Raw genomic sequence first — 44,420 nt, forward strand, 5'->3', positions numbered from 1 at the left:
AATGAGCGGGAACGAGGAGGACGTCGTCAAACGTCAGGGCTTCTTTTGCGATACGTAGCATGGGCAATATCTCACCTGGGAGGTTATTAAATATTGCCGCGGCATTATACAGAGCGTAAGCGATTGCATCTACACTTTTTTGCAAAAAATGCTTGCGATCGCCCCCCGGCAGGTTACTATCGACTGAATAACCTGCTGATTTAGAATTTGATCCCGCTCACATGTTATCCTCACAAAGCCCCTCAATTTTTACCGTTAGCCGCCTTAACCAGACGGTGCGTCTACTGCTTGAGCAGGAGATGGGCCAGGTGTGGATTAGCGGCGAGATTTCAAACTTCACTCAACCTTCTTCTGGCCACTGGTACTTCACCTTAAAGGACGATAACGCCCAGGTGCGCTGCGCGATGTTCCGCAACAGCAACCGCCGCGTGACGTTCCGCCCTCAGCATGGGCAACAGGTGTTGGTCCGCGCCAATATTACGCTGTACGAACCGCGCGGTGATTATCAAATCATCGTCGAGAGCATGCAGCCAGCGGGCGAAGGGTTGTTGCAGCAGAAATACGAGCAGCTGAAGGCGAAGCTCCAGGCCGAAGGCCTCTTTGACCAACAGTTTAAACAGCCGCTCCCCTCACCGGCGCACTGCGTTGGGGTCATCACCTCGAAAACCGGGGCAGCGCTGCACGATATTCTGCACGTGCTGAAACGCCGCGATCCGTCGCTGCCGGTGGTGATTTACCCTACCGCCGTCCAGGGCGAAGATGCGCCGGGGCAAATCGTGCGCGCCATTGAGCTGGCCAACGCCCGCGGCGAATGCGACGTGCTGATCGTCGGGCGCGGCGGCGGCTCGTTGGAAGATTTATGGAGCTTTAACGACGAGCGCGTGGCGCGGGCTATTTTTGCCAGCCGTATTCCGGTGGTAAGCGCCGTCGGCCATGAAACCGACGTCACCATTGCTGATTTCGTTGGCGACCTACGCGCGCCGACGCCGTCCGCCGCAGCGGAAATCGTCAGCCGTAATCAGCAGGAGTTAGTCCGTCAGATCCAATCCGCTCAGCAGCGTCTCGGCATGGCGATGGACTACTATCTTGCCAACCGCAGTCGCCGCTTTACCCAGATGTTCCATCGCCTCCAGCAACAGCACCCGCAGCTGCGACTGGCGCGCCAGCAGACGACGCTAGAACGTCTTCGCCAGCGCATGAGCACGGCGCTGGAAAACCAGATGAAGCAGGCCAATCAGCGCCAGCAGCGGACGCTACAGCGTCTGAACCAGCAAAACCCGCAGCCGCGCATTCATCGCGCCCAATCGCGTATTCAGCAGCTGGAATATCGTCTGGCCGAGAATATTCGCGCGCGCCTCAGCGAGCAGCGCGAGCGCTTTGGCAATGCGGTTACACATCTGGAAGCCGTCAGCCCGCTAGCAACGCTTGCCCGTGGCTACAGCGTCACTACCGCCAGCGATGGCAAAGTGCTGAAGCAAACGAAGCAGGCGAAGGCGGGAGAAATGCTGACTACGCGTCTGGCAGACGGCTGGGTAGAAAGTGAAATCCGCACGGTCACCGCACAGAAGAAAACGCGAGCGCGTAAAAAAGCGTTGTAAGAGACCGATGATAAGGCCAATGCCTGATGGCGCTGCGCTTATCAGGCCTACCACCGGGCACAAACGCACGTAGGCCGGGTAAGGCGCAGCCGCCGCCCGGCATAAACGTGCTACCACCATAAAATTATTCGCCGACCGGCACCCACTCCACCCGCTTTTTCGATATCAGGCCGTGGCCGTTCTGGCAGAAGTAGTCCACCGCGCCGCAGGCTTTCAACACCTCCAGCGGTTTGTGGCATTCCGGGCAGCGCGCCTCCAGCGTAAAATCTTTCTCGCAGTGGTCGCAGTGTGCCTGGTTACCCAGCACCTCCAGCGAGGCCTGACAGGTTGGGCAGATGAATTCCATGACGACTCCTTAACGCGGTTCTTGTGCCACTATTTTACCACGACTCACCGCTCAGTGTTCCCCGCGTAGCTGCTGCTGGATACGTAAAAGCGTCTCCACTTCCGCCATGCGTCGCTGAGTGAGTTTTGCCACTTCATCCGGCGCGCGGAAAAACAGGCTGCGCTTGCCGAGGATTTGCTCTCCGAGACAGTGCGCATAAATGGCACCCGGTCGCGTCCAGCGCATCACGCTATCACCATCAATCAGCTCCACGCTTTCACCCCCGGGGGCACGAGTCTGGCTGATAATGCGCCCGTCGCGTAGATAAATACGGATCCCTTTGCGCTCAACGCCCGGCCCGGCGTATTTGTTCAGCCACAGGTTAACCGGAATATGACCCAGCGTGCCTTTGAGGTGCGCCTCCCCTTCCGCCGTTTCGGTATCGCCATGCGCGATAGGCCGCCCCAGCCGGTCTTTCACCTGTTCCGCCACCAGCTGAATTTCATCGCTACCGCCGAGATAGCGCACCGTCTCACGCATCATCGCCAGCACGTGGGTGCCGATATCGACAATCACGCCATCAGGATGGCGAAACTCACGGGTGTCGGGCTCGCCGGTGGTAAAGTTCAGGGCGATAGGCTCGCCTGCGGCATTAAAGCAGCTCGGCTCCAGCAGAAAGCCGTCGATGCTGACAATATCGTCCAGCGAAGTCACCAGCGGCGCAGCCACGCTTGCCGAATCCTCCGGCTGCCAGCGGTCATCCATTTTCCCCTGCGCCAGACACCACGCGCCATCGCGAGCCATCCAGTGGTCCAGCGCCAGCACGCGTCGGGCATTATCTTCATGGGCAAGACGTTGGCGCAGGCTATCAATTTGCGCAAGCGTGGCGGCGACCGGTTTCTCCACCACGATACGGGGAATATCAGAACGCAGCGCCTGCTCGAGCGCGGGCAGATGCTGCAACGAGACGGTGGTGATAAACAGCACATCAAGCGGTTTTTCCAGCAGCTCAGCCAGTGACACACAGGCGTTCACGCCCGGGAGCGTGCGCTGCGGATTCAGGTCGTATCCCCAAAGCGAGGAGATAGGGAATGACAATCGTGCTAGCGCAGGAAGATAGGCGGTTTCTACCACGGCGCCCAGGCCGATAAATCCAATATTCATAATTTCCGACTCACGTATAAGAAAACGACATTTAGCGCCATTATGCGTGAAGCGCCACCGTGAAGTATTGTCCGCGGTGGCGTATCGGGTTACACAACTGCACGTAATCGGGCAAAACCTTCGGCCAGATCGGTCTTCAGGTCATCCATATCTTCGAGGCCAATCTGAATGCGCAGCGTCAGCCCCCCCGGCTGCCAGGTGGTGGCGGTACGATAGTCAGCGCAGTTGAATGGAATCATCAGGCTTTCAAAGCCGCCCCACGAATATCCCATGCCGAAAATACCCATATGATCCAGCATGTTCGCCACGCCCGCTTTGGTAAATTCCGACTTAAGGACGAAAGAAAACAGCCCCGATGAACCGGTGAAATCACGCTTCCACAGTTCATGCCCCGGGCATTCCGGTAGCGCCGGGTGCAGTACCTTCATCACTTCAGGGCGTTCACTTAACCAGTGCGCCATCTCCAGACCGCGTTTTTCCGCCTCTTTCAGCCGCAGATGCATGGTGCGCAGGCCGCGTAGCGCCAGGAAGCAGTCTTCGGCGCCGGGCAGCATCGCCATCAGATCGTAGGTCTGGCGAAGCTTAGGCCACCAGCTTTCATTAGCCGACACCACCCCCATCAGCAGGTCGGAATGCCCACCGAGGTATTTCGTCCCCGCTTCCAGCGACAGGTCGCAGCCGTGTTCGTGGGCGCGGAAGAAAATCGGCGTCGCCCAGGTGTTATCGATAATGGTGGCAATATTGTGCTTTTTCGCCGCGCGGGTCATCGCCGGAACATCCTGAATCTCAAAGCTTTGCGAGCCCGGCGATTCCAGAAACAGCGTGGTGGTATTGGGCCGGAACAGGCTCTCAATCTCCGCGCCAATCAGCGGGTCATAGTAGGTGGTCTCAATGCCCATTTTGGTCAGCATCCCGGCGCAGAAATTGCGGGTTGGCCGATAAACGCTGTCGGGCATCAGCAGGTGATCGCCCGCTTTCAGGGTGGTCAAAAGCGATAGCGCAATCGCCCCCAGGCCAGACGGCGATAGCACCGTACCCGCCGCGCCCGCCAGCGCGCTCCAGGCATTTTCCAGGCTGGCAATGGTCGGCGTGCCCATCGTGCCGTAATTAAACTCGGCGCGATTATGCTCGAGATCGTTTACCGTCGGGAAAATCACCGTCGAGCCGCGATAGACCGGTACGTTCACGAACCCCGCCTGTTTGCTGGCATCCCGGCCAAGCTGGGTGATTTGGGTACTGATGTTAAAGTCGGATGTGGATCGATTACTCATGGATTACCTCATTAATTTCCCTGGTCGCGAAAACATCGTAACCACCGAACGTTACTCAAAGAACTTAAAGAAAGGCGATAAGCACAGCAAGATGCCGAAGAAAATGATGAACCAGACACCTACCCCTTTGAACTGATGCAGCACCTTCACCTTATAAACCAGATAGCAAGGGATCAGACAGGAAACCAGGCCAAATAGCGGACTCCCCAGTTGCATAAAGAACAGGATCGAAAAGCGCGTGGAGATCCAGACCCACAGCCCGAGAATCACCCCAATGCTGATGGCCACATGCAGCACCTTCTGGTTAATTTTTTCTTCTGGAATAAACCGGGTAATCACGTTAACAACGATCCCCTTGATGGCTTCCTGAAAACCGAGATAGATACCAAGAAACGCCGTCAGAATGGCAAAGATATTTAGCAGCGCGCTCATCACTTTAACGACTGAACCAGGAATAACCTGAGCTGCAATAGCAAGCGCCGAAATATTCTGTTCAAAAGCCGATACGGCCTGCTCGTGGCTAATGGCAAAGGTGAACGAAAAAGCAAAAAACAGTACCGCGACGGCCAGAATAATATAGGCCACTCGATTGGCGCGAATCGCCCGATAAGTCGCAATACGTTTATCGGCTTCTATCTTGCGATACGCGATATTCATTGGGCTTAATATCTGTACAAATAAAATAGAAAATAACGTAAAAGGTAGCGTCAGGAAAACGTCACGCATAAACTCCAGAACGGGCGGAAATGCGCTGATATTGCTGAAGTTCCAGTATGGCACCATCACCAAACCCAGCATCACGATAATACCGAACTTTACGCACACCATCGGGCCAGAAACCTTAAACAGCAGCTTTTCACCCTGCGAAGCAATGCAGACCAACACCGTCAGAATTATTAGCCCATACCAGATAGAATCAGACAGCAGTCCTTCCGTCAGGCCAAAGGTTTGAATATAAGATGCACTATCAAAACTTACCGCCAGCGAGTAAGAAAACATTCCGTGTAGCAGCATCAGGAAGTAGGCAATGCCTAAACCTATCCCCCAGTTTTTTCCCAGATACTGGGTGATGACGCTGGCGTAATCCTGGCAATCATCCGTTTCTGACAGCGTTTTCAGATAAAGACTCTGCAGGATGTAAATGGCGGGGTATGAAATTGCCACCGAAACAATAAAGACCCAAATCCCTTTAATACCCACCTGTACCGGCATAAAAACGATGCCAGAACCAATGGCCATACCAATGCAGAGAATCACCCAGCCAACATCATATTTCGTAAAGGGAATGGACTTATATAAATTATTAGATTTATTTTCGAGTATCTCAGCCATTATATGCATTCCTATTTATAAGTGTTATTTAGAATAGAAACTCAAAAAACCGTATTGATGTATCTGTCAGTACAAATGGTAGGGGATCTGATAGGGATAAAGAAAGGTCTGAACGGTGTTAATCACTAACAATACCTTTGCATTTAACGCAAAAATTGACGAGCCTCTCGCTTTTTATGAAAAAATAAATAACATCATTAAAAACAAAGCATTAAACCATAAAAAGATTCTATTTTTCTTTCCTGCTTCGTTCGGGTAAGGTAGCAGCTGACGGCGTTTTTTATTGCGCATAGCGAATAGATGGGGCGTCGAGTCATGTTTACTGTGATTGGCCTCAAATTTCAAAACCGTCACGGCTATAAATCGTTAAAAAAGGAATAGCGATGTCATCAAATAAAAATGCGGCACTCGCGAAATTAAAAATTGATAACTATTCCATTTTTCATCACCTGAAAACGTTTATCAAAGTGGTGGAATGCAATAGCTTTTCTGCAGCCGCACACAAGCTGAACCTGACCCCCTCTTCCGTGAGTCGCAGTATCAGCCAGCTTGAGGATCAGCTCGGTGTCGTGCTGTTAAAGCGAACCACCCGTACCCTAATTCTGACCGAGCCGGGGCAATATCTGCTGTTCCGCGCACAGCGCCTGTTAGAAGAGCTGGACGAGTCGTTGGCCAATATCGCCAGCTTCAACCATCACCCGCAGGGCAAGCTGCGCGTCACCTGCTCTATTGCCTTCGGCGTCTGCCATCTTATGCGAATTTATAGCGAATATCGCCAGGATAACCCGGACGTCACGCTCGGTGTCGATTTAAATGACCAGAACGTTAATCTTAACGAAGAAAATTTTGATATAGCCCTTAGGATTACCGCACACCCGCCGACCAATTTTGCATTGCGTAAAATCTGCAAAATTAACTGGGTGTACTGCGCCAGCCGGGACTATTTTGCGCGGTGCGGCATACCGCAAAGACTGGAAGATCTTGAGCAACAAGACTGTCTGATAAACCCCAATGTTTCCGATAACTGGCGCTATCAGAACGTCAATGGCAGCTTTAGCGCGCTAAAGGTGAAGAGCATAATCGAAGTGAACAGTACGCTCGGGCTACTTCATGCCGCGTTGCATCATCAGGGGATTGTCAGCCTGCCGACCTACATGCTGGGCGATTCAATCGCCAGAGGGGAACTGGTGCCTGTACTGACGGAATACAGCACACGGGAAAATGATTACAGCCTGTATGCACTGTATCATCCGGGGCATTACCAGGATCCCAAAGTCAGAAGTTTTATCGATTTTCTGGTCGAAAGCATCGGGGAAAACCCCGACTGGGATCGCTGGATGCAAAGCCCCGGAGAGGCGTAGCAAATTACTCGTTGCCCCACTCATTGAGGAAGTTGGCAATCTCATCAATGCGCTGGGCGCTGATACCGGCTTCAGTCGCCATCTCCTGCTGCGCTTCTTCGCTGATCTCTTCGTTGTTCATCAAACGGGTCAACAGCAGCTGGAAGTAATGCGCCAGTGCATCCAACTCAGACTCACCGACGGGCTTGGCTGATTCTGAGGCGTACTCTTCGGCAATATCGTAATACTTCAGTGGAATGTCATTATTCATACATCGCTCCTGGGGTTAGTCTCATTCTTCGACGCTGTACAGGTTTCAGACCTTCAGCATTTTCACCGTGGCTTCAATATCAATCTCATCTTCTGAGAAGATAAGCGTCGTGCCCTGGAAAGTGGTGATCGCCAGCTTCTTCAGCGTACGCATTTCACCCTTTTTCTCCGCCGATTTCGGCTTGATGCTGTTCATCAGAAGCCCCACGGACAGCACCGCATTCTCTTTATCAATCGGGGCATCGGCAGGTACTTCCTCGCTGTAAACCAGGAAGGATTTGATCGACGTGAGCTTGATACGCTCGCCCGCGATATAGATATGCTTGCTTTCCGGAATGACCTTCACCGCATAAGCAGACAGCCCTTTGTTATTCGTCGTGGGTTCGAAGGTCACCGCGGCATCTTTCTTAATCAGATCGGGGTTGGCAACCTTAATCACATGAAAATAGCGGTTATCGCCGTTTTCATCTTTGATAAACCCAAAACCTTTATCTTTAAACCAGGTTGTGATTGTTCCGTTCATCGACCTTACCGCCTACTTTAATCGTTTGTTGACTCAATTTTTGCAGCGCGCAGTGTAAAGCACAATGCGTGCACAAACTATGTCTTTGACTTAAGTCTGGGTGATAATTTTCAGCTACGCGAGCAAACTCCGTTATAAGCCACCGCTTAGGTACATTTATTCTGACCACGGCCGGGCCACATTCAACCGTCGGTACATCGAAGGCGTGATGCCGACGCGTTTGATAAAAGCCCTTCGCAGCACGTCGCTGCTGGAATATCCGCACTGGCTGGCGATGGTTTTCAGCGGCAGCGTGCCGCTTTCCAGCAGCATTTTCGCGCGGTCAATGCGCCCGGCCTCCAGCCACTCACCGGCAGCCATATTCATCTCCTGGCGAAAAAGCCGGCCCAGATGACGAGCACTCAGACCAATATGGTCGGCCATATCCTGCAGGTTCAGCACCGTTGCCAGATTCGCGAGCGTCCAGCGCTGTAAATCCTGGAACGCGTTGCGACCGGTCGTGGAGACTGCGCTGTGGCGTATAAAATGTCCCTGATTAACCGGGCGACGGAAAAACATCACCAGATTACAGGCAATCTCCTGCGCCACCTCGCGCCCCAAATCCTCTTCCACCAGTCGGATGGCTAAATCCATACCCGAAGTCACGCCCGCCGCCGTTCTGACCGGGCCGTCCGCGACATAGAGTGCATCCGCATCCACCTCAACGTCTGAAAACGTCGCCATAAAGCGGGAGGTCATGGCCCAGTGCGTGGTGATTTTACGCTGGGTCAGCAGCCCCGTTTGCGCTAATAGAAACGCGCCGGTACAGACGGAGCCATAGCGACGACTGTTTTCACAAAGTCTACGGATACGCGCGATTTGCTCATCGTTCAGCGTCTGCTGCCAGACTTCCGGCGCACCTGCCAGCAAAAACGTATCCGGCTGAAGTGCATCTGTGTCTGCCAATCGCGCGTTCGCCACCAGCTTCACGCCAGACGAGGCGCTAACCGTCGTCTCCTCCAGCGCGATAACGGCAAACTCATACACCTCGCGATGTAGGATCCGGTTAGCCTCAGCAAAGACATCCAGCGGGCCGGAAACGTCCAATAGCTGAACGCCAGGCACGGCAAGAAGGGCAATAACGCGTTTCATAAATGGGGGTGTCCTGATTCGATGCAATGTCTTAAATCGTCGTAAAACGACAATTCATGACATACAGAATGCCTTGTAAACTCCCCTTCAACAACCCGTGAGGAGGAAAATATGACTATCAACGTGCAAGGCATCCGTATTCCCGACAGCAAACTGGCCCGCGAAACCACTGAATTTATTCGCGATACCGAAAGCGATCTGCTGTTCCATCATTCCAGCCGCGTCTACTACTGGGGCGCAATGGCCGGTTTACGCCGCGAACTGAAGGTAGACCACGAGTTGCTGTATGTCGGCTGCATGTTCCATGATATTGGCCTGACACATGAGCACTGCAGCTGTGATAAACGTTTTGAAGTGGATGGCGCTAACGCCGCCCGCGCCTTCCTGGAAGGGCACGGCGTGGCACCTGCCGATATCGATAAAGTGTGGACGGCGATAGCGCTGCATACCACGCCGGGTATACCGGAATTTATGGCACCCGAAATTGCGCTGTTAACCGCCGGTGTAGAAATGGACGTGCTGGGTATCGGTTACGAGGAATTTAATGACGAGAGCCGTGAAGCCGTGGTTCAGCAGCACCCGCGCCTCGACAATTTTAAAGAGAACATCATCAACGCATTCTACGACGGTATTAAGGGCAAAACACAGACCACCTTCGGCAACGTAAAAGCAGACGTTATTGCCGACAAAGACCCAACGTTTGTACCCGGCAATTTCTGCAGCGTAAATCGTCAGTCGCGCTGGAAATCTTAGCGCGGGCAACGTGCGCTTTGACGCCGGATGGCGCTTTGCTTATCCGGCCTACAGCGACCATAAAAAAACCCGCTTCCGCGGGTTTTTGGCTACTCGACGCTGAAAGAATCGCTTATTTGCTCTTCTTGATGTGTCGAATCAGACGCTGACGCTTACGCATCTGGGTTGGCGTCAGCGTATTGCGTTTGTTCGCATACGGGTTCTCGCCTTCCTTGAACTGAATACGGATAGGCGTACCCATCACGTCCAGCGATTTGCGGAAGTAGTTCATCAGATAGCGCTTGTAGGAATCCGGCAGGTCTTTCACCTGGTTACCGTGGATAACCACAATCGGCGGGTTATAACCACCGGCGTGGGCATATTTCAGCTTCACGCGACGACCACGAACCAGCGGTGGCTGGTGATCTTCAGTCGCCATGGTCATGATGCGGGTCAGCAGCGCGGTACCGACGCGGCGGGTCGAGCTGTCATACGCTTCACGGATAGATTCGAACAGGTTACCTACGCCGCTGCCGTGCAGCGCGGAGATAAAGTGTACGCGAGCAAAGTCGATAAAGCCCAGACGGTAGTCCAGGGTCTCTTTCACCTGCTCTTTCACTTCCATGCTCAGGCCGTCCCACTTGTTGACGACGATAACAAGTGAGCGCCCACTATTGAGGATAAAGCCCAGCAGCGACAGGTCTTGATCGGAGATACCTTCACGAGCATCAATGACCAGCAGACAAACGTTAGCATCTTCAATGGCCTGCAGGGTTTTGATAACGGAGAATTTCTCAACCGTATCCGTTACCTTGCCGCGCTTACGCACACCTGCGGTATCAATAAGCACGTATTCACGCTCATCGCGCTCCATCGGGATATAGATACTGTCACGGGTAGTGCCCGGCATATCGTAAACCACCACGCGGTCTTCGCCGAGGATACGGTTAGTAAGCGTAGACTTACCTACGTTCGGGCGACCGACGATAGCGATTTTGATTGGCAAATCCTGCGGGTTGAAGTCGTCTTCCGGCTCTTCTACCCCTTCGCCATTTTCAGCGTCGAATTTCGCCCAATACTCGGCGTCTTCATCCACTTCTTCCGGCGGGTTGATGTCGTCAACGAACGGCAGCAGAACGGTTTCCAGCAGGGTGGTCACGCCACGGCCATGAGAGGCCGCAATCGCGTGGATTTCACCAAGGCCCAGCGACCAGAAGTCAGCAACGGCCTGATCCGGATCAATACCGTCCGTTTTGTTCGCCACCAGGAAGGTTGGCTTTTCACGAGCACGCAGATGTTTGGCAATACCTTCGTCCGCAGGCATCAGCCCCGCACGTGCATCAACCATAAACAGCACAACGTCGGCTTCTTCAATCGCCAACAGTGACTGCTCCGCCATGCGCGTTTCCACGCCCTCTTCCGTGCCATCGATACCGCCGGTATCGATACAGATAAACTCACGCCCTTCAACTTCAGCACGACCGTACTTACGGTCACGAGTCAGACCCGGGAAATCCGCAACCAGCGCATCACGAGTGCGCGTCAGGCGGTTAAAAAGCGTGGATTTTCCAACATTAGGGCGCCCGACAAGCGCGACCACAGGTACCATGTTAAAGCCTCATATACTCAAAATTTTGACAAAATCTATAAATAGCAAACGGCCCCTGAGCATTCAGGAGCCGTCCATTGCTGAATTAACGCCGGTGTTAACGCGTAATCGCGTAAACCGTACCGTCTTTCGCCTGAATCAGCAGTTTACCGTCGGCAACAACCGGGTCCGTCAGGAAGCCCGCGCTGTCAACTTTTTGCTGAGCCACGAAACGGCCATCTTCCGGGTTAATCCAGTGCATGTAGCCTTCTGCATCACCTACCACCAGGCTGCCATTATACAGCGCCGGAGAGGTCAGCAGACGGTGCAGCAGATCGCTCTGCGTCCACAGGGTCACGCCACCGTCGGTGGTCAGCGCCAGCAGACGGTCATTCTGGTCAACGATGTAGATACGGTCGCCGTCAACGATGAAGTCGTTCACCGAGCCCAGCTCGCGTTTCCACATAATCTGACCGCTACGCAGATCCAGCGCCGTCAGGTTACCATTGTAGGCTAACGCGTAGACAACGCCATTCACGATAACCGGAGTGGTATCCACATCGCTCAGACGGTCGATTTCGGTAGAGCCGGTAGCCTGAGAAATACGCTGCTGCCAGATCATTTGACCCTGCTGCATCAGTACCGCGCTCACGCGACCGTTATCGCCGCCAACAATCGCCGCGCCATAAGCAACAGCCGGTGCAGATTCGCCGCGCAGAGAGAGCGCAGGCATATCCAGGTTCACCGTCCATTTCACAACGCCGCTGTTTTCATCCAGCGCCTGCAGCTGACCGTTGCTGGTGTGAACCAGAACCAGGCCATCGCTGACGGTTGGACGAGAAAGCACTTCGCCTGCTGCCGTGGTTTTCCAGACAACAGCGCCGTCGCCCGCATCCAGCGCATAAACCTGCGCTTTTTCGCTGCCCACGTACACGTGGCCACCGGCAACGGTCAGGCCGCCGGAGAGCAGCGCTGGCTTACGAGAGAACCAGCCATCTTTTTCCGCCAGGTTAACGGACCACACTTCTTTCCCGTCATCCGCGTTCAACGCTTTCACGGTACCTTTACGGTCAGCCGCGTAAACCACGCTGTCCGCATAGGCCGGATGCAGGTTGGAGTAGAAATCACCGATACCGCTGCCGACGGAAACATCCCATGCGGTAGACGGCGTAAACTGGTTTTCTACGGTTGGCAGAGGAGACATTTTAACAACATCTTCTTCGCCGCTAAACAGTGAACAACCACTCAACAGAGTGACAGAAAGCAGTCCTGGCAAAAGTAATTTACGCAATTGCATCGGGTCCCTCTCAGACGGACAAATTATTAATTTTCATGCGCATCATTTCGCTCAGCGCGGGCGATGCATCGCTCTTAGCGCCAGCTTCCCACGCCGCACGTGCGCCCTGCTTGTCACCTTTACTGAGCAGGATTTCCCCGCGTAAATCAGCAACAATTGCCGTCCAGCCTTCGCCCTTCACGCCTTCCAGCGTTTTCAGAGCAACGTCAGGCTGCTTCAGCTGTAGCTGAACGCGCGCCAGACGCAGGCTGATAACGGATTTCAGATTATCATCAGATGCGGCTGCCAGGCCCTGCTGCAGCTGTTTTTCAGCCTGAGCAAGGTCGCTTTTGTCCACGAAGACCTGAGCCAGTTCCAGAGAGGCAAACGCACCATAGGTGTTTTTGGTCTCTGCGGCAAATTTCTGAGCCGCGGCCAGCGCTTCCGGTTTCCCTGAACTAAGAGAAGAAACGGCATTTTCGTAAGCCGCGGAAGATTCCCGGGCCGAGTCTACCTGATGGGAATTCCAGTAACGCCAGCCAACCAGCGCACCGATCCCTAAAATTACCCCAACGGCCAGCGCTTTGCCATTTTCAGCAAAGAAGCTTTTAAGCGCCTCAACCTGATCGTTTTCGTTATTTATTTCCACGCAGCCCTTCTCCTGATAATGATGTCCTGGAGATTAACCCAGAATAGTGCGCAAATGCGCGGCAACGCCTTCCTGCGTTACGGTTGTCTGCTCACCAGAGCGCAAATCCTTCACGACAACAGTGGCTTGCTCAACTTCTGACTCACCCAGAACCAGGGCAATACGTGCGCCCCATTTATCAGCACGCGCGAACTGTTTCTTAAAGTTGCCGCCGCCGTGGTTGGTCATCAGTTTTACACCCGGTAATGCATCACGCACCTGTTCTGCCAGACGCATTGCGGCTGACTGAGTATCGGTGCCTGAAGCAACCAGGTATATATCGACAACAGGATCTGCTTTAAATTCCGGATTAACTGCCTGAACTAATAAAACAAGACGTTCCAGACCCATCGCGAAGCCTACCGCAGGGGTAGCGCGGCCGCCTAACTGCTCAACCAGACCATCATAACGACCGCCGGCACACACGGTACCCTGCGAGCCGAGGCTGTTGGTAACCCATTCGAAAACGGTACGGTTGTAGTAGTCCAGGCCGCGAACCAGACGCTGGTTAACGGTGTAGGCGATACCGGCAGCATCAAGCTGTGCGCACAGGCCAGCAAAGTGCTCACGGGATTCTTCATCCAGATAGTCGCCAAGCGCAGGAGCGTCATTCAGCAGCGCCTGAACGTCTGCGTTTTTGGAATCCAGCACGCGCAGCGGGTTGCTGTACATACGACGTTTGCAGTCTTCATCCAGCACTTCAACGTGTTGCTCAAGGAAAGCGACCAGCGCGTCACGGTAGTTGGCTCGAGCTTCCAGAGAACCGATGGAGTTCAGCTCCAGATTCACGTGTTCAGAGATACCCAGCGCACGCCACCAGCGCGCAGTCAGCATAATCAGCTCTGCGTCGATGTCAGGGCCCTGCAGACCGAAGACTTCGCAACCCAGCTGATGGAACTGGCGATAACGTCCTTTCTGAGGGCGCTCGTGGCGGAACATCGGCCCGATGTACCACAGACGCTGCTCCTGATTGTACAGAAGACCATGTTCGATGCCGGCGCGTACACAGCCCGCAGTACCTTCCGGACGCAGCGTCAGGCTATCGCCATTGCGGTCTTCGAAGGTATACATCTCTTTTTCAACCACGTCGGTCACTTCACCGATAGCGCGTTTGAACAACGGGGTCTGCTCTACAATCGGCAAACGGATTTCGCTATAACCGTAGCTGCCGAGCACCTGCTTGAGTGTGCCTTCAATGCGCTGCCAGATGGCGGTTTCGCCAGGCAGATAATCGTTCATGCCGCGAATGGCTTGAATGTTTTTTGCCACGTTAATTCTCTTTATATATAAAAATGAACCCTCAGCGCGTTCAGCGCCTGGGGTTCAATCATACACAGGAAGCAAGCCGCTTCCCATCTCGTTATTTTTCAACCTGCTGAACGTCGATACGGCGCGCTTCATCAAGCACCGAGGCTTTCGCGCGGATTCTTGCTTCAAGCTGGCTAATCATATCGTCGTTATCAACGCGGTCTTTACGCACGCCGTCTTCGTACAGGCCGCTTTTTTTGTTGCCGCCGGTCACGCCCAGCGTCGACACCAGCGCTTCGCCAGGGCCGTTTACCACGCAGCCGATGATCGATACGTCCATCGGGGTGATGATATCTTCGAGACGCTGTTCCAGCGCGTTGACCGTCCCGATAACGTCAAATTCCTGACGTGAACAGGTTGGACAGGCGATGAAGTTGATCCCGCGCGCGCGGATGCGCAGTGATTTCAGAATATCGAAACCAACTTTGATCTCTTCAACCGGATCCGCCGCCAGCGAAACGCGCAGCGTATCGCCGATCCCTTCGGACAGCAGCAGACCAAGGCCAATCGCCGACTTCACGGAGCCGCTACGCAGGCCGCCCGCTTCGGTGATCCCAAGGTGCAGCGGTTGATCGATCTGTTTCGCCAACAGGCGATAAGATTCCACTGCCAGGAAAACGTCTGACGCTTTCACGCTGACTTTAAACTGATCGAAGTTCAGACGATCGAGGTGATCCACGTGACGCATGGCTGATTCCAGCAGCGCCTGCGGCGTAGGCTCGCCGTATTTTTCCTGCAGATCTTTTTCCAGCGACCCGGCGTTAACGCCGATACGGATAGGGATGTTTTTATCGCGAGCGCAGTCAACAACCATGCGAATACGCTCTTCGTTGCCGATGTTACCCGGGTTAATGCGCAGGCAGTCAACGCCGTACTCCGCCACTTTCAGGGCAATACGGTAGTCGAAGTGAATATCGGCAACCAGCGGGACGTTAACCTGCTGTTTGATAAGCTTGAAGGCTTCTGCAGCGTCCATCGTCGGTACGGATACGCGAACGATATCCGCCCCAACGCGTTCTAACGCCTTAATTTGATTAACCGTCGCTTCAACGTCTGTTGTGCGCGTATTGGTCATCGACTGTACGGCGATAGGAGCCCCATCGCCGATCGGCACGTTCCCAACGTAAATGCGTGTGGATTTTCTACGTTGAATTGGAGCCTGGTTGTGCATGAAAAATCTCCCGCATTACGCGTCTGTTATTGTGCTGGTGATTGTTCAGCACTCACGGTCAGGCGCGCAACCTGGTTAGTTCTGATAAAGCGGCTCAGATCGACAGGTTTACCCTGGTATTCAATCTGTACTGCGGCCGGTGCACCAATTTTCAGTTTGTAAGGTGCCTGACCGCTCAGGTTCAGGTTACCACCTTTACGCTGCAGGCCGCTGAACAGTTTCTTACCGGTAGCGTCGGTGACTTCCAGCCAGCAGTCGGCGGAGAAGTTCATCACTAGCGCGTTAGCATCAGCAACCGGGGCAGTTGTCTGAGCCGGGTCAGTTGGCAGTGCGCCCGGCGTAGCGGTCTGTGGTGCAGGAGTTGTGGTTTGCGCTACGGTACCGTCGACGTTAGCCTGAGACGGTGCCACAACGGCGTTATTCTGTGCTGTCGCTGCTGGTGCGGTAGTCGCAGATGATGCGGCATCCGTTGGTGCGGCGGTCGCGGTATCAGGTGCTGTTGCGGAATCAGCGGTTGTTGGAGCCTGGTTAGCATCCGCGCCGGTGTTCAGCGGGATATCCTGAGCGTCGCTGCCGTTCGCTTTCAGCTCAACGGAGGACTGATCGGCCATGGTGGTGATCTCTTCCTGCTGCGCTTTGTGGTTCTGCCACCACCAGGCGACGGTTAAACCGACCACCACGAACAGCACGAGCCAGGTAAAGCTCATCAGCCAGCCATCGCGTTTTTTGCGACGTTTACCCAAGGAGAAGGTCTGCATCGGTGCGACTTTCGCCGCGCGTACCGGCGCTTGCTTTTCCATCATCGGCAGCAGCTCTTCCTCGGGGATATGCACGAGGCGAGCGTAGGAACGGATATAACCACGCAAGAATGTTGAAGCGAGTTCAGCAGGCGCCTTATCTTCTTCAATATCACGAACGGTGGAAACCTTCAGGCACAAGCGTTCTGCAACGGCTTGCTGGCTGAGTCCGAGTTGTTCACGGGCATTACGCAAACGGACACCCGTGGTCTGTGCTTCTTGTTGGTCGTGGTTGGTTTCAGTATTCATTCGCTACAACTGCTGATTCGTGAAATTTAAGGTTCTGATGCGGAATCTTGCCCGCACCGCGAAACATCCGGTCGTGTGTTCGAACTGACAGACTGGCTGTCGGGTGTACCCTATCCAAAACAGCGTCAAAGGCAGTATTCACGCTGTAATTGCAACGCTACATACTGCCTCAATACTTGTCGAAACGCACCGTAATTATTAACCAGATCAGTACGTTTCGCCTAATCCTTAAGCACTTGACTCTACGTGCGCCCTTTCAGGCGCACGTCACGCTGAATTACAGCGCTTTTACTTCGATGGTTTCACCCTGCATACGCTTACGCATTGTACGCTTGGTACGGTCGATAACATCTCCGGCCAGCTGACCGCAGGCGGCATCAATGTCATCTCCGCGAGTTTTACGCACGATAGTGGTAAAACCGTAGCCCATCAACACCTTACAGAAACGGTCGATACGGCTGTTAGAGCTGCGACCATACGGCGCACCCGGGAACGGGTTCCACGGAATGAGGTTGATCTTGCACGGCGTATCTTTCAGCAGTGCAGCCAGCTCATGCGCATGCTCGGTACCGTCGTTTACGTGGTCAAGCATCACGTATTCGATGGTCACGCGGCCCTGATTGGCGTTGGACTTCGAAATGTAGCCACGAACGGATTCCAGGAACGTCGCGATATTGTACTTTTTGTTGATAGGTACAATTTCGTCACGGATGGTGTCGTTCGGTGCGTGCAGGGAAATAGCCAGCGCCACGTCAATCATGTCACCCAGTTTGTCCAGCGCAGGCACAACGCCTGAGGTAGACAGGGTAACGCGACGTTTAGAGAGACCAAAACCGAAATCGTCCAGCATGATTTCCATTGCTGGAACCACGTTGGTCAGGTTCAGCAGCGGTTCACCCATGCCCATCATCACCACGTTGGTGATAGGACGTACGCCGGTCGCTTTGACGGCACCGACGATTTTCGCCGCGCGCCAGACCTGGCCGATAATTTCCGATACCCGCAGGTTACGGTTAAAGCCCTGCTGAGCCGTAGAGCAGAATTTACACTCTAATGCACAACCGACCTGTGAAGAGACGCACAGGGTGGCGCGATCGTCTTCTGGAATATAAACGGTTTCAACGCGCTGATCGCCAACGGCAATCGCCCATTTGATGGTGCCGTCAGATGAACGCTGCTCTTCCACTACTTCCGGGGCGCGAATTTCAGCGACTTCTTTGAGCTTGCCGCGCAGGACTTTGTTGATGTCAGTCATTTCATCAAAGTCGTCGCAGCAGTAGTGGTACATCCACTTCATCACCTGGTCGGCGCGGAAGGGTTTTTCGCCTAAGTCTTTAAAAAACTCGCGCATCTGCGGACGGCTAAGATCCAGCAGGTTAATTTTTCCATCTTTGTTGGGAACCGCCGGGATGGCGCTCTCAGGCGTGACAATTTGTTCAGACATTTTCTATTCCGGCCTCGTTGTTACACGTTATGGCCCCTGGAGGGTTGATAAAAAGAAGCGCCCCAGGAAAGCGGTCTGCTCGTCCGGGGGCGCTGCATTGTACAAATTCTGGCGCACGGATGCCACGTCTGCACGCGGCATTCGCTAAATAAAGTGTAAACGTGCCCTTAGCGGGTACGTGGGCACACTTCGCCTTCTGCGAAGAAGAAAGCGATTTCGCGCGCGGCGGATTCTACGGAGTCAGAACCGTGGGTGCCGTTTTCGGTGAAGCTGTCCGCGTAGTCAGCACGCAGCGTGCCAGCCAGCGCGTTGTCTGGGTTGGTTGCGCCCAGCAGGTCACGGTGACGCTGAACGGCGTTTTCGCCTTCCAGTACGGAAACCACGATTGGGCCGGAGGTCATGAACTCAACCAGACCGTCGAAGAATGGACGACCATCGTGCTCAGCGTAGAAGCCACGAGCCTGCTCAACGGTCAGGTGCAGCATTTTGGTGCCAACAATCTTAAACCCTGCTGATTCAAAGCGAGAGAAGATGCTGCCAATAACGTTTTTTGCCACCGCGTTTGGTTTGATGATGGAAAAAGTACGTTCAATAGCCATGATTACCTCTAGTAATAAAATTTTATACTCTAAATACTTCGAGCGGCAGGAAGGCGGCAAACGAGAGAATCCCGAATCGCTTACTTAAGTAAGCGATTCGGGTGAACGAGTGCAGCCAACGCACATGCAGCTTGAAGTATGACGAGTATGTTCTGTTGTCGTGCATACATATCAGTTGTATGACCTGGCGCGGATTATAAAGACCGGATGCGTCGTTGCCTATGGATGAAGGTAACATTTTTTTAAAATAAAACACTTTTAAGCAACACATTTTGTAACAAGACCGGTTTGGCTATTGTGCGCCTGTTTTTGCCCGATGGCGCTACGCTTATCGGGCCTGCTGGCAGGGATAAGCGTAACGTCACTCACTGTAGCGTAAAATTCACCACCGACGTCTGCCCCGCTTCATCCATCACCACCAGTTGATAAGCCGCCGGGTCTGTCAGCGTTAACGTCAGACTATCGCCAGCACTCGCCTGCGGTTCACCGTTGAGGAACCACCAGCGTCGCCCTTCCCCACCGCTTGCCTGCAGCACGACTTTTGCGCTCGGCTCACCGGGCAAACGTCGAATCACCGCATCTTCACGAATACCGGAAAGCATCAGCGGGGCGGCATTCTGCAATTGGCGCGGCGGGCAACTCGTCGAAACCGGCGGCAGTCGCGCGGCGCGGCGCTCTCCGGCGGGCAGCCACGGCTCCAGCGGCAGCGGCCAGACGTCGAGCGTGATTTCACGGGCGTCAGGACAATCCGCCGCGACGCGCTTACCTTCAGCGTCCAGCCACAGCGGGAAACGAATTCCCTGCATGCCTTCTTGCTCCGGCAGCAGCAGCGTCGGCGGCAGGCTGTTATCCAGCACCCAGGTGGACAGCCGTCGGCGGCAGTTACTATCTCCAGCCGGCAAGGGTTGCCCACCTGGCCAGCAAATCTCCGCCGAGCTTACCGATGCAGGGCGTGGGTCGCGGCCTTCCTGCTGGCGCGTAGTGCTGGCCAGCAGCAGGTTACTCACCTGATTGAGCAGCGGAATCGCGCTGGCAAAACCAAACTGCCCGGCTACCGGCGTGCCGTCCGGCCTGCCCGTCCAGATACCAATGCTATAGCGAGCGTTTACGCCGATGGCCCACGCATCGCGATAGCCATAGCTGGTACCGGTTTTCCATGCCAGCGGCACGACCTGCGGTAATGAGGCATCGGGTACCGGCTGGGCTTCTCCGGCAAGAATGCGGCGAATAATCCACGCCGCCCCCGCAGAGAGCAAGGGGCGCTCTACCAACGGATCGCTGGCCAGCAGGCGCAGTTTGCCCACTTTGCCATGACGGGCGAAGGCGCTATAGGCGGCGGTAATATCCGCAAGCCTTGCCCCCGAGCCACCAAGAATCAGCGACAAGTTTGGCTCCGCGCCCGCAGGCAAAATCAGCGGCAGCCCGGCATTACGCAAGCGAGCAGCGAACTGCTTAGGCCCGTAGGCATCCAGCACCTGCACCGCCGGAAGATTCAATGAACGCACCAGCGCATCGCTCATGCTTACCGGGCCGTGAAAACCGCTGTCAAAATTGCCGGGTCGGTAGTCACCTACTCGCCGTGGCACATCCTGCAACAGCGAAGCCGGGTGGATCAACGCGCTGTCGAGCGCCATGCCGTATAAAAACGGTTTCAGCACCGAACCCGGCGAGCGAACCGCCGTCACCATATCGACATGACCAAACCGGCTGTCATCGGAGATATCCACTGAGCCCACCCAGCCGCGCACTTTCATGTCTCGGTTATCCACCACCACTATCGCGAGCGAACTACGCGGCGGCAGGCGCGATTTCCAGTTCAGAGCCATCTCTTCAAGCTGGCGCTGCAACCCGGCATTCAGAGTCGTGACCACTTTCTCATCCCGACTGCGGGCCAGCATATGGCGTGAAAAGAGCGGTGCAAGCTGCGGCATTTGCCGCGGAAACAGCCAGACCGGCTCCTCTTTCGCCTCTTTCACCACCTCGGCCGACCAGACCTGCTGCACTAGCATGCGGTCCAGCACTTTATTACGCGCCGCCTGAGCGCGAGCGGGCCAGCGGTCCGGGCGCAGGCGACTCGGTGCCTGTGGCAACACCGCCAGCAGTGCGGCATCGGCGTAGCTCAACTGGGCGGGAGGTTTGCCAAGATAGGCCCAACTTGCCGCACCAATACCCTGTAGCGTGCCGCCAAACGGGGCACGATTGAGGTAAAGGGTAAGGATGTCTCGTTTGGAGAGGTGCCATTCCAGCTGCATCGCGCGCCAGAGCTGACGAAATTTACCGCCAAAGGTTCGCGGGTGTGGGTCGAGCAAGCGCGCGACCTGCATGGTCAGGGTGCTGCCGCCGGACACTACGCGCCCCGAAGTCACATCCTGCCAGGCCGCACGCGCAATAGATAATGGATTCACGCCGGGATGATCCCAGAACCAGCGGTCTTCATACTGAATGAGAGCATCAAGATAGCGCGGCGACACCTCTTCGATAGTCACCGGATAGCGCCAGATCCCCTGCGCATCGGCAAAACGCCACAGCGGGCTGCCGTCCTCCGCCACTACTACCCGAGCGGGGGTGACCTCATGGAGCGGCAACGGCCAGAGTTTATCCGCCAGCACAACGACAGCGCACAACAACACGACCGCCCCGGCTAGCCATCGCCAGACGGGGCGTTTAATCCAGGCAAGACGCATCCTACGGCACAACGATCAGCATATCGTCCGCCGCCCCAACGGCGCGCCAGCCCGGAACATACATAGACTCAACCTGAGACGGCGGCACGCGGTAGGTGCCCGGCATCACCGCACGAGCGAGGTAGATAAGCGTCACCGGCTGATTGGCGCTCACCGAAACCGCCGCCACAAAGCGATCGTCGCGGAATTCCATATGCTGGATATCTGCCTGCTGCATCTGGTTTAGCCACTCCTGCACCTCAGTGCCGTTGTCCTGCAAATTGGCGCTGCTGTTCGCCAGGTTTTGGTTTTCTAACTCCAGCCCCGCTGGCAGCATATCGACAACCAACGCATCCGGTACGTTCTGGCTGGCGTTAACGTCCAGCTTCACCAGTACCAGTTCACCGCTGCGCAATGATGAGAGCGATTTACGCTGCCCGTCGGTGCCGTAGAACTGCCGCTCGATATGCAGCACGTTGCTGGACGCCGCAGGCGCATTCTCCGGATACCCGGTGCTATCAAGGCGCAGCCACAGCGGCTGTTCACCCTTGTTCGTCACCGTCAAGGTAGAGAGCTGATCACCGTCGAGATTTCGCGTCAGGGCTTTCTCCCCTTGCAGCGGCTGGCTTTCAAACGAGGTTTGCGCCTGCCAGTTGCCCGGCAGGTCAAGTACGCCTTTCGCCGCCAGGAACAGCGCATTGTTCTCCTGGGTCGACAGCCAGCGCTCGCTGAACGCCTGCTCGGAGAGCGTTTGCAGCAGCGTGTTTTGCGCGTCAGGCAGGAGCTTGTTCTCTTCCAGCAGCGAAAGCATCAGCGCGTTATCGCGAAGCGCACTGCCGTAATCCGCCAGCCAGCGCCGCTGATCCTCACGTTTGGTGGTGAGCGAAAGCTGGATAGCCTGTTCGCTGCGCGGTGCATCCCCCATCGCTTTCAGCGCAATCCCTAACTGCATTAGCGGCAGGCCGGAACCCGCCTGAGCGCGACGTTCCCACAGTTCACGCAGCGCGCCAAGCGGCGCTTTTTGCTGCCGTGCCAGCACCAGACCTGCATAGGCCTGAATCGCGAAGCGGCTTGCCGCGTTATCGTCGGTATAACGTACGTTCATCAGCCCCGGCTCCTGCAAATAGCGCAGCATACGGTTATTGCCTTTGTTAATCGCCTCTGCCGGTACGCTATAGCCCTGCTCACCCGCGCGCACCAGGAAGTCCATCGCGTAGGCGGTCAGCCAGTACTCTTCCGGGCCGTCTTTATCCCACAGCGCGAAGCCGCCGTTATCTTTCTGCATTTGCAGCAGACGCGAAATCCCGATATCCACCGCCGCGCGACGTTTGTCGTCGCTTTCACCGACAATGCCCAACGTTTTAAGCTGCGCGGCATTGGTATAAAGCTGCGGGAAGAGGCCGCTGGCGGTCTGCTCCAGGCAGCCGTAAGGATAGGCCTTCAGTTCGCGAATATAGCGGGCCAGATTCAGCGGTGGTTTACCGCTTAATAGCAGCTGTCCCTGTAGCGTAGCCGGTGAGAAGTTCAGGTGCTGGTTTTCCGGAACGTTCCAGCTTTCACCCGGTTGTAGCACCGCGCCGCTATTGACGGTTTGTGCCGGATAGGCCGGACGCACGCCGATTTTCCACTGTTTGTGGAAGTCGGCCAGAGTTTCACCCGGTAGCGTCATCCCCGTCACCGTGACATTGACTTCACCATCACCGTAGCCTTCGCCAGCGCTAACCGGGACAAAAAGCGTATGGCGTACACCAGGCTCCAGCGTAACCGGCTCCGGCTGTGCGCCTTTCAGCTGTAGCAGGCCGCTGGCCGCTAATTGAACGTTGAGCGTCTGCGGTTTGTCCGTCAGGTTGGTTACATCCAGCGTCAGTCGCGCGCTGTCACCACCGGCCATAAAGCGCGGCGTATTCAGCTCAACCACCACCGGCGCGGCAACCACCACTTTAGACTCAGCGCTGCCAAAATCTTCCGCCGTCCAGGCCTGCGCCATCACGCGAAGCTCGCCGTTAAAATCACCAATCGGCATCGTAATGGTGCCTTCGCCGTTTTCATCAAGCGTGACGGGCTGTGCCTGCTGGGCAATAATCGTGACGTGGTTAACCGGCGGTTTACCGCCGCGGTTAAGTTCATCACCATCGCCGCCAAAGCGCAGGCTCGCCAGTCGTCCCTGGCCTTCAATCACCTGCCCGTAGATGTCATAGATATCCGCGCCGTAACGTTTCTGGCCGAAGAACGCCTGCCACGGGTCGGGGGTGGTGTAGTCGGTAATGTTCAGCACGCCGCTATCCACGGCGGAAAGCAGCACGTTCACCTGCTTCGGCGTATCGCCCTCTTTGCGGTTCACCTTCACCTTGACGGTCAGCGGCTGGTTTGGCCGCATTTTTTGCGGACTTTCAAGCGTCACACCCAGCCGACGCTGTTCATCGCCAAGCGGTAGATGCAGCACGCCCACCGCCCGTTTCGGCGTGGCGGAGCGGGATTTATCACCCGGGCGCACCACCAGCGCACTGAGGTAAAGATCGTGACGGTTCCAGCTCTTATCCACCGGAATGGAAAGATCCAGCCCTTCCGCCGGAACGTTGATTTCTTGCCACCACAGCGGGCCGTCGCTGGACTCCACCATGGCATAGCCTTTTCCCGCCGCCGGGGCCGCGACGTGCAGTTTAATGGTATCGCCAGGTCGGTAGTTCGGTTTGTCCAGCTTCAGGGTGACGCTGTCCGGACGCGCCGCGCCGCTGCCGTCGCTGTTGTCCTGCCAGCTATAACCGGCCCAGAAGCGCACGCTGGTCACCGCGTCGTCAGGCGCTTTAACCTCTAACCGATAAGCGCCCCACTCTACCGGGAAGCTGACCTTGCCGGTTTCATCGGCTTTCAGGCTCAGCGACTCTTCGCCCTCGACCAGATCTTTTTGATCAAAACGGGACTGCCAGCCGTCGCTTTCCGACCAGTTCCAGTAGTAGTCGCGGCGTTCGCGGATTAGCCGAACCTGAAGGTCAGAAACGGCCTTTTTTTCACCCTGCGCATTGGTGTAAACGATATCAAACGACGCCTGGCTGTTTTCATCGACGATCGGTTGATTCACCGTGGTGTCGGTGCGGTAGTCATAGACCGCCTTGCTGGCGAACTGCGGACGAATACCCGGCAGTTCAGGCGCGGGCCAGATGGCCTGAGTGGCACGACGGGTTACCGGGCGACCACCGGACTCCAGCAGACTTGCCTGCAGGATGACCTGCAGCGGCGAGTGCGTTTCCTGCCACTGGCTGGCGGTGGTGACCTCACCACGACCTTTGCCGTCCAGCGTCAGGTTCATTTCATCGAGGCTGCGGGAGGTATTTTCTTCAGCAATATCACCAAACTGGAAGCCCGGTAGCGCGGCCACGGCCTCGCGTAGCGGACGTAAAAAGAGCTTACCCTGCAGGCTGTTACCGCTGGCTGGCGCGCCGTAAAGATAGTAACCCACCACGTCAAACTTCACGTCGTCACCCGGTGCTAGCGGTGTGGGCTGCGGCGTCAGGTTCAGCGCCATGCGTTCGGGCATAAAATCTTCAACGTGGAAATCCCACTCGCGCAGTTGGTTATCGCCAGTGTTAGCGCGAATATGCCACATGCCGGTTGCCGCGCTAGCGTCCAGCGGGTAGGTAAACTGATACAGGCCGTTGACCGGCTGGCTCACCACGCTACGAATGACTTGCCCATCCGGTTTCACCACCTCCAGCTTCACCGGCTGTTCTGGCAGCGGCTTGCCGTCACCGTCGCGCAGCAAACCGTTGAGGATCACCGTTTCACCGGGACGATAAAGATCTCGAGGGCCAAACATAAAGAACTGTTTGCTGTAGCCCGGGTCCCCCGCAATATCGAACTCGGCCAGATCCAGCGCCGGAAGTTTCAGGTCGAGTAAAGTGGTTTGCCCCTCTTTTCGCGCCAGCAGCAGCGCGGCGTCTTTATCGGTTTTGAGGGTGGCATGGCCCTGGCTATCGCTGTTGGCCTGAGCCAGCGTTTGCCCTTTGTCGTTAAGCAGCGTCAGCTCAACCGCCGACTGGGCAGCGCCGTTCTCGAGGCTCTGAGTGAAGACATCCAGCTGATTGTGGTAGCGGTGCAGCGATACGCCAACATCGCTTAAGGTAAAGAGCGTAGCGGCATTGCTGTAGCTGTATTGTCCGGCCGGATTCATCACCGCAATATAAACGCCAGACTGCTGCAGCGGCGCGATATCTTTCAGCGGCAGCAGCAATTTCTCCCGCGTGTTGCGCGCCGGGTTCAGGTCAAAACGTCCGGTATAGACGAGGTCCGCCATTTTCAGCAGTTCATCAGATTCCCAATTGCTGAGCGAACTGCGGTACTCCCACTGGCTGACAAACGCCGCTAGCGACTCCGGCTTCACGCGGAAGAAGTTAACGTCGACGTGTGGCACGTTGAGCACCATCACCGGCAGCCCTTCAACCACTTTACCGGGCAACAGAGAGCCACGGCTGGCAAAACCAACGCTTGGCGCAATATCTCGGGTGGTCAGCGTTTTTTCAACGCTGGTACCGAAGGTCGCTTTATTCAGCGCCGCCAGTTCAGGGTCGACGGTCACAATAAGGTCGCGCTTAGGCTCAAGATGGCGTAGGCGCAGCTCTTTCAGGTTGGGTGCTAGCTCCCAGGCGCCGTCAACCTTGCCGCTTTTCTTATCCACAACGTGGACGGTTTTGCTGAAATCCTGATCGGGGTTAAGCGCAATAGAGAAGGTCAACACCAGCGTGGCGGCGCCATCGAGCTGCACTTCAGAGGCATCAAGTAGCGTAAGCGCTTTACCCTGGCTTTGTTGAGCCAGCTTTTCCAACTGTGCAGCATCTGGTTTGGCGGGCGCGGCTTTCTGCGATGCGGAAGCGGCGGGTTTGGCATCCGGCGCTTTCTTGCTATCGTCACATCCGACAAGAAGCGTGGCGGTCAGCATAGCAAGCACGGCTAAACGGAACGGTTTCATCCTTAGAACCTCTGACGTTAAGTCTCTATTTCGTTAATTGACATAGTATTATGCGCAAACGTGACTTTTACCAATAGAACGGTCATTTCCGGACATCCTTTTCAGATTCCCTATCGCCTCAATCACAACCAGGGCGTAGTTAACTTGTCAGCCTAAGGGAAAACGTCGACAATTCCTCTACGTTTGCAAATGGAGGCACCTCATGACCACCTCTTTCTTTGTCGCCGCCGATTGGCTGGCTGAGCACATTAACGACCCGGCAGTTCAAATCATTGATGCCCGGATGGCACCTCCAGGGCAGGAGCACCGGGATATGGCGGGCGAATACCGCGCGGGTCATCTGCCTGGCGCGCTGTTCTTTGATATCGAAGCGCTTTCCGACCATACCACTTCATTGCCGCACATGATGCCGCGTCCTGAAGCCTTCGCTGTTGCCATGCGCGAACTGGGCGTCAACAGCGATAAGCATCTGGTGGTCTATGACGAAGGTAACCTGTTCTCCGCGCCGCGCGCGTGGTGGATGCTGAAAACCTTCGGCGTGGAAAACGTCTCTATTCTGGCAGGCGGCCTCGCGGGCTGGCAGCGCGATGAACTGCTGCTCGAAAAAGGCGATGTTGATGCCGGTGAAGGCGAATTTGAGGTTAAGTTTAACGCCGAGGCCGTTGTACGTCTGACCGATGTGCTGCTGGCAAGCCATGAGCGCTCGGTGCAGATTGTCGATGCACGTCCAGCCGGTCGTTTTAATGCTGAAGTGGATGAACCGCGTCCCGGCCTGCGCCGCGGCCATATTCCCGGTGCGCTGAACGTGCCATGGAACGAGCTCACCTTTAACGGTGAACTGAAAACCACGGACGAGCTGGAAGCGATTTTTGCCCGTCAGGGCGTCGACCTTAGCCAGCCGATTATTACCAGCTGTGGTTCCGGCGTGACGGCGGCGGTAGTGCTGCTGGCACTGAAAACGCTGGATGCAAAAGAGGTGGTGCTGTATGACGGCGCCTGGAGCGAATGGGGCGCGCGCGACGATTTGCCGATTGAGCCTCAGGTGTAAAGCCATCCCGGGGTCGGCGTAAACGCCTCGCCCGGGCTACAATGGTAGGCCGGATAACGCGTTTACGCCGCCATCCGGCATGGTTTCAAATGATTCGGTTCTGCTTAAAATCACGCAGGAAACTGCCCCAGCGTTTTTCATAGAACGGCGTAATATGGGCGAGCATAAAGTGGCTGATGCCCTTCTCGCCTTCTACTACCTGACAGATATCAATCGGCTCGTCACCCGGTAGAGTGTCGGTCGCCACGCTGCCAGCGGCGTGAATAATCTCTTCGATATCCCCTTCCGCTTCAATACCGATCAACAGATTCGGCTGCTCGTCCGCACGCTCTTTAATGGAACAGATAAACGCACGTTTCACCGTTTTCAGGGTTTTAAACAGCGTAGTCAGCGACTCCACCATCTGAGCCGGTGGCTCTGCCACTTCCGAGAGCAGCAGCGCGCTGCCGCCTTCGAGCACTTCCTGCGTGCTGAGCGGATTGCCCTCTTCGCCAATCAGGTGACTGATTTCACGCGGAGTAAACTCTTTGCCGGTCGGCAGCTTTGCGTTCAGGAACAGCGTCTCACCGAGGGTCATTTCAAACAACGTACGTACCGGCATGACCACGAAGGCCTGCTCGGTAGTCACCGCCTCTTTCAGAGCTTCCAGCGAGGTGAAAAACGGGATGGCGGAGGTGCCGTCGTCTTTTTCCCAGTGCTGTAATTCTAAGGCGCTGTCGTCAACGACCTGTTGATCATCGGCGGCGGTGCCGGGAACCCAAACGGTGGATTCCAGTAAGGTGCGGAAAAAGGCCGGACGATGGGCAGGTTCGGTCGCTGCTTGTTCCAGCAGCGTTTCGAGTTCGTTTTTGCTTTCAGACATAAGGCCACAAATTCAATGGTTACTGTAGGGCGGGCAAGCGAAGCGCCCCCGCCAGTATTTTGCCGGATGGCGCCACGCTTATCCGGCCTACGCGGTCAACAGATTCGCGATAGTCCGCACGCCCAGCCCGGTTGCACCCGCCGACCACTGCTCAACGGCCGCTTTACGGTAGGTGGCGGAACAGTCGATGTGCAGCCAACCTTCGTGATAGTTCTCTACGAAGTGGGACAGGAAGCCCGCCGCGGTGCTTGCGCCCGCCGGGTAGGCCGCGCTGCCGGTGTTGTTCAGCTCAGCAAAATTAGACGGCAACTGGTTGCGGTGGAACTCCGCCAGCGGCAGACGCCAGAAGGCTTCATTTTCCGCACTGGCGCTCGCCAGCAGGCGGTTAGCCAGCTTGTCGTCAAAGCTGAACAGCGCGTGGTAATCGTTGCCCAGCGCGGTTTTGGCCGCCCCGGTCAGGGTTGCCGCATCGATGATAAGCTCAGGCTTCTGCGCGCTAGCGTCAATCAGGCCGTCGGCCAGCACCAGGCGACCTTCCGCATCGGTGTTCATCACTTCCACATTTTTACCGTTACGGTAGTGGATGATATCGCCAAGCTTGAAGGCATTACCGCTGATCAGGTTGTCCGCGCAGCACAGGTACAGTTTTACGCGCTTGTTCAGGCCACGAGTAATCGCCAGCGCCAGCGCGCCGGTCACCGTCGCCGCACCGCCCATATCGGACTTCATGGAGTCCATGAACGCACTCTGTTTGATGCTGTAGCCGCCGGAGTCGAAGGTAATCCCTTTACCGACCAGGCAAGCGTAAACCGGTGCTTCTTTATCGCCCGTTGGGTTGTAGTCCAGCGCCAGCAGCACTGGCGGACGTTCGGAACCACGACCCACGGTGTGCAGGCCAGCGTAACCCTGCTCACGCAGATCTTCGCCTTTGGTGATGCGATAAGAGACGTTGTCGCACGCCACACCGCACAGCAGGTCAACCGCACGCTGCGCCAGCTGTTCCGGCCCCAGTTCTTCCGCCGGGGCGTTGATAGTGTCGCGAACCCAATCAATGTAGATAAGACGGTTGTCCAGTTCCTGGCGCTGTGCGTCGTCCAGTTCAGGCCATTCAACCTGACGGGTGCCTTTTGGCCCTTTGTAGCCCGCCCAGAAAGCCCACGCCAGATCAACATTCCAGCCTTCACCAGCCAGCGCAACATGCTTGATGCCCATGCCGTCGATCTTACGCGCCGCGCGCTGGATAAGACCCGCATCGTCGCGGCCGGTCAGGTGCAGGACAATACCTTCATCATTAATGCTATAGGCCGCTTTTTCACCCCAGCGCGCATCGGCTGGCTGAGTAGAAAGGGTAATTTTCATGGCTTCTGTCATTTTTTTTATCCTTATTAGCAAACGGGCCGCCGAATGGCAGCCCGTTATGTGACTTAGTCTGCTTCATCCAACCAGACTAGCAGAATTGCCTCAAGAACTTTTTCATTTGATGCCTGAGGATCGTCATCAAAATCTTCGAGGTCGCAAATCCACTGGTGCATGTCGGTAAAGCGCACCGTTTTCGGATCGGTATCCGGGTAAGCATCGTATAGCGCTTCGCCGATTTCGCGGCTGTCAGTCCACTTAAGTCCCATACTATCCTCTTAGTGCTCGCGCGCGTGGTTAATTGTGTAACGCGGAATTTCGACCACCAGGTCTTCATCCGTTACGCGGGCCTGGCAGCTCAGGCGGCTATCTGGTTCCAGCCCCCAGGCTTTATCCAGCATATCGTCTTCGTCTTCGGTGCTTTCTGGCAGCGAGTCGAAGCCTTCACGCACGATGCAGTGGCAGGTGGTGCAGGCACAGGATTTTTCGCAGGCGTGTTCAATCTCGATACCGCTACGCAGCGCAGCATCCAGAATAGTTTCACCGGTCTCAGCTTCCACAACGATGCCATCCGGACACAGGTCCTGATGTGGCAAAAAAACAATCTTTGGCATATTAAACCTCGTCCACGGATTGGCCTTTCAGCGCGACACGGACGGATTGGTCCATGCGGCGAGCGGCGAATTCCTGGGTTTGTTTGTCAACGTTTTTAATGGCTTGTTCTATGGCGTCAGTGTCATTGCCCTCGGCAACCGCGCTCAGCACGGCGGCAGCCTCGTCAATTTCCTGACGCTCTGCGGCGCTTAACAGCGCGGCATCAGCGGCCAGCGCGCTGTGCAGGCTTTCCAGCACGCGAGCGGCTTCCACTTTCTGCTCTGCCAGCATACGCGCTTTCACGTCCTGCTCGGCATAGCTCATGGAATCCTGAATCATGGTGGCGATTTCGCCATCGGTCAGACCGTAGGACGGCTTCACCTGAATAGACGACTCAACGCCAGTGGATTTTTCCATGGCGGTGACGCTCAGCAGGCCGTCGGCGTCCACCTGGAAGGTCACGCGAATGTGCGCACCGCCAGCCGGTAGCGCCGGGATACCGCGCAGCGCAAAGCGCGCCAGTGAACGGCAGTCCTGCACCAGTTCGCGTTCGCCCTGCATCACGTGGATGGACATCGCGGTCTGGCCGTCTTTAAAGGTGGTGAACTCCTGTGCGCGCGCCACCGGAATGGTGGTGTTACGCGGGATAACCTTCTCTACCAGGCCACCCATGGTTTCGAGGCCGAGAGAGAGCGGGATCACGTCGAGCAGCAGCATTTCGCTGTCCGGCTTGTTACCGACCAGAATATCAGCCTGAACAGCGGCGCCAATGGCGACCACTTTATCCGGGTCGATAGAGGTTAGCGGCGTGCGGCCAAAGAATTCACCTACGCGCTCACGAACCAGCGGTACGCGGGTAGAACCACCGACCATGACCACTTCCAGCACCTCTTCGGCTTCCACGCCCGCATCTTTCAGCGCGCGGCGGCAGGCCAGCAGCGTGCGCTTCACCAGCGCGGAAATCAGGTCGTTAAACTGTTCGCGGGTCACTTCACCTTTCCAGCCTGCAACCTCAACGGTCACGCGGTCGGCATCGCTCAGGGCGATTTTGGCGGCGATGGCGGCGTCAAGAAGCTCGCGCTGTACGCGGTTGTCGCTGCGATCGGCAATGCCCGCCTGTTCGCGGATATGGTCGGCCAGCAGGTGGTCGAAGTCGTCGCCGCCCAGCGCGGAATCGCCGCCGGTGGCCAGCACTTCAAACACGCCGCGGCTCAAGCGCAGAATAGAGATATCGAAGGTGCCGCCGCCCAGATCGTAGACGGCAATCACCCCTTCCTGACCGGAGTCGAGGCCGTAGGCAATCGCCGCGGCGGTCGGTTCGTTCAGCAGACGCAGCACGTGCAGGCCCGCCAGACGCGCGGCGTCTTTGGTGCCCTGACGCTGTGCATCGTCGAAGTAAGCGGGAACGGTAATCACCACGCCATCAAGCTCGCCTTCAAGCGTTTCGGTGGCACGAGCCGCCAGCGCTTTAAGGATATCGGCCGAGACGCGGATCGGGTTCAGTACACCGGCCTTGGTCACCAGCATCGGCAGGCCGTTTTCGCTTGCCTGGAACTGGTACGGCAGGTGTGGGTAACGCGCCTGGATATCCGCCAGCGAGCGGCCCATCATGCGTTTGACGGAACTAATGGTGTTGGCAGGGTCCAGCGCGGCGTTGGTGCGTGCATCGTAGCCGACCACGTGGCCCTGCTCCTGATAGTGCACAACGGAAGGCAGCAGGTGATGCCCCTGATTGTCGGCCAGCGTTTCTGCCTGACCGCTACGCACGGTAGCCACCAGGGAATTGGTGGTGCCTAAGTCAATACCCACCGCCAGACGACGCTGGTGCGGTGCGGCGCTCAGACCCGGCTCACTAATTTGTAATAAGGCCATGTTAAGCTTCCAGAATCAAAAATCGAGCAGCTTTTCTTCGAGTAATTCAGCGCTGCTTTGGAGTTTATCGAGAAAACGCAGTTTGCGTACGGTATCCGCCGCCGCGTCCCACGTCTGCGAATCAAGTTCGGCCACCATCTGCTGCTGGCGTTGGCTGTACATCGATTTGATACGCTTGAGAAGCCCTTCCAGACGGTCAGTGTCTTTCGCCTGTTCAATTTCGTCGAGCTCTTCGCGCAGTTCTAGCTGTTCCATCAGGAACGCGGTGTCGCGCACGGTGTGCTGTTCGGAGGCAAGATCAAAGCCGTGAAGGGAGAGCAGATATTCAGCACGCGTCAGCGGATGACGCAGCGTTTGCCATGCCTGGTTGATGTTCGCAGAACGCTGAACCGCCGCGAGCTGTTCAGCGTCGCTGCCGCTAGCAAAACGGTCGGGGTGGTTCTGACGCTGCAGGTCCTGGAAGCGTGCCGCGAGGGCCTGAGTGTCTACGTGATAATCGGCTGGCAATCCAAAGAGAGTGAAGTAATCCATGACGATCTCAGGGTTAACTATTTAAAACAAACCCCACGCACAGCCGTAAAACTATGGTGGGGTTGGCAGGACTCAAAATCAGACGTTAAAGCTTTCGCCGCAACCGCACTCGTCTTTGACGTTCGGGTTAGTAAATTTAAACCCTTCGTTCAGACCTTCTTTCACGAAGTCGAGCTGCGTGCCGTCAAGAAATTGCAGGCTCTTACCGTCGATGACAACCTTCACGCCTTTGTCTTCGAAAACGGTATCTTCTGCCGCCGGCTCGTCAACAAATTCCAGTACATAGGCCATACCTGAACAACCGGACGTTCTCACGCCAAGACGCAGACCAAACCCTTTACCGCGGTTTGACAAGAAGGTATTGACTCGCGCTGCTGCACTGTCGCTTAAGGTAATCGACATAAAAACCTCAACTCTTAATTATTTTGCTTCACGTTTGCTTTTGTAATCCGCAATGGCGGCTTTAATCGCGTCTTCTGCCAGGATAGAACAGTGAATTTTCACTGGTGGCAGTTCAAGCTCGTCTGCGATATCGGTATTTTTAATGGCCTGTGCTTCGTCCAGGGATTTCCCCTTCACCCACTCGGTCACGAGGGAGCTGGAAGCAATGGCGGAACCGCAGCCGTAGGTCTTGAAACGCGCGTCTTCAATGATACCTTCATTGTTGACTTTAATCTGCAACTTCATCACGTCGCCGCAGGCCGGAGCACCGACCATGCCGCTACCGACGCTCTCGTCGCTGTTGTCGAAAGAACCTACGTTACGTGGGTTCTCGTAGTGATCGATTACTTTTTCGCTGTAAGCCATGATGAATTCTCCTTATCGGTACCGATTAATGATGCGACCATTCAATGCTGTTCAGATCCACGCCCTGCTTGAACATTTCCCACAGTGGAGAAAGGTCGCGCAGACGGCCAATGGAGTTGCGAACCAGATTGATGGTGTAGTCAATCTCTTCTTCGGTAGTGAAACGACCTAAAGAGAAACGAATGGAGCTATGCGCCAGCTCATCGGTCATGCCCAGTGCGCGCAGCACGTAGGATGGCTCAAGGCTTGCGGAAGTACAGGCAGAACCGGAGGAAACCGCCAGGTCTTTCAGCGCCATAATCAGGGATTCACCTTCAACGTAGTTAAAACTCACGTTGAGGATGTTTGGAGCGCCCTGCTCAAGGTCACCGTTCAGGTAGACTTCTTCCATATCCTTCACGCCGTTCCACAGACGGTTACGCAGACCGCGCAGACGGGCCATTTCGGTCTCCATCTCTTCTTTCGCGATACGGTAAGCTTCGCCCATGCCGACGATCTGGTGAACAGGCAGGGTACCGGAACGCATGCCGCGCTCGTGACCGCCGCCGTGCATCTGCGCTTCGATACGGATACGTGGTTTACGACGAACGTACAGCGCGCCGATACCTTTTGGACCGTAGATTTTGTGACCGGAGAAGGACATCAGGTCAACTTTCAGCTGGCTCAGGTCGATAGGCAGTTTGCCCACGCTCTGAGTGGCATCCACGTGATAGATAATGCCGCGCGCACGGCACATTTCGCCGATGGTCGCGATATCCTGCACCACGCCGATTTCGTTGTTCACGTGCATGATGGAGACGAGGATGGTGTCGTCACGCATAGCGGCTTCGAGCTCTTTGAGATCGATAATGCCGTTGCGCTGTGGCGCCAGATAGGTGATTTCGAAACCTTCGCGCTCGAGCTGACGACAGGTGTCCAGCACGGCTTTATGCTCGGTTTTGCTGGTGATGATGTGCTTGCCTTTTTTCTGATAAAAGTTGGCTGCACCTTTAATCGCCAGGTTGTCGGATTCAGTCGCACCGGAGGTGAAGACGATTTCACGCGGGTCGGCACCCACGAGGTCGGCAATCTGGTTACGGGCGATATCTACCGCCTCTTCAGCCTGCCAGCCGAAACGGTGTGAACGAGAGGCCGGGTTACCAAAGGTCCCGTCCAGGGTCAGAAACTGCATCATTTTCTCGGCAACACGCGGGTCCACCGGCGTGGTTGCGGAGTAGTCGAGATAAATCGGTAATTTCATTGCTCTTTAACTCCGTACATCACTCAATGCAAGGAGTCAGGCAACCGGCTGGATGTACGACCGTGTTGACGGGACGCTGTCCCGGCCTGACTCTGAAATCTCATTTTTATCTATAACCAGCCCTGCTACGTGCGCCCGATAAGGCACACGGCAGAGCAGGTGGATTATGCACGTAACTTAACGTCGATTGCGTCTTGTACGCGGGTATTGCGGGAGGTGTCGTGCGAATGTTGGCGACCAGACACATCCAGAACTTCCTGGTTATTGACCAGTTCACCGAGGGTGATGTTGTTCAGGAAGCCAGTCAGACGGTCGCTCAGATCGCGCCAGAGTGCGTGGGTCAAACATTTATCGCCGCCCTGGCAACCACCTTTCCCCTGACAGCGGGTTGCGTCAACGGACTCGTCCACTGCGCTAATCACTTCACCCACTGCGATGTGGTTTGCTTCTTTACCCAGCAGATAACCACCGCCAGGTCCGCGTACGCTGGATACTAAGCCATTTTTACGCAGACGGGAGAACAGCTGCTCCAGATAGGAGAGTGAAATTCCCTGACGTTCAGAAATATCAGCCAACGGCACCGGGCCCGCTTCGGAGTTGAGTGCAACGTCCAGCATCGCGGTTACGGCATAACGCCCTTTAGATGTCAGTCTCATGTCTTACTTAACCTCAAACTCGCCCCTGCCCGGGGTTTTTAATAATATTGTGGGTATTGCATAGCAGGGCCAAGTCTGACATTCCTGACTAAAACAGTCAACTATTTACTTGAGTAATTTAGTCAGGTATTTGGCGTTCCGTGCGGTATTGATTTGCCGGATGGCGCTTCGCTTATCCGGCCTACGGGCCGCACGATTTGTAGGCCGGATAAGCGAAGCGCCATCCGGCATTAACGCGGTTACTTGCCTTTATTCTGCTGCTCGATAGACGCCAGAATTCCACGCAGGATGTTCAGCTCCTGGCTTTCCGGGCGCGCGCGGGTAAACAGACGACGTAAACGGCTCATCACCTGCCCCGGATGGTTTTCACGAATGAAACCGGTAGAGAGCAGCGTCTGCTCCAGGTGACCGTAGAAACGTTCAAGATCGTCCACCAGCGGGTACGGCGTCTCTTCGTGCTCAACCTTCGGTTCATTGCTTTCCTGCGTCGCCAGCCAGGCCATGCGCACTTCATAAGCAATAACCTGCACGGCCATCGCCAGGTTCAGCGAGCTGTATTCCGGATTAGCGGCAATCGCGACGTGGTAATGACATTTCTGCAGTTCATCGTTGGTCAGGCCAACGCGCTCACGACCGAACACCAGCGCGACCGGCGCATGTTCACCTTCTGAGACGCTTTTTAGACCACACTCACGCGGGTCGAGCATCGGCCACGGCAGCGTACGGGAACGCGCGCTGGTACCAACCACCAGGCTACAACCGGCCAACGCTTCATCGAGGGTATCAACGATCTGCGCGTTGCCAATCACATCGCTGGCACCGGCGGCCAGAGCGATGGCCTGGGAGTCCGGTTTCACCAGCGGATTGACCAGCCACAAGTTGGTTAACCCCATGGTTTTCATAGCGCGGGCTACGGAGCCCATATTGCCGGTGTGAGAGGTTTCGACCAGCACGATTCGGATATTTTGCAGCATTGTCATTCTTCGTCTAAAGATTATTCGACCATATTACCATAAACCTGAGACAGAATCCGAATTCGCTGCTATGATATGCGCCGTTTTCCCCGTTCTTTAACATCCAGTGAGAGTAACCTGATGCATCCGATGCTGAACATCGCCGTGCGCGCAGCGCGCAAGGCGGGTAACCTGATTGCCAAAAACTACGAAACACCAGAAGCTGTTGAAGCGAGCCAGAAAGGCAGCAACGATTTCGTGACTAACGTTGATAAAGCCGCTGAAGCGATGATTATCGACACCATTCGCAAATCTTACCCGCAACACACCATCATCACCGAAGAAAGCGGTGAACATGTTGGCGAAGATCTGGATGTTCAATGGGTTATCGATCCACTGGATGGCACCACCAACTTTATCAAACGTCTTCCACACTTCTCCGTTTCCATCGCCGTACGCATCAAAGGCCGTACTGAAGTGGCAGTGGTTTACGATCCAATGCGCAACGAACTGTTCACCGCGACTCGCGGTCAGGGCGCACAGCTTAACGGTTACCGTCTGCGTGGCAGCACTGCCCGCGACCTGGATGGCACCATCATCGCGACCGGTTTCCCATTCAAAGTGAAACAGCACGCCCCTGCCTACATGAACATCCTCGGAAAAATGTTTACCGAATGCGCGGACTTCCGTCGCTCCGGTTCCGCTGCGCTGGATCTGGCCTACGTTGCCGCTGCGCGCGTTGACGGTTTCTTCGAAATCGGTCTGAAACCATGGGACTTCGCCGCTGGCGAACTGATCGCTCGTGAGTCTGGTTCCATCGTTTGTGACTTCACCGGTGGCCACAACTACATGATGACCGGCAACATCGTTGCTGGTAACCCACGCATCGTGAAAGCCATGCTGGCGAACATGCGTGACGAGCTGAGCGAAGCGCTGAAGCGCTAAGTCCGGACATTGCGTCATTAAGAAGAAGCCCCGTTGTGGGCTTCTTTTTTTTTACCCCTCCCCTGCCCCAGAATTATCGCGCTTCCCGTTACGGCCAAATCCGTCGTCTATACTTAATCTTTTGTTAGCCAAAAGGAGAATGAGAATGACAATTCACAAGCATGGTTCAGCGCACTGGTCAGGCGATATCAAACGCGGAAAAGGGACGGTTTCTACCGAAAGCGGCGTTCTTAACCAACAACCTTACGGCTTTAATACCCGCTTTGAAGGCGCAAAAGGCACCAACCCGGAAGAGCTGATTGGCGCCGCACACGCAGCCTGTTTTTCGATGGCGTTATCACTGATGCTGGGCGAAGCGGGTTATACCGCTGATACCATTGATACCACGGCAGACGTCTCGCTGGACAAAACCGATAGCGGATTTGCCATTACCAAAATCGCCCTGCAAAGTAAGGTGAGAGTGCCCGGTATCGATCCGAGACAGTTTGATGGCATCATCCAGAAAGCCAAAGCAGGCTGCCCGGTTTCCCAAGTGTTGAAGGCTGAAATCACGCTGAATTATACGTTGAACTAACGTTAAAGCTGGCCGAATCCTCTCGTGAAAGCATGCTGGTCACCTTATTTTGACCAGCATTTCAGCTTTAGAACGGTCTTAACCCTCTACCGACCGGCACTGCGCTCACCCACATAACCACAGCCGCTGCCACCAGAACCACCCCACCTGCCAGCGCTAGCGTCGTCCAGCCAACCTGCCGCCAGAGTACCGGCGTGCGATTGCCGCTGAGTTTCACCGCAAGGGTGCGAAAAGCGTGAACCAGCAGCGCCAGAGAGGAGATGGTGATAGATGTGCCCGCCGCCATCGCCAGCGCTGAGGCAACGCCCCAGCCGAACACACCAATCACTTTACTAAACAGCAGCACCATAATGGCCCCGGAGCAGGGACGCATTCCCATCGACAGCACGATCACCAGCCTGGCACGCCAGTCTTCATCGCGCTCAAGCTGTTTCGGGTCGAGCATATGCTGATGGCCGCAGCCGCAGTGTTGGTCATGAACGTGGTGCGGCGTAAACGCGGTAAACTTCGGTTTGCGCAGCAGTGCCCGCAGCTTTTTTAGCGCCCGCCAGCACAATAAGAGTCCGAGTACGCCCACGAGCGCATAGCTGCCCTTCTCTAGCCAAAAGCTGCTGAGATGCAGCTGCCTCGCCGGAAGCTGCAACAGCGTCAGAACCACCACCACCAGCCCTATTGCCACCAGCCCCTGTAATAAAGAAGCGGCGAGCGTGAGGCCAAGACTGGATTTTAATTTTGAAGGGTGGGTTGCCAGCCACGTCGTGATAACCACCTTTCCGTGTCCCGGCCCCAGCGCGTGCAGTACGCCGTAGACAAAGCTAAACAACAGTAGCGCCCCACCCGCCTGAGTCGGATTCTCCGCCACCGCTTTTAATAGGCCACTCATCTGCTGGTTAACATCGCGCTGCCAGATAACGCTTTTCATCATGACCTGCGGCCAGGCGTGCCAAAGCCACAGCAGGCCGAAGGCGGCGACGATGAAGAACAACAGCAGCGGCCAGAGTGGAAGCCAGCGGCGCGACGTACGGCGGTTAAAGGAGATTACTGACATGCGATAGTCACCTTCTGAGCAAACTGTTTTCCAAGGTCCATGTCCTCTGGCGGTGCATCCGCTTTGTCGAGCGACTGCGCGTAGGAGAGCATGTCTTCATTCGGTTTTGGCGTATGAACGCTGACCTTGCATGCCCCTTTGAAATCAGGTCCGAACGCGACGTCACCGTCCTTTTCATAGCTCATATCGACATAGTACGTTGGGTCAAAAGTGGAAAAGGTATAGGTCTGTCCCGCCAGCGGCTGCGGCGTTGCCAGCGGTAGCGTAAAGGTCAGCACCGCCTGATGCCCCTGACGAGCCAGGCCGTAAGCGGTTGGCAGATTCTCGAACTTCACCTTTTTCCCGTCGTGCCAGAACTCGGTAAAATAGTGCTGTCCCAGCACGTTTGCCATCACTTCCGCCGCCAGTTTTTTCCAGACCTCATCGCCCGGTTTCGCCTTCCCCGCGTCATAGAGCAAATCCGCCGAGGTGAGCTCATCCATCACCCAGCGCATTTTCATGCCGGTCAGCTTGCCATCGGCCACCACCAGTTGGTTGGTGATGGTAATAAAACTATGCGGATGCGCACCGGCGTTTGCCGATAAAAGCGTAAGAAACATCAGAACCGCGCATTGTTTCACTCTCTTCATCCGTTCCTCAGTGAAAAATTCTGTGACCGTCACCTGCATTCCTTAGCTAAAGCTCATTAGCTACCGTAATCTTTTGTCTATTCTTAAGCTCATAACCTGCTGCTGGATCCCAACAGATGATGACCGTACTCGAACCGCCATCTGTGCTTTCCAGTCCGCAGCGCCGCTGCCAGGCGCTGCTGATGCTCTATCTCCCTGGTCATTCCATCACGGCGGAATACATTGGCATGGTGAATAATGTCGATGTTTCCACCGCCCGGCAAGATGTCATTGAAGCCGGAGAGGAGGTTGAGCGTTACCATCGTCTGGCGATCGCCACTCAGGCGGATGGCTGCTATCGGATTGAAGGCACCACTCTAGACCTGCGCCTGTGCTTGCTGCACTGGCTTCGCCGCGCATTGCGTTTATGCCCCCATTTTGTTACCCAACATTTTACACCGGCACTTAAAACGCAGCTCAAACAGCTGAAAATTCCTCGTACGCTGTACGATGAAACCAACCTGCAGGCGCTGGTAAACCGCTGTGCCCGCAGCCTGCAGCGCGAATTCGAATGTCGCGACGGGCAGTTCCTGCGTCTGTATCTGCAATACTGTCTGCTACAGCACCATCAGGGAGAAAGCCCACGCTTTACTCCGCTACAAAGCGCCTGGACACAGTCGACCGTTGAATACCAGATGGCGGCGGATATTGTCCATCACTGGCAGCGACGCGTTATGCAGACGCCGAACCGTAACGAGCAGCACTTCCTCGCGTTGCTGTTTATGCTGCTGAAGGTGCCCAATCCTCTGTTTGATGGGCGTGAGCAGGATAAGCAACTGCATCTGGCAATTGCCAGGCTGGTCGATCGTTTTCAACATGAAGCGCACTGCCATTTCACCGATGAGCGCGGTCTGCACGATCAACTCTACGTGCATCTGTCGCAGGCGCTGAATCGCTGCGTGTTTGAGATCGGTATCGATCATCATCTACCCGAAGAGATCCACCGCCTGTACCCACGCTTAATTCGCACCACCCGCGCGGCGCTGAGTGACTTTGAAACGCGCTATAGCCTGAATTTTAGCGACGATGAAGCGGCGCTGATTGCGGTAATTTTTGGAGCAGGACTGATGCAGGAAAGCGATCTACAGGAAAAACAGGTGGTACTGCTGACCGGAAATAACCCGGCGCTTGAGCAAGAAATAGAACAGCAGCTTCGCGAACTGACGCTGCTGCCGCTGACCGTGAAATACCTGGCGGTTAATACGTTCCAGAAAGAAGGCGCGCCGAAAAACAGCACGCTGGTTATCTCGCCTTACGCGATTGCCCTGCCTCTGTTTTCACCGCCGCTGATCCACGCCGAGCAACCGCTCAGCGAGCACCAGCAGCAGCATATCTGCAAGATTCTGGAGACCTAGCGGGCGACGGTTTTTGGTCGCAGCACCAGTGCCGGTAGTGCCACCAGCGCCATCACCCAGAACAGCCCCTGATGGAGATGCTGATAAAGGAAGCCGGAGAACATGGTCATCACCGCAATACTGCCGCCCATCGCCACCGCCGAGTAGACCGCCTGCAGGCGAATGACTTCGCTTCCCTGGCGGGCGGCAATATAGCGCATCGCCGCCAGATGACAGACGGTGAAGGTGCCACAATGCAGGATCTGAATCAGAATCAGCCACGGCAGGCTCGTGGTCCAGCCCATCAGCCCCCAGCGGATAACGCCGCAAACCGCCGACAGCAGCAGCAGATCCCGCGCGCTAAAGCGGCGGAAAACTTTTTTGCTCAGCGCAAAAGTGACCACTTCGGCGACCACGCCCAACGACCACAGATAGCCGATGGCCGATGCCGAATATCCTGCCCCTTCCCAGAAGATGGCGCTGAAACCGTAATAGGCCGCGTGAGCCCCCTGAAGCAGACTGACGCAGGCGAGAAAGCGCCAGTTTTGCGTGATTAAGGAGCGCCAGGCTGGCCAACCAACGCTCTCCTGATGGCGTGTTTCGCCGAGCGGCATCACCGAAGGCTTCAGCAGCATCCCCAACAGCATCGACGCGACGCCAAGGCTCAGCATCAACAAAATCACGTGATAATCGAACAGGCTGACCAGCTTACCGGTGAGCGCAGAGCCAATCACAAAGGCAATTGAGCCCCACAGTCGCACCCGGCCATAGTCCATGGTTATCTGTTTTTGCCAGGTATTCGCCAGCGCATCGGTCAATGGCACCAGCGGCGAGAAGAACAGGTTGAAGCCTATCATCACCACCATCAGCCAGGCGACCTTCGTTCCCGCCCAGAACGCGGCGGCGAACAGCAGCGTCATCAGCGCCAGAATGCGCAGTACGCTGATTAAGCGCGAAGGATCGCTCACGCGCGGCGCAATCAGCAGGCTCCCGAGAAAACGGGCAACCAGCCCCGCGCCAAGCAGCAGACCGATGGTTTCGGGCGATGGCCCTGCGCCTTTGAGCCAGACGCTCCAGAAAGGAAGAAAAATACCGTAGCTAAAAAAGTAGGTGAAGTAACTGAGCGCCAGCCAGCGCGTGGAGTGCAAAACCATGGTTCCTCCCGTTGTGGAATCCCTAGTCTAATGACTCACCCCACATTCTGAAGAGAACTACTCCTCACGTTAACGAGATAATTGTGATGGGCGTCACCTTTAGCTATTTTTGCGCCAGTCATCCGTCCGCACAAACGGTTACAGCGCTCGCTTCACCGCGGTGCACACTGTCATCACGGACACCAATAACTCAGGATGGAACCATGAAAATCCTTCTCCCCGCACTCGTTGTATTTTTATTGATGGGCTGTGCCAGCACACCGTCAAAGCCGCAAACGCATAGCAGTAACGAAACCCTTTCATCGCTGGATTATCAGGAGTGCATTCAGGCCGCAATGAGCGGCAACGGCCAGGCGAGCGATGAAAAATGCGGTAAGGTTCTAAAGGCTTCTCGCTGAATCTGTAATAAGAGCGAGCAGAAAAACGACGAACTTCGTATTAGAAATATTCATATAACCGGGCATCAAAGCAGGGTTATGGTCCCGTCAGGCACAATACGTGCGTTCCAGCCATAAGACTGATTTATGTGCGCGCGCTGGCAGGGAACCATATTGTGTATTACGTTTAAATCACACGTACTTACACAATGGAATGACCATGAACGCTCTCCGTTATCTCGACTTCGGCGCTTCGCGCGATCTGTTACTACTGATCGCCCGTATCGCCATCGTGCTGCTGTTTATTCTTTTCGGCTATCCCAAAATGCTTCACTTCGACGGGACGGTACAATATATGGCGGCGTCGGGCGCACCGATGCCTTCCCTCGCCGCCATTATTGCCATTGTGATGGAAGTGCCTGCCGTTATCCTGGTGATTCTGGGCTTCTTTACCCGTCCGCTGGCGGTGCTTTTTATCTTCTACACTCTGGGGACGGCGGTGATTGGCCACCACTTCTGGAACATGACCGGTGATGCGGTGATGCCAAACATGATTAACTTCTACAAGAATGTCAGTATTTCAGGCGCGTTCCTGTTGCTGGCGATTGCCGGGCCGGGGAAAATTTCGTTAGATAGGCGTTGATGGTTTGTCTGATGGCACGATGCTTATCAGGCATAAAAAAAGGCCGCATACGCGGCCTTTTTTGCATCTTACGGTTAGCGATTACGCGTAAACCGGGAAGCGAGCGCAGATATCCAGCACTTTCGCTTTGACGCTTTCGATGACAGATTCATCGTTGATGTTGTCCAGCACATCACACATCCAGCCAGCCAGCTCTTTCACTTCAGCTTCTTTGAAGCCGCGGCGAGTTACCGCTGGGGAACCGATACGGATACCGGAAGTCACGAACGGGCTCTTAGGATCGTTCGGTACGCTGTTTTTGTTAACGGTGATGTTAGCGCGGCCCAGCGCGGCATCAGCTTCTTTACCGGTCAGGTTTTTATCCACCAGGTCCAGCAGGAACAGGTGGTTTTCAGTACCGCCAGAAACCACTTTGTAGCCGCGGTTCAGGAACACTTCCACCATCGCTTTAGCGTTTTTAGCAACCTGCTGCTGGTAAACTTTGAACTCTGGCTCCATCGCTTCTTTCAGCGCAACCGCTTTACCGGCGATCACGTGCATCAGTGGGCCACCCTGCGCGCTTGGGAACACGGCGGAGTTCAGTTTTTTGAACAGCTCTTCGCTGCCGTCTTTCGCCAGGATCAGGCCACCGCGTGGACCCGCCAGGGTTTTGTGAGTGGTCGTGGTCACAACGTGTGCGTGTGGAACCGGGTTCGGGTAAACGCCTGCGGCAATCAGACCGGCAACGTGTGCCATGTCGACGAACAGGTAAGCACCGATGCTGTCTGCGATTTCACGCATTTTTGCCCAGTCTACAACGCCGGAGTAAGCAGAGAAGCCACCGATGATCATTTTCGGTTTGTGGGTCTGAGCCAGCTTAGCCATCTCGTCGTAGTCAATTTTACCGGACTCATCAATACCGTAAGGGATGATGTTGTACAGTTTGCCGGAGAAGTTAACCGGGGAGCCGTGAGTCAGGTGGCCACCCTGCGCCAGGTTCATACCCAGCACGGTATCGCCCGGCTGCAGCAGCGCGGTGTAGACAGCAAAGTTAGCCTGAGAGCCGGAGTGCGGCTGCACGTTAGCGTAGTCTGCGCCAAACAGTTCTTTCGCACGGTCAATCGCCAGCTGTTCAACGATATCAACGTATTCGCAACCGCCGTAGTAGCGTTTGCCTGGGTAACCTTCAGCGTATTTGTTGGTCAGCTGAGAACCCTGCGCCTGCATAACGCGCGGGCTGGTGTAGTTTTCGGAGGCGATCAGTTCGATGTGCTCTTCCTGACGTACTTTTTCCTGCTCCATAGCCTGCCACAGTTCGGCATCATAATCGGCAATGTTCATTTCACG

General features: G+C 55.6%; 42 protein-coding genes. 9 read left to right on the forward strand and 33 right to left on the reverse strand.

Features of this window, described 5'->3' with window-relative positions; genetic code table 11:
• Positions 1-61, reverse strand: a 61-nt coding sequence (locus RDN66_RS24320; RefSeq protein WP_374044024.1) for a hypothetical protein, incomplete at its 3' end; no start/stop codon positions are given.
• Between the two features lie 160 nt (positions 62-221).
• Between RDN66_RS24320 and xseA the strand changes: the two genes are divergently transcribed.
• Positions 222-1,598 (forward strand): exodeoxyribonuclease VII large subunit, encoded by a 1,377-nt coding sequence (xseA, locus tag RDN66_RS14880; protein WP_035891428.1) that lies wholly within the window; start codon positions 222-224, stop codon positions 1,596-1,598.
• Between the two features lie 124 nt (positions 1,599-1,722).
• Here xseA and RDN66_RS14885 read toward each other — a convergent pair whose 3' ends face one another.
• The 4 genes from RDN66_RS14885 to RDN66_RS14900 all read right to left on the reverse strand — a co-directional run bounded on the left by RDN66_RS14885 (position 1,723) and on the right by RDN66_RS14900 (position 5,690).
• Positions 1,723-1,944: a zinc ribbon domain-containing protein gene (locus RDN66_RS14885; protein WP_035891425.1), complete on the reverse strand. Its 222-nt coding sequence runs from the start codon at positions 1,942-1,944 to the stop codon at positions 1,723-1,725.
• Positions 1,945-1,995: 51 nt separating this feature from the next.
• The gene (locus RDN66_RS14890) at positions 1,996-3,087 is read right to left on the reverse strand and encodes a Gfo/Idh/MocA family oxidoreductase (protein ID WP_202217450.1); all 1,092 of its coding nucleotides are present in this window, start codon (positions 3,085-3,087) and stop codon (positions 1,996-1,998) included.
• A gap of 89 nt (positions 3,088-3,176) precedes the next feature.
• A complete protein-coding gene (gene metC / locus RDN66_RS14895; RefSeq protein ID WP_202217449.1) occupies positions 3,177-4,358 on the reverse strand; it encodes a cystathionine beta-lyase in 1,182 nt (393 codons plus the stop codon).
• Between the two features lie 51 nt (positions 4,359-4,409).
• Complete coding sequence (locus RDN66_RS14900; RefSeq protein ID WP_308537951.1) at positions 4,410-5,690, reverse strand: amino acid permease; 1,281 nt, start codon at positions 5,688-5,690, stop codon at positions 4,410-4,412.
• 383 nt (positions 5,691-6,073) lie between these two features.
• On the opposite strand from RDN66_RS14900, the gene RDN66_RS14905 reads away from it, so the two are divergent.
• A complete protein-coding gene (locus RDN66_RS14905; protein WP_308537952.1) occupies positions 6,074-7,051 on the forward strand; it encodes a LysR family transcriptional regulator in 978 nt (325 codons plus the stop codon).
• 4 nt (positions 7,052-7,055) lie between these two features.
• Here the strand turns inward: RDN66_RS14905 and RDN66_RS14910 are convergent, their stop codons facing one another.
• The 3 genes from RDN66_RS14910 to RDN66_RS14920 form a co-directional block, all read right to left on the reverse strand.
• Complete coding sequence (locus tag RDN66_RS14910; protein WP_123650323.1) at positions 7,056-7,301, reverse strand: DUF2543 family protein; 246 nt, start codon at positions 7,299-7,301, stop codon at positions 7,056-7,058.
• A 45-nt stretch (positions 7,302-7,346) separates the two neighbouring features.
• Positions 7,347-7,823 carry a cold-shock protein gene (locus RDN66_RS14915; protein ID WP_035891411.1) on the reverse strand — a complete coding sequence of 159 codons (477 nt, stop codon included), beginning with the start codon at positions 7,821-7,823 and terminating at the stop codon, positions 7,347-7,349.
• Positions 7,824-7,979: 156 nt separating this feature from the next.
• A complete protein-coding gene (locus tag RDN66_RS14920; RefSeq protein WP_202217447.1) occupies positions 7,980-8,954 on the reverse strand; it encodes a GlxA family transcriptional regulator in 975 nt (324 codons plus the stop codon).
• A gap of 111 nt (positions 8,955-9,065) precedes the next feature.
• Between RDN66_RS14920 and RDN66_RS14925 the strand changes: the two genes are divergently transcribed.
• A complete protein-coding gene (locus RDN66_RS14925) occupies positions 9,066-9,707 on the forward strand; it encodes an HD domain-containing protein (RefSeq protein ID WP_308537953.1) in 642 nt (213 codons plus the stop codon).
• Between the two features lie 112 nt (positions 9,708-9,819).
• On the opposite strand, the gene der is transcribed toward RDN66_RS14925, so the two are convergent.
• The 10 genes from der to RDN66_RS14975 all read right to left on the reverse strand — a co-directional run bounded on the left by der (position 9,820) and on the right by RDN66_RS14975 (position 26,432).
• Positions 9,820-11,295: a ribosome biogenesis GTPase Der gene (gene der / locus RDN66_RS14930; RefSeq protein WP_035891400.1), complete on the reverse strand. Its 1,476-nt coding sequence runs from the start codon at positions 11,293-11,295 to the stop codon at positions 9,820-9,822.
• A gap of 97 nt (positions 11,296-11,392) precedes the next feature.
• Positions 11,393-12,571: an outer membrane protein assembly factor BamB gene (gene bamB / locus RDN66_RS14935; RefSeq protein ID WP_035891399.1), complete on the reverse strand. Its 1,179-nt coding sequence runs from the start codon at positions 12,569-12,571 to the stop codon at positions 11,393-11,395.
• Between the two features lie 10 nt (positions 12,572-12,581).
• Positions 12,582-13,199, reverse strand: a complete 618-nt coding sequence (locus tag RDN66_RS14940; protein ID WP_035891397.1) for a YfgM family protein — start codon at positions 13,197-13,199, stop codon at positions 12,582-12,584.
• 33 nt (positions 13,200-13,232) lie between these two features.
• On the reverse strand, positions 13,233-14,507 hold the full coding sequence (hisS, locus tag RDN66_RS14945) for a histidine--tRNA ligase (protein WP_035891394.1): 1,275 nt from the start codon (positions 14,505-14,507) through the stop codon (positions 13,233-13,235).
• Between the two features lie 91 nt (positions 14,508-14,598).
• Positions 14,599-15,717 (reverse strand): flavodoxin-dependent (E)-4-hydroxy-3-methylbut-2-enyl-diphosphate synthase, encoded by a 1,119-nt coding sequence (gene ispG / locus RDN66_RS14950; protein ID WP_035891392.1) that lies wholly within the window; start codon positions 15,715-15,717, stop codon positions 14,599-14,601.
• 26 nt (positions 15,718-15,743) lie between these two features.
• Complete coding sequence (rodZ, locus tag RDN66_RS14955) at positions 15,744-16,763, reverse strand: cytoskeleton protein RodZ (RefSeq protein WP_202217445.1); 1,020 nt, start codon at positions 16,761-16,763, stop codon at positions 15,744-15,746.
• A gap of 277 nt (positions 16,764-17,040) precedes the next feature.
• On the reverse strand, positions 17,041-18,207 hold the full coding sequence (locus RDN66_RS14960; protein ID WP_035891388.1) for a bifunctional tRNA (adenosine(37)-C2)-methyltransferase TrmG/ribosomal RNA large subunit methyltransferase RlmN: 1,167 nt from the start codon (positions 18,205-18,207) through the stop codon (positions 17,041-17,043).
• 167 nt (positions 18,208-18,374) lie between these two features.
• Positions 18,375-18,806: a nucleoside-diphosphate kinase gene (gene ndk, locus RDN66_RS14965; protein ID WP_035891385.1), complete on the reverse strand. Its 432-nt coding sequence runs from the start codon at positions 18,804-18,806 to the stop codon at positions 18,375-18,377.
• Between the two features lie 365 nt (positions 18,807-19,171).
• Positions 19,172-21,490, reverse strand: coding sequence for a peptidoglycan glycosyltransferase PbpC (gene pbpC, locus RDN66_RS14970; protein ID WP_202217444.1), 2,319 nt, complete (start codon positions 21,488-21,490; stop codon positions 19,172-19,174).
• 1 nt (position 21,491) lies between these two features.
• Complete coding sequence (locus RDN66_RS14975) at positions 21,492-26,432, reverse strand: alpha-2-macroglobulin (RefSeq protein ID WP_202217443.1); 4,941 nt, start codon at positions 26,430-26,432, stop codon at positions 21,492-21,494.
• A gap of 202 nt (positions 26,433-26,634) precedes the next feature.
• Between RDN66_RS14975 and sseA the strand changes: the two genes are divergently transcribed.
• Positions 26,635-27,480: a 3-mercaptopyruvate sulfurtransferase gene (gene sseA, locus RDN66_RS14980; RefSeq protein WP_035891380.1), complete on the forward strand. Its 846-nt coding sequence runs from the start codon at positions 26,635-26,637 to the stop codon at positions 27,478-27,480.
• A gap of 85 nt (positions 27,481-27,565) precedes the next feature.
• Here the strand turns inward: sseA and sseB are convergent, their stop codons facing one another.
• The 11 genes from sseB to trmJ form a co-directional block, all read right to left on the reverse strand.
• Complete coding sequence (gene sseB, locus RDN66_RS14985; protein ID WP_202217442.1) at positions 27,566-28,342, reverse strand: enhanced serine sensitivity protein SseB; 777 nt, start codon at positions 28,340-28,342, stop codon at positions 27,566-27,568.
• A gap of 87 nt (positions 28,343-28,429) precedes the next feature.
• Positions 28,430-29,713 (reverse strand): aminopeptidase PepB, encoded by a 1,284-nt coding sequence (gene pepB / locus RDN66_RS14990; protein ID WP_035891525.1) that lies wholly within the window; start codon positions 29,711-29,713, stop codon positions 28,430-28,432.
• A gap of 53 nt (positions 29,714-29,766) precedes the next feature.
• Positions 29,767-29,967 (reverse strand): Fe-S cluster assembly protein IscX, encoded by a 201-nt coding sequence (gene iscX, locus RDN66_RS14995; RefSeq protein ID WP_035891375.1) that lies wholly within the window; start codon positions 29,965-29,967, stop codon positions 29,767-29,769.
• A 9-nt stretch (positions 29,968-29,976) separates the two neighbouring features.
• A complete protein-coding gene (fdx, locus tag RDN66_RS15000) occupies positions 29,977-30,312 on the reverse strand; it encodes an ISC system 2Fe-2S type ferredoxin (protein WP_035891374.1) in 336 nt (111 codons plus the stop codon).
• A gap of 1 nt (position 30,313) precedes the next feature.
• A complete protein-coding gene (gene hscA, locus RDN66_RS15005; protein ID WP_202217440.1) occupies positions 30,314-32,164 on the reverse strand; it encodes a Fe-S protein assembly chaperone HscA in 1,851 nt (616 codons plus the stop codon).
• Between the two features lie 15 nt (positions 32,165-32,179).
• A complete protein-coding gene (gene hscB / locus RDN66_RS15010; protein WP_035891370.1) occupies positions 32,180-32,695 on the reverse strand; it encodes a co-chaperone HscB in 516 nt (171 codons plus the stop codon).
• A 78-nt stretch (positions 32,696-32,773) separates the two neighbouring features.
• Positions 32,774-33,097 carry an iron-sulfur cluster assembly protein IscA gene (iscA, locus tag RDN66_RS15015; protein WP_035891367.1) on the reverse strand — a complete coding sequence of 108 codons (324 nt, stop codon included), beginning with the start codon at positions 33,095-33,097 and terminating at the stop codon, positions 32,774-32,776.
• 18 nt (positions 33,098-33,115) lie between these two features.
• Complete coding sequence (iscU, locus tag RDN66_RS15020) at positions 33,116-33,502, reverse strand: Fe-S cluster assembly scaffold IscU (protein WP_005120408.1); 387 nt, start codon at positions 33,500-33,502, stop codon at positions 33,116-33,118.
• Positions 33,503-33,527: 25 nt separating this feature from the next.
• Entirely contained in the window at positions 33,528-34,742 is a 1,215-nt protein-coding gene (gene iscS / locus RDN66_RS15025) for a cysteine desulfurase (RefSeq protein WP_035891364.1), read from the reverse strand.
• A 164-nt stretch (positions 34,743-34,906) separates the two neighbouring features.
• On the reverse strand, positions 34,907-35,398 hold the full coding sequence (gene iscR / locus RDN66_RS15030; RefSeq protein WP_035891361.1) for a Fe-S cluster assembly transcriptional regulator IscR: 492 nt from the start codon (positions 35,396-35,398) through the stop codon (positions 34,907-34,909).
• Between the two features lie 239 nt (positions 35,399-35,637).
• The gene (gene trmJ / locus RDN66_RS15035; protein ID WP_035891359.1) at positions 35,638-36,372 is read right to left on the reverse strand and encodes a tRNA (cytosine(32)/uridine(32)-2'-O)-methyltransferase TrmJ; all 735 of its coding nucleotides are present in this window, start codon (positions 36,370-36,372) and stop codon (positions 35,638-35,640) included.
• Between the two features lie 120 nt (positions 36,373-36,492).
• On the opposite strand from trmJ, the gene suhB reads away from it, so the two are divergent.
• Positions 36,493-37,296 carry an inositol-1-monophosphatase gene (gene suhB, locus RDN66_RS15040; RefSeq protein WP_035891358.1) on the forward strand — a complete coding sequence of 268 codons (804 nt, stop codon included), beginning with the start codon at positions 36,493-36,495 and terminating at the stop codon, positions 37,294-37,296.
• A gap of 145 nt (positions 37,297-37,441) precedes the next feature.
• Positions 37,442-37,870 carry an OsmC family protein gene (locus RDN66_RS15045; RefSeq protein ID WP_035891357.1) on the forward strand — a complete coding sequence of 143 codons (429 nt, stop codon included), beginning with the start codon at positions 37,442-37,444 and terminating at the stop codon, positions 37,868-37,870.
• A gap of 67 nt (positions 37,871-37,937) precedes the next feature.
• Here the strand turns inward: RDN66_RS15045 and RDN66_RS15050 are convergent, their stop codons facing one another.
• Positions 37,938-38,918 (reverse strand): nickel/cobalt transporter, encoded by a 981-nt coding sequence (locus tag RDN66_RS15050; protein ID WP_308537954.1) that lies wholly within the window; start codon positions 38,916-38,918, stop codon positions 37,938-37,940.
• The gene (locus RDN66_RS15055) at positions 38,909-39,547 is read right to left on the reverse strand and encodes a DUF1007 family protein (protein WP_123650337.1); all 639 of its coding nucleotides are present in this window, start codon (positions 39,545-39,547) and stop codon (positions 38,909-38,911) included. Before RDN66_RS15055 ends, RDN66_RS15050 begins: the two co-directional genes overlap by 10 nt.
• Before the next feature lie 116 nt (positions 39,548-39,663).
• Here RDN66_RS15055 and csiE point away from each other — a divergent pair, with 116 nt between their 5' ends.
• Positions 39,664-40,941: a stationary phase inducible protein CsiE gene (gene csiE / locus RDN66_RS15060; protein WP_202217438.1), complete on the forward strand. Its 1,278-nt coding sequence runs from the start codon at positions 39,664-39,666 to the stop codon at positions 40,939-40,941.
• Here csiE and RDN66_RS15065 read toward each other — a convergent pair.
• Positions 40,938-42,074: a 3-phenylpropionate MFS transporter gene (locus tag RDN66_RS15065; RefSeq protein WP_202217437.1), complete on the reverse strand. Its 1,137-nt coding sequence runs from the start codon at positions 42,072-42,074 to the stop codon at positions 40,938-40,940. The two genes, csiE and RDN66_RS15065, sit on opposite strands and share 4 nt — an antisense overlap.
• Positions 42,075-42,277: 203 nt before the next feature.
• On the opposite strand from RDN66_RS15065, the gene RDN66_RS15070 reads away from it, so the two are divergent.
• The gene (locus RDN66_RS15070) at positions 42,278-42,472 is read left to right on the forward strand and encodes a ChiQ/YbfN family lipoprotein (RefSeq protein ID WP_202217436.1); all 195 of its coding nucleotides are present in this window, start codon (positions 42,278-42,280) and stop codon (positions 42,470-42,472) included.
• A gap of 199 nt (positions 42,473-42,671) precedes the next feature.
• A complete protein-coding gene (locus RDN66_RS15075; RefSeq protein WP_202217435.1) occupies positions 42,672-43,094 on the forward strand; it encodes a DoxX family protein in 423 nt (140 codons plus the stop codon).
• A gap of 81 nt (positions 43,095-43,175) precedes the next feature.
• On the opposite strand, the gene glyA is transcribed toward RDN66_RS15075, so the two are convergent.
• Positions 43,176-44,420 (reverse strand): serine hydroxymethyltransferase (gene glyA / locus RDN66_RS15080; RefSeq protein WP_308537955.1); only part of this gene is annotated, 1,245 nt, incomplete at its 5' end.

This window comes from uncultured Kluyvera sp. (genome assembly GCF_902485085.1).
Lineage (GTDB): Bacteria > Pseudomonadota > Gammaproteobacteria > Enterobacterales > Enterobacteriaceae > Kluyvera > Kluyvera ascorbata.

Bases quoted from the DNA above. Each gene is read 5' to 3' on its own strand.
- bamB (WP_035891399.1), bottom strand. From the start codon at position 12,571: ATGCAATTGCGTAAATTACTTTTGCCAGGACTGCTTTCTGTCACTCTG.
- RDN66_RS14900 (WP_308537951.1), bottom strand. From the start codon at position 5,690: ATGGCTGAGATACTCGAAAATAAATCTAATAATTTATATAAGTCCATT.
- iscA (WP_035891367.1), bottom strand. From the start codon at position 33,097: ATGTCGATTACCTTAAGCGACAGTGCAGCAGCGCGAGTCAATACCTTC.
- iscS (WP_035891364.1), bottom strand. From the start codon at position 34,742: ATGAAATTACCGATTTATCTCGACTACTCCGCAACCACGCCGGTGGAC.
- RDN66_RS15065 (WP_202217437.1), bottom strand. From the start codon at position 42,074: ATGGTTTTGCACTCCACGCGCTGGCTGGCGCTCAGTTACTTCACCTAC.
- trmJ (WP_035891359.1), bottom strand. From the start codon at position 36,372: ATGCTGCAAAATATCCGAATCGTGCTGGTCGAAACCTCTCACACCGGC.
- RDN66_RS15045 (WP_035891357.1), top strand. From the start codon at position 37,442: ATGACAATTCACAAGCATGGTTCAGCGCACTGGTCAGGCGATATCAAA.
- ndk (WP_035891385.1), bottom strand. From the start codon at position 18,806: ATGGCTATTGAACGTACTTTTTCCATCATCAAACCAAACGCGGTGGCA.
- suhB (WP_035891358.1), top strand. From the start codon at position 36,493: ATGCATCCGATGCTGAACATCGCCGTGCGCGCAGCGCGCAAGGCGGGT.
- xseA (WP_035891428.1), top strand. From the start codon at position 222: ATGTTATCCTCACAAAGCCCCTCAATTTTTACCGTTAGCCGCCTTAAC.
- sseB (WP_202217442.1), bottom strand. From the start codon at position 28,342: ATGTCTGAAAGCAAAAACGAACTCGAAACGCTGCTGGAACAAGCAGCG.
- iscR (WP_035891361.1), bottom strand. From the start codon at position 35,398: ATGAGACTGACATCTAAAGGGCGTTATGCCGTAACCGCGATGCTGGAC.
- RDN66_RS15055 (WP_123650337.1), bottom strand. From the start codon at position 39,547: ATGAAGAGAGTGAAACAATGCGCGGTTCTGATGTTTCTTACGCTTTTA.
- RDN66_RS14910 (WP_123650323.1), bottom strand. From the start codon at position 7,301: ATGAATAATGACATTCCACTGAAGTATTACGATATTGCCGAAGAGTAC.
- RDN66_RS14885 (WP_035891425.1), bottom strand. From the start codon at position 1,944: ATGGAATTCATCTGCCCAACCTGTCAGGCCTCGCTGGAGGTGCTGGGT.
- pbpC (WP_202217444.1), bottom strand. From the start codon at position 21,490: ATGCGTCTTGCCTGGATTAAACGCCCCGTCTGGCGATGGCTAGCCGGG.
- iscX (WP_035891375.1), bottom strand. From the start codon at position 29,967: ATGGGACTTAAGTGGACTGACAGCCGCGAAATCGGCGAAGCGCTATAC.
- RDN66_RS14890 (WP_202217450.1), bottom strand. From the start codon at position 3,087: ATGAATATTGGATTTATCGGCCTGGGCGCCGTGGTAGAAACCGCCTAT.
- RDN66_RS14975 (WP_202217443.1), bottom strand. From the start codon at position 26,432: ATGAAACCGTTCCGTTTAGCCGTGCTTGCTATGCTGACCGCCACGCTT.
- csiE (WP_202217438.1), top strand. From the start codon at position 39,664: ATGATGACCGTACTCGAACCGCCATCTGTGCTTTCCAGTCCGCAGCGC.
- RDN66_RS14925 (WP_308537953.1), top strand. From the start codon at position 9,066: ATGACTATCAACGTGCAAGGCATCCGTATTCCCGACAGCAAACTGGCC.
- RDN66_RS14920 (WP_202217447.1), bottom strand. From the start codon at position 8,954: ATGAAACGCGTTATTGCCCTTCTTGCCGTGCCTGGCGTTCAGCTATTG.
- RDN66_RS14960 (WP_035891388.1), bottom strand. From the start codon at position 18,207: ATGTCTGAACAAATTGTCACGCCTGAGAGCGCCATCCCGGCGGTTCCC.
- RDN66_RS14905 (WP_308537952.1), top strand. From the start codon at position 6,074: ATGTCATCAAATAAAAATGCGGCACTCGCGAAATTAAAAATTGATAAC.
- iscU (WP_005120408.1), bottom strand. From the start codon at position 33,502: ATGGCTTACAGCGAAAAAGTAATCGATCACTACGAGAACCCACGTAAC.
- hscA (WP_202217440.1), bottom strand. From the start codon at position 32,164: ATGGCCTTATTACAAATTAGTGAGCCGGGTCTGAGCGCCGCACCGCAC.
- sseA (WP_035891380.1), top strand. From the start codon at position 26,635: ATGACCACCTCTTTCTTTGTCGCCGCCGATTGGCTGGCTGAGCACATT.
- ispG (WP_035891392.1), bottom strand. From the start codon at position 15,717: ATGCACAACCAGGCTCCAATTCAACGTAGAAAATCCACACGCATTTAC.
- RDN66_RS15075 (WP_202217435.1), top strand. From the start codon at position 42,672: ATGAACGCTCTCCGTTATCTCGACTTCGGCGCTTCGCGCGATCTGTTA.
- RDN66_RS15050 (WP_308537954.1), bottom strand. From the start codon at position 38,918: ATGTCAGTAATCTCCTTTAACCGCCGTACGTCGCGCCGCTGGCTTCCA.
- hscB (WP_035891370.1), bottom strand. From the start codon at position 32,695: ATGGATTACTTCACTCTCTTTGGATTGCCAGCCGATTATCACGTAGAC.
- rodZ (WP_202217445.1), bottom strand. From the start codon at position 16,763: ATGAATACTGAAACCAACCACGACCAACAAGAAGCACAGACCACGGGT.
- der (WP_035891400.1), bottom strand. From the start codon at position 11,295: ATGGTACCTGTGGTCGCGCTTGTCGGGCGCCCTAATGTTGGAAAATCC.
- RDN66_RS14915 (WP_035891411.1), bottom strand. From the start codon at position 7,823: ATGAACGGAACAATCACAACCTGGTTTAAAGATAAAGGTTTTGGGTTT.
- pepB (WP_035891525.1), bottom strand. From the start codon at position 29,713: ATGACAGAAGCCATGAAAATTACCCTTTCTACTCAGCCAGCCGATGCG.
- metC (WP_202217449.1), bottom strand. From the start codon at position 4,358: ATGAGTAATCGATCCACATCCGACTTTAACATCAGTACCCAAATCACC.
- fdx (WP_035891374.1), bottom strand. From the start codon at position 30,312: ATGCCAAAGATTGTTTTTTTGCCACATCAGGACCTGTGTCCGGATGGC.
- RDN66_RS15070 (WP_202217436.1), top strand. From the start codon at position 42,278: ATGAAAATCCTTCTCCCCGCACTCGTTGTATTTTTATTGATGGGCTGT.